The following is a 57,671-nucleotide window of genomic DNA, read 5'->3' as shown; positions in this document are numbered from 1 at the left end:
CCGGCGCGCCCGCCCGCATAAGGGTGCCTGTTTCGATATCTTCTTTCACAAGGCTGAGCGCTGTCCACGCAACGCCGCGTCCGTTCCGGGCCATCGCGGTCAGCACACTGGCCAGATGGGATGTGAACACCGGCATGGACGGCGGCGCGCGCCCGCTCACAGCCCAGGCGGCCATCAGAATCCGTCCCATCCCGGACTCTGGCGAAAGCGCCAGTTGAGGCGCCTTTTCCGGCTCAGTCTCCGCCGCCAGTTGCGGCGATATCACGGGCAACAGCACATCGCCCCCCAGCACCACCGAGCGGAAATCCCTGCCAAACCGTGTCGGCACAGCGCCATGATGATGACACAGCAGGAACTGAGCGCGCCCCTCGATCATAAGCCGCTCACACGCCACCATATGATCGGCCGTCAGCTCAACAGTCACCGTCGCGGGCTCGTCTTTCTCCAGGTGGCGCAACCAGTTGGGAAAGAAGGTGAGGGACAGCGCATGTGTCGCGGCAAAGCGGAGCGTCTCAGAGGACGCCTTGCCGACCGCGCGCGCCTGCTCGCGGCCCAGTTGCAGCCGCCGGGTCGCCTGCTCGGCAACGCTCTTGAAGCTCTCCCCTGCCGGGGTCAGCCGCATGGTATGCGTACCCCTGTCGATCAGCGTCACACCAACCCAGTCTTCCAGCGCGCGAATGCGGCGGCTGAAAGTTGGCTGGGTCATCGCCCGCCGCTCGGCCGCACGGGCGAAACCGCCCGCCTCGATCAGGGCCAAATAATCCTCAAGCCAGTCAATATTCATGAACAAACCGGTTTCCGTTGCACACCGCCCCCTGATGCTCTGCGCCTTTCCAGACCCGCCTTCCGGAGGGTTGGTGTGGCGGAGCGAAGCCCAGGGCCGGACCTTCTGTTACGCCGACATTCCCCGACAGCGCAACTTAATCGGTCGAGCGCGTTCATTCCGGTCCTGCCAGAGACAGGTGATGAGCAATTCGGTACTGTCTATCTGAAGCTCCAGAGGCAAGCTCGTAGAGAAGCCGTCGGGCTTCTTGCCCAATATTCTCGGAATGGTCAGGAGACGGATATCGCAAATACCTCCGACAAGGACGCAGCGCGCGGGCCACAATCTCGTGCTCCGCGGCAGCCTCCGACAGAAACCATTTCGGCTGTCACGGCGCGGCGCCCGGCGGCCTCTTCCCGGCCTCTTCATACCAGCGATCAAGAAACGCCTCCGCCTGCTGCAGCCTGTCAAACAGGTCGGAGGCGTCCCCTGAAACACACCCCTCATCAAACCGCGTCCTCTGAAGCTCGCTGCCATCTTCCGCCAGCCAGATCACATCGCCGTAAGGCAGATCAGCGATGATCCGGTTGCATTCGAAATGCCGGCTCTCATAATCTTCAAACAACATCCTCAGCTCGCTGAACTGTTCCGGAGAAACAACAAAGGCCTCTTCTGCCCCGTCGGCCAGCCGCATGGCCCGCCCGTCTGCACCCACCTGCCAGGCGGCCAGAATATTTCCCCAATAGCGATGCTCGATCCGCAACATACCGGGCGGCGGAATAACCGGGGCCACATACCGCGCCTTCCCCCACCCCTCCATCAGCCGCCAGGCCCGGTCCGCGTTCTTCGCGAGCGGACGGTCGCCATCGGCATAGCAGAGCGTATGCATCTCAACCCGATGAACTTCCTCTCCTGCCAGCCGCCACACAATGTATCCGGGGCGGATATATTCAGAAGGGGAAGAACAGGTCAGCCCGCCAGCCTTCAGCGGTTCAAGCAGCGCTGCAATCTGGTCAAACTCTTCTGCAGTCGACCGGAAATGCTGATCCCGGCCAGGAGCAGCCCCCAATATGTAGGCCGCGCCTGAACGCGTGACCTCATATGCCATCTTATCGGGTGCATACACCACCTCGATGGAGGCTGGCGCGCCTCCTTCCGGAAGCGACGAGGCACAGGACACAGCTATAACGCAGACACTCGACATCAGTGCACGCCACATGTTCGCTTCCAGTCGCATGTCACGCCCCTGTCTCACCAAGCTGCCGGAAGTATAAGATGCAACCGTATCCCATCCACCCCCTTTTTTCCGGGTCTGAGACGTTCTCTTCCTCTTTAACAGGCTTTGACTCCCACCTTACCCGCCGGAGATCAAGATCCCGGAAAGCGAGGCCTCACTTCATCCAATTGTTCACAAAGCCGAGGACCGGCAATGCGCAAGAATAATGTGCGAACAGGAGATCGTTTCATGCAACCGCTGGAAGCGTACGGGAGATGTTCCGTGGACACATTTTTGCGGTGACTGACACCGCGCAGAAAATGCGGTAGGATTGTATCTAAAGTTTGGGGGGCGGGTATGAACACCTGGAAAGCCGGCGCGGCAGCGATACTTGTCCTGGTCCTGATGAGCGGTCCGGGGCTTACGCGCCCGCAATATTCTTTGCCCTTCCCGGACCCAGCCTTACTGTCGGACGCTCGATGTCTGAGCGCCCCGGACACTCGCAACGGTCTTGCGCGCTTTTTGGGGGCAGCGCAGGCCTATGCGCAGACGAGTTCCGATGGCACCCCCTCGGCCGCCGGTCAGGCCGGTTACGTCGTGCGCTACCCCGTGTCGACAGCCTATCCGGAAGCTCAGGATCTGTTCGATGCCGGACTGTCGCTTGTGGTCAGCTTCAATCACGAAGCGGGCATCGCCGCCTTCCGCGCGGCACAGACCGCCGATCCTGACTGCGCGATGTGCTACTGGGGCGAAGCTTTTGCCTGGGGCAGCAACATCAACCTCTATCCCGCCGGGGATGCCTTCCGCGCGGGCCGGGACGCCGCCCAGGCAGCCCTCGCGCGTCTTGAAGGGTCCAGCGCCAGGGAACGCGCCCTTGTCGAGGCCATCGCGGCGCGCTTCCCTTTATCCGCCGATGGCACAGTGACGGAAGATGCCGCTGCATTCGCCGGCGCGATGCAGGCCGTAGCCGAGCAGCATCCGGACGACAACCTCATCCTCTCGCTGGCCGCCGAAGCCAACATGAACACACAGCCCTGGGACTATTGGGAAGCCGACCGCCGGACACCGAAGGGCCGGACAGCAGCAACCATGTCGCTGCTCGAAACGATCCTCACAAGAGATCCCAAGCACGTTCACGCCATTCATCTCTACATTCACGCCGTTGAAGCCTCCGGCGATCCTTGGAGGGCGATTCCGTATGCGGACCGGTTGCCGGAACTGGCGCCGCGGTCAGGCCATCTCGTTCACATGCCCTCCCACATTCATTACCTGACTGGGCAGTGGAAAGAATCGCTTGAACTAAATCTGAAAGCCGCCAAAGCGGATGAAGTCTACCTGGCGGCCAATGACGCATCCCCGATTTACCGCTTTGGCTACTATCCCCACAATCTTCATTTCGTCATGACCTCCGCGCAGATGGCTGGAGACCGAAAGACTGCGCTGGAGTATGCGCAGAAGCTCGATGCAGCGCTTCCCGGTGAGATGGCTGCCGTTGCGCCCTGGGTATCGGTTATCAAGGCCGCGCCCTACTATGCCCACGCTCAGTTCTCGCCGGCCAGCCAGATCCTTGACCTGCCCGAACCAATGGACGTCGACTCCGTCAGCAAGGCGGCCTGGCATTATGCGCGCGCCGTCGCGCTGGTGGAGCAAGGCCAACCTGAGTCAGCGGAAGCGGAAGCCCGGAAGATCGCTTTGCTGCAAGGCAAAGCCGACATCGAGGCCCTCGAAACTGCCTTCCTTCCCGCAAAGACAATTCTGGAAATCAGCATCCGAACAATCGAGGCACGCGTGGCCGCAAGAGCGGGCGACTTCAAGAAGGCCATTGGAATCATGGAAGCCGTTGCGGACATGCAGGACACACTACCCTATTCTGAACCGCCCCTGTGGTATTATCCCACGCGCCAGACGCTGGCCGCACTCCTCCTCCAAGATGGCCAGTTGGACCGGGCTGAGCGGATGTTTCGGCGCACGTTGCTTGAATCTCCCAACAACGCCCATGCGCTCTACGGGCTATGGCAGACCTACAAGGCAATGGGCGATACGCGATCTGCGAACTACGCCAAGGCTCTTTATAGAAAGGCCCGGCTCGGCGGTGGCCGAAGCCCCCCGGCGCTCAACCGGATCTGACCCATTTTCCAGAGCCTGGAGCCGTTCGGCTTCACCTCCAGATACATGTTCCCGCCATCGGTATATTTACGGGATTTTGACTCCGGTTTCAGGGCCCGGATTTTGAGATCGGTGAGTGGCATTTTCTGGTATCGCCCTCCGTTTTTTTCTGAAGGGTGAGCCTGCCACAATACCAGAAATGATACCAGAAAACCGGCTGGCTTCGGGTGGACGCCTGCGGACGCCCACGGGCACACGGAAGCCGCAACTGTTTGTTTTTGCTGAAGTTATTCGGTAATTTTGGAAGCAGAGAGACTGCCCCGAGGAGCAGTTTGGTGCCCAGAAGAGGACTCGAACCTCCACGCCTTGCAGCGCTGCTACCTGAAAGCAGTGCGTCTACCAATTCCGCCATCTGGGCACGGGGTAGAGAGGCGGGGATTTATCCGTGGGATACGGTCTCGTCAACCGTCAAATCCATCGATCCACAGGGTTAAAGGCCGCTGACTTGTGCAGAGATGCGTTTTTTCTTCGCATGGCTATCGGAATCCGCTCCGGGGCATAAAACGATGTTCCGTCTGACAAAGAAGGTTTTGGGGTGGCCACTACAGGAACGAAGTCTGAAGGGCCGGTCAAACGGGCGATCCGGAATGCAGGCTGGCTGCTGGCCGGCAAAGGCGCCGGGGGTTTTTTCAGCCTGTTCTACCTCGCGCTTACCGCCCGAAGCCTCGGCGCCGAACAGTTCGGGATATTCGCGCTGATCCTGTCCTACGGTCAGGCAGTAACCAATCTGGCGCAGTTCCAGTCCTGGCAGACCGTGGTACGCTATGGCGCCATGCATGAGGCAGACGCCGCGCCGGACAAGTTGAGGCGCATCATCGTATTTGCCTTCCTGCTGGATCTTGGCGCCGCGTTGGCAGGCACACTTCTATCGGTGGCCGGGGTATACCTGCTTGGAGGGCAATTCGGCTGGTCGCGGCCCGAGCAGGATCTGGCCGCCCTGTTCTGCCTGTCCCTGCTGTTTGGGGTGCGCGGCGCCCCGACGGGCGTATTGCGCCTTTTCGACCGGTTTGATGTGGCCGCCTATGCTGAAACGGTGCTGCCGGCCACACGAATGGCGGGTGCCCTGATCGCCTGGATGAGCGGCGCGTCCATAGCCGGATATCTGGCAGCCTGGGCGGTGGCGGAACTCGTGACGACAGGGGCTATGTGGTGCGCCAGCGTGCGGGAGATCCGAAAGCGGTTCCGGGAGCCGGTGATGGGGCCGCGAGTCCGGGGTGTGGTGGAAGAGAATGCAGGCCTCTGGGTATTCGCCTGGACGACCAACCTCAACACCTCGCTCAACCTGGTCTGGAAGCAATTCCCGGTGCTCGCCGTGGGCTGGGCCGTTGACGCTGTGGCCGCCGGTGGCTTCCGGATTGCTACGCAGCTCGTCGGAGCATTGAACAAGCCGACGATTGCCCTGGCCCGGGCAATCTATCCCGAATTTGCAAAGCTGGCAGTGGTCGACAGGGCCGCCATCAACAGGACAGTGCTGCGGGCATGCCTGATCGGCGCGCTGGCCGGGGTCATCGCGCTCATAGCGGTGCTCCTTGCCGGGCAGAGCGTTCTGCAGCTGGTGGGCGGCGAGGATTATCTCTTCGTATTCCCCGTGCTGCTCATCCTTTCAGTCGCGGCCGTGTTTGATCTGAGCGGTGTGGCCATCGAGCCAGCTCTGGTGGCGCTGGGACGGCCGGGCACCGTGCTCTGGGTTCGGGGTATGGTGTCGATCATGTATGCCGCCGCACTTGCCGGCGCCGTGCTGGTCTATGGCAGCCTGGGCGCTGCCGTGGCGACGGCGGGGGCATCTCTGCTCCTGCTCATTCTGCTTTACGCCGCCTTTCGAAAGCAGGAGTGAGCGGTAACCTTGAGCCACCGGAAGCTGGTGTCTCTCCGCAGCCGGATGATTCCGCTTTAAGGGGTAATATTCCGTGTTTCCGGAACGTAAATACATGTCTTCGTCAGACTATCGTAAGGTTTGACAAAAGAAGCAGTCGGTTTCCCACAAAAGAACTCTATTCATCTTGACGATAAATGTCGGAAGCGTGAATTCATACGAGCGGCCTGTGCCCATTTCCGGGAACAGCAGTCTGCAGAGTGGACGTTCAGGGGTCTTTCAAATTGGAACCAACTGCGACAGAGGCGGGGGTACCCGCGCGTCTCGGCACCTTTCAGTCGACTTGCGACGCATTGGATTACGCGGCCACAGGCCAGAGCGGCATCAACTTCTACAATTCAGAAGGCCTGCTGACCCGGAGCCTCTCCTACCGCGAACTACGCGACAGGGCCTTAAATATGGCTGGCCGCATGGCCGCGCGGTTTTCCCGAGGCGCGCGAATTGGCGTGTTGGCAGAAACCTCTCCCGACTTCGTCACCGCCTTTATGGCGTGCCAGTATGCAGGCATGGTGCCCGCGCCATTAAGCTTGCCGGCCGCCTTTGGCGGACGCCAGACCTATGAATGGCAGATCAGCAACATGGTTCGCAGCGCGGGCCTGTCGGCGCTGCTTGCGCCCCCTGCCCTGCACGAGATTTTGCTGTCGGCCACCGCCAACCAATCCATTGACCTCTTCGACCTCAGCGGTGACAATCTGCCTCCGGAAACGGCTCAGCCAATTCCTCACGGCCCGGATGAACTGTCCTATATCCAGTTCTCGTCTGGCAGCACCAGCGAGCCAAAAGGTATTGTCGCCACTCAGGCCAGTCTCTCGGCAAACTGCCGGGCGATTATCCAGGAAGGCTTGCAGGTCCGCGCGGGTGACCGCGCAGTTTCCTGGCTGCCGCTGTATCACGACATGGGGCTCATCGGCTTCCTTATTGCGCCGCTCTACTCCCAACTCTCGATCGACTTTCTCTCGCCGACAGATTTCGCGCGCCGGCCGGGAACCTGGCTAAAGCTGATCAGCGCCAACAAGGGCACCCTCTCCTACAGCCCCAGCTTTGGGTATGAACTCTGCGTGCGGCGTCATCGCGGCGAGGTGCTCGACCTTTCCAGCTGGCGCGCCGCCGGCATCGGCGGCGATATGGTACGGGCCGATGCCCTCGACCAGTTCAGCGAAACATTTGCGGGCTCGGGATTTCGCCGCACGTCCTTTGTCGCCAGTTATGGTCTGGCCGAATCTACACTCGCAGTGAGCTTTGCGCCGCTGGAAACTGGCCTTAACACAGACCAGGTTGATGTAACACGGATGCAAGCTTCCGGGCGCGCCGTTCCGGCATCGGACCTGACACGGGATGGAGCTGACAGGTCATTCGTTAGCTGTGGCCGGCCTCTGCCGTCCACAGAACTCAAAATCGTGGATGAAGACGGCGCAGAGCTCGGCTTCAGACAGATTGGAAGGATCCTCATCCGCAGCGCCTCGCTGGCAGCGGGATACTTCCGCGCAGATCGCGATCTTCAACCGCTCACGGACGAATCCGGGTGGCTGGACACCGGTGATCTTGGCTATTGGCTGGGCGATGAAATCGTCGTGACCGGCCGGTCAAAAGACATGATCCTCTCCAATGGCCGCAACATCTGGCCGCAGGACATCGAATGGGTAGCCCAGAAAACTGGCGGGCGGCTCGTGGCCCGGTCTGCTGCATTCGAGATCCGGGAAGCGGCCGATGCCTCACGGATTATCCTGCTTGTCGAATGCCGATCGCAAGAGACCGACCTTCGCGAAACGCTTATAAGCGACATTGCGGCGGCTGCGCGTTCGGTTGCAGGTGCGCCGGTGAGCGTTGAACTCGTCAGTATAAAGACACTTCCGGTAACCAGTTCCGGCAAGCTCAGCCGCGCAGCATCCCGCGATGCGTACCTGTCCGGCCGGATCAATCAGGACAAGGCGGAGGCCTCTACCCGGGCCGCTGCCTTGCCTTGATAGCGCGCTGTCTGCACCATGACGGGTCGGCCGCTCATTGCACTGACCGGCGCGACAGGATTTGTTGGCAAGATACTGCTGGCGGACCTGTCGCGGCGTGGCCATCCGGTCCGGGCGTTGGCGCGCGCCGCGCCGGGGAGAACCTTGCCGGCCCACGCAGGTGTGGAATGGATTGCAGGCGATCTTTCGTCCGGAGAGGTCCTTTCCTCTCTTGTGCGGGGCGCGAGGGTGGTCATCCATCTGGCGGGCGCGACGAAAGCGAGGGATGCAGCGACATTTCACGAGGTGAATGCGGCGCGCACCGGGGATCTCGTGCAACGCGCACAGGCTGCAGGCGTGGACCATTTCATACATGTCTCGTCCCTCACCGCGCAGCGGCCCGATGTTTCGCCTTACGCCCGTTCCAAGGCGGACAGCGAGCAACTGGCCATCGCCAATGCCGGAAACATGGCACTCACTATCCTTCGGGCCCCGGCTGTTCTTGGGCCTGATGATGACGCAACGCGGGCGCTGTTTTCGGCTTTGGCCAGAGGCCTTCTGCCGAGCCCTGGCGGCGCAGCCGTAAATTTTCGCTTTTCCGTTATTGATGTGGCGGACGTCTCGCGATGCCTTGCCGATTGTGCCACGAGTGCCGCGAGCGGCATACGATCCATCGCCCCCGCCGGCCATCTCAAGCTCGGTTGGGATGATGTTGCGCAAAGCGCGCAACGCGTTCTGCTCCACCCGGTGCGGCGCGTCGTGATGCCGCCGCTACTGATGAAAGCGGCTGGTCATGCGGCAGACCTTGCTGTGAAGCTGAACGGGCAACCGCAGGTATTTTCCAGCGGCAAGGTGCAGGAACTGCTCTCTGGGGACTGGCTGGCGGACACTCAGGTATCAGGGGCCGTTCCGCTCGATGTGACGCTGCAGCGGTGTATTGCCCCCTTTCAGCGGTCTGCTAGGAAAATGAACAGGTTTGGGAAGAAACGAGCGTGAATATGCCCTCAGGAACAGATCAGAAAGCGATCTTTGAAAACGTTGCCAGAGTGCTTTCAACCCGCAGCCACACTCAGGCAGCCATCCGTCCGGACACGCGGATAGGCGCCGACCTGGAGATCGATTCCGTCGAGATATTCGACATCGTGATGGAACTTGAAGACCTCTACAATATTTCCCTGCCGGTCGAGGCAGCATCCGATATCGACACCGTTCACGACCTTGTTGCAAAGATAGGACAACTCGCAAATGTTCGATAGTGACGCCAAAAAGTCCGACATTTTCGAGAAGTTCGAGAAGGTAGGGCAACGCGCCGAAGCGGTGTTATCGCTGGGCAAGCTGCCCTTCGGCATGACATTCGACAAGATCCTGTCGCCGACCCGGGCGCTTGTGGACGGCCGGGAAATCATCCTCGCCGGCACGAACAATTATCTCGGGCTGACATTCTCCGAGGCCGTTAAATCTGCGGCCATAGATGCCATTGCCCGCCAGGGCACAGCCACGACCGGCAGCCGGCTGGCGAACGGAACATTCCGCGAGCATATCGACCTGGAAGAAGACCTGAAGACATTTTTCAGGGCGAAGTCTGCGGTCGTCTTCACCACCGGCTACCAGGCAAACCTCGCCGCGATCAGCACATTGGCCGGGCGCGGTGACCATCTGCTGATTGATGCCGACAGCCATGCCTGCATATATGATGGATGCCGGCTGAGCGACGCGGAAACCATCCGTTTCCGGCACAACAGCCCCGAAGACCTCGCAAAACGGCTGGCTCGCCTGCCTGATGAAGGCGCGCGCCTTGTGGTGGTGGAAGGGCTTTATTCCATGCTGGGCGATGTGGCGCCGCTGGATGAATTCGTTGCCGTGGCCCACGAGCACGGCGCCTATCTCTACGTGGATGAAGCTCATTCGGTGGGCTGTTATGGCGACCGTGGACGCGGACTTGCCGATGCGCTTGGCGTGCTCGACAAGATCGATTTTCTCTCCGGTACCTTCTCGAAAAGCTTTGCCTCGATTGGTGGGTTCTGCGTATCGCGCCATTCCGGCCTTGATCTGATGCGGCTGGTAAGCCGGCCTTATCTTTTCACTGCCTCGGGATCGCCCTCAAACGTGGCGGCGGCGCGCGCAGCCATGGGTGAGATGATGCACGGACCCGACCTCAGCCGTGAACTGATGGCGCGGGCGCACCAGCTTCACGCCGGGTTGGCGGCGGCCGGGTTCGCGGCGGCGTCTCCTCCGGGGCCGATCATCGCCCTGCCTCGCCCCGACGAATTGACAGCTGTGCGGGAATGGAACCAGCTTCTGGCGGCAGGCATCTATGTAAACCTCGCCGTTCCGCCGGCGACACCTCATGCAAAGTCGCTGTTGCGGCTCAGTGTATCTGCAGCGCATTCGGCAGAAGAGATCGACGCGATTATCTCGGCCTTCCGGGATCTGACTTAAAGATCGAGGCACGCAGCGGCGTCAGCGAAAGGCACCCGCCCGATAGAGGCGCCAGGCCAGGGATGGCGCATGGATCAGAGGACGGCGGCGTTCTTCCTCCGTGACCTGAAGGCGCACGCCGGAATGGCTTTCGACCTTTTCGAGAATGTAGTCGAGGCCGGCATTGAATGTGGTCGCCGCTTTCATGACGCGCAGCGCGCCCATGGGCTTTCCAATAATCCGGCGCAGTATCCACTTCGCCTGGCAGAGGAACGCGCGGGCACGGCCAGGCTTGGGCGGTGTTTCCAGTTCTGCCGCGAACAGTATTTCCGACAGCCTCTGATAACGGGCCTCGAAACGAGCAACGATTTCGCTGGCACGCGCATCGGGCCGTTCCGGCCTTAATTCCGTTTTATAGCTTTCACTGAGGCCTCTGACCCACGGCATGAGCGGCGTAACCGAACCTGACAGAAGCGGGCGGATTTCTCCGGCAAAATGCGCGCAGGCAAGGGCCAGCGTGTCCAGAAGCTGAGTACGCACTTCAGAATCGTCTGACAGCACCGCAGAAGGCTGCGCGAAACGGGCCCAGAGCATGCTCTCAAAGGCGCCGCCCCGCGCGCGCCGGTGAAACGCTTTTTCCGAAACGATCGAATATTTGCTTCGAAGGCGCTTGCCGTTTGCGCCCGTGATCTGCATGAAATGCACGCCGGGTGGGAGCAACCACGATCCGAAACGCTTCAGGCCTGATCCGTAGACAGATTTGTACTGATCCACGATGACATAGAAATCATACATCTTGTCAGCCACTTCGCCTTGACGCATGGCGGATCCGTAGAAGACGAGCCCCCGCACAGCGCCCTTGTGGCGTTCGCATATCGCTTCCGCGACTTCGCGGGCACCTTCACCCAGCTTGATCTGATCCTCAAGGATAAGGGCGCGTAAGGCCGGTAAACGGGCGTCGGTCATCGTTATCTCAGAAACCGGATGGGGCGGGTGGACGTGATCCGGATGGGATCATATGCCGGGATTTGCAATAGCTCCCCGTCCAGCACAATCGGGCCGGAGCAGTTGAGCGTGAGCCTGTCTGTCCGATAGCTTGTGAGCCCATGGCGGGTCATTTCCGGACCTGTGGCATTCGCGAGAATTTTCAGGAATGCAGCCCGAAACGCGGAGATCGGCCACTGGGCGTAGGTGAGAGCGATGGGCCCGCCCTCCTCCCCCCAGAAAGGTTTCAAGCCGAGGCTCAGATAAGGCAGAGTCGTCATGAGGCTGAGCGCGTGGACGCCCTGCAGGCGGAAGACCGCGCTCTCTGCCTTGTAATCACAGGGGCGCAGCAATGGCGCTCCATCCGTGTCCAGATAGGATCCAGGCGAGACGACGAAGCGAGCGGCCGCGTTGGCGACAGCGAGCGATCCCCTGTGGCCGTCCCCATGTATCTGCTTCTGGGTGTAGAGCATCGCGCGGGCGAGCGATCCGGTGGAGAGCAGCATACCGACCAGAGGTGCCGGGAGATTGGAGCTTTCGATCCGGAGTGCGGGCAAGCTGGTCCGCGTGGAGAGGCTATCCGCGCGGCCGGATCTTATGAGTGCTTCAATATCGTCACCGGCGCTGCGGCGGAGACCGGCCACCTTGAAGGCAAGATTGGTGCTGCCTCCTGGCAGGATACCCATGTCCGGAAGTTGCGCGCTTCCCTCGGCAAAGCCCGGCCACCCTGACAACACAGCCTGGAGCGTGCCATCGCCGCCTTCGACAAAGACGGCAGACGGATGCTCCGCGGCGAGCTGGCGCAGCTGATCCGGCAGACGGGCAAAGTCATCAATGCGGATCAGCACGGCATCTTCCACGCGCGCAGCAACCCGTTCGAGCGTTGAGCCTTTACGCTGGACCGTGTGGCTGAGTGGATTGACGATAAAGCCGATCTTGCGGCTCATTTCCTGACCTCACGGTCCAGTGCCAACCACAGACTGGCGCAGAAGAGGACGAGGATTGGAAACGTAACGGCCAACACCGGACTGAGGCTCCCATTCTCTGCCAGCGTTTTCAGGATGCCGTCTACCACCATATAAACAAAGCCAGCGGCAACTCCCGCGGCGACAGCCAGATCGGCATTCGACCGCCTGCCATAGACCTGCATGATTGGCACGGCCAGAAATAGAAAGCCGATTGCCGTGACCGGCAGCAATATGCGGTTCAGCGCCCAGAGCAGATAAGCGCCGGATGGCCGGCTTCCCGATCCGCGCATTTCACTGAGCGCAAGGAGATTCGAGATGGCCAGATCCCGCGGTGACGCGAGCAGAAGCTGAAGGCTATCGGGAGTTTGGGGGCTTGGCCAGAAGGACATCTCCCGGGGAGCATCGCCATCGAAGCGCCGCTGGCTGGTATTGCTGAGCTGCCAGCCACCATCAGCGGGACGCGCTGTTTCGGCCATGGTGACGGACACAACGGCCCCTTCGGCATTCCGTTCGAAAATCGTGATGCCGCTTAACTCATCCTTCTGCATACTGCTCAACTCGATCAGCAGCGGACCATCTGAAAGCCAGAGCTTCTCCGGCGTCTGGGCGTCTTCCTGAAGCGCGCCGGCGCCGAGCCAGGCCTGCAATGCACGGGTGGAGGGCGGAGCGGCGATATCAATTGCCAAGGCAGAGACCACGCCTGCCACGAAGACAACGGGCGCCAGCGTCCTCATCTGTCCGAATACGGAAATACCGGAGGCGGAGATCGAAACGAGTTCATTGCGCCGGAACAGCGATGCATAGGTGAGAAGCGCTGCCAGCAGAAAGGCAAAGACTACAATCCTATCGAACAGGGCTGGCAGGCGCAGCCACATATATCGCATCTGCCCCTCAAACCCGGCACCGGCCGGCAGCTTGTCGGCATTGCTGAGTGCGTCGAGGACGCCCAGAAGCGCAACCAGCGCCAGCGCTACAACGACCAAGCGCTGCAGGAATAACAGGGAAAGATACCGGGTAAGACGCGTGGTCATGTTGCCTGCTTTCCGGCAAGGGCGCTGGCATAATCTGTTCCCTGGCGGGCGATCCTGCGACGACCTGCAAGAAGGCTTCCCTCGGAAAGACGCTGAAACAAGGCAAGCGCGGCGAGCGCCACAAGAAGGACGATAGGCCAGAAACCCGCCCAGGGGGGGATGATCCCCTCGTTGGCCTGAACCAGAGTGAACTCCAGAACCTTTTGGACGCCCAGCAGGATGAGGATACCCAGAATCACACCGCTGGAGCGCGCGATCCGGCCGAGGTTCAAGCCCAGAAGGACAGCGATGAGCGGCATGACAAGCAACAAGGCTGCGCGGCTGGTCCGGTCATGAAACGCTGAAGCGGCAACGGCAGGCTCAATGCCTTCTCCACTGGCTGCTGACGAAGGGCTGAGCAGTTCGGAGAGGAACAACTCGCGCTCGTCATTTCCGCGTTCACGGTACTGTCCGGCATCCGGAATCACCGGCCAGATAAGCTCTGCAAATTCGATCCTGTCATACTCTTCTGGCGGATCGCCATCGCGATAGGCGGCGCCCGCGCCTTCCTGGAGAATGATTTCCCACTCCCCGGAGCGCGGCTCCTGCAAAAGGCCGGTGCGGCCTGTGAGTACGGTACGGGTACCGTCCGGCTCTGTCTCCAGAATGAAGGTTTGTCCCAGCCGCCGGCTCGAGGCCTGGACGCTATCTGTCCAGATGATCCGGTTGTTGTACTGGACGAACTTCTGCTCCTGAAACACGGACAACACCGACTGGTGCTGAAGATTGTAAACGATCTCGCGATACGAGTAGCGCGACAGAGGCTGAAGGATACCGGAGATCAGGAGGGAGGCTGCTGCCAGAACAAGCGCAACCAGCATGAAGGGCCGGACAATCCGGTAAAGTGATACCCCTGCCGCCATCAGCGCGACGATTTCCCCCGAGCGGCTAAGCCGGTCGATTGTCAGGATCATCGAGATCAGAAACGCGCCCGGCAATGCCAGATTCAGGTAATGTGGAATCAGGTTGGCGATCAGGAGAGAGCCCGAAAGCAGTGCACTTCCAGAGCCCGAAACCAGTTCGGTAATACGGATAAGCCGCTCCAGCAGCAAAAGCGCCATGGCCAGGACGGTAAGGCCTGCAAACATGCCAAGAAAGCTACGGATCAGGTAGCGATCAAGCCTGGCAATCATTACCCACTCCCCCGGCCAATCGCTCTCGGCTGACTTTGTTATAGCATCGCGTGTGACAGTCCATTGATCCCTGCACCGGCTTGGCGCTACTAACAGTCTGAAGCATATGTGTCACAATAGGACTGTGTTGATGCACCTTGGCAAGGTTCTGATGCTGATGCTGGCGATCTTTTGCCAGACAGCTGCGGCGCAAACCCTCAATGTCTTGGATATTCGCGCCGACGAGGCCGGTGATATCTGTGGCCACGGGGGACCGCAGATTGAAGTCCTCGTAACTGGCATCTATGCGGAGGGAATTCTGACGGTCGAGCTGTACAAGCCGAGTGAACGGGACTTCCTCAAAAAAGCTTCTCGCCTGAAACGTGTGCGCGTGCCCGCCGAGAACGGGTCGCAGCGCGTCTGTTTTGATCTGCCGTCATCGGGAACCTATGCAGTGGCCGCCTATCATGACGTGAACGGTGACCGGGAACTCGCCCGGCACTGGAACATGCTGCCAGCTGAACCCTTTGCCCTTTCCAACAATCAGAAGCTCAAACTGCGCATGCCCAAGTTCGACGAAGCCGCCTTCAAGGCGGGTGATCAGACAACAACGGTCCGACTTGAGCTTCGCAAATGAATATCCATGCGCCAATTCAGAATCTCTCTTTTGGCAATGAGCCTGTTACAGTGCGGCGGGTGGAAAGCGCGGCCGACCGGCGCGCGTTTCTGGACCTCCCTTTTCGCGCTTATGGCAACCTGCCAGCCTGGCGGGCGCCCCTGAGATTTGAGCGCGCGGCGCAAATCGATCCTCGCCGCAATCCGGCGCTTGCGCAGATGCCACATGATTTGTTGCTGGCCTGGCGGGGCACACAGGCCGTTGGCCGGATTGCCGTGTTCATAAATCCCGCTCACCTGGCGCGGCATAATGATCAGACGGGTCATTTCGGATTTCTGGACACGCTGCAGGAAGACGAGGAAACCATCTCCGCGCTGATGGGGGCTGCCGAAGCGTGGCTGCGCCAGAGGGGCATGCGGCGGATTGCAGGGCCATTCAACTTCTCCGTGAACGAAGAGTGCGGCCTTCTGGTCGACGGGTTTGATACGCCGCCCGTAATGATGATGTTGCACGGCCGGCCGGATTATGCCCCCTCTCTGGAGCGCGCCGGATATTCCAAGGCCATGGACATGTTCGCCTACATGATCCGGATGGGCGAGACATATGAGCCGCCTGGTATTGCCAGCAGGCTGATCGAGGGCTTTGAACGCGATCCGCGGCTGAGGATCCGAAATCTGGACAGCCGCAACTATGAGAACGAGATTAATCAGATCCTCGACATATTCGATGATGCGTGGTCGGACAATTGGGGCTTCGTGCCCTTTGGAAAGGCCGAAATTACGCATATGGCCAAGGAGCTGAAGCCCCTCATAAGCCCCGATCATCTCTGGATAGGACTGATCGATGAGGAGCCCGCCTGTTTTGCTCTCGTACTGCCGGATATTTTCGAGGCCGCCGAAGGGCTGAATGGCCGGCTTCTGCCATTTGGCTGGGTACAGTTTCTTCACCGATTGAAGGTCGCGGGCACCACAACCGCCCGGATACCGCTGGCCGGAATGCGGCGGAAGTTTCACAAGACGCGCCGCGGCGTGCAGACCATGGCAGCTACCTGCAGCATGACACTGGCGGCGCAGCATGCCCGAGGCGTGCGCAACATCGAAGCCTCCTGGATTCTGGAAACGAACACCAATCTGATCAACATCATCTCGCTGTTCGACGCGCCGAAATACAAGACCTATCGCATCTACGGAAAACCCCTTTGAGCCAGCACTCCGCGTGTGACACGGCATATGCGCTTGTGCTGGCTGGCGCGCGGGCGAGCGGGGATGCGCTCGCCATGGCCCACGGCGTTCAAAGCAAAGCGCTGATCAATATTGGCGGCGCGCCGATGCTGTCGAGCGTACTCCGCTCCCTGATGCAAAGCGGCCGTCTGTGTACGGCGCCTTATGTTTCAGGGCTTGAACCGGAAGTGCTTGAAGAAGCCAGCGGCGGCATACCTGCGCAGCGAGCCCAGTCGGTATCCGGCGGCCCGGCCTCCAGCCTTCTGGGCGCGATAGAGGGCGGGATCCAACTGCCCCTGCTTGTGACGACCTGCGATCATGCGCTGCTCACATCAGAAATGGTAGATCACTTCGTTGGAGAGGCCATTCGGGGCGGCGCGGATCTGACCGTAGGGTTGGCATCGAAGGAGACAATACAGGCGAGCTATCCACAAACACGGCGAACCTATATCCCATTCGGGGGGGCTCCCATGTCTGGCTGCAATCTGTTTTTCATCCGCTCATCCGAAGCACTGAAGATTATCCGGTTCTGGCAACAGGCAGAGCAGGACCGCAAGAAGCCGTGGAAGATAGCCTGGCGCTTTGGGCCGGTGACAGCACTCCGGTTACTGATCGGCAGGCCGGATGTTCACAGGGCCTTCCAGATGATTTCTGCGAGACTGGGCGCGCGCGCAGGCGTTGTTGTGATGCCGTTTGCTGAAGCCGCAATTGATGTCGACTCTCAAGCCGATCTTGAGCTGGTCCGGAGCATTCTAGCGGACCGGCGGCAGGGCTGAAAATGCAGGTGCAAACCTCCAGTCATGCCCGAGGATTGGGCCAAACTGCCCGCAATTGGCCCGCGACGCGCTCAGCATCCGGTAGCCCCTCCGATACTGTGAGGACTGGCTGTCCCGGCCAGCCCGGATCAGTGTAGGCGGTTCCTTCAAACATCACCGGAGCGGCATAGCGCGGAAGAACATGGAAATGGACATGGGGATCCACCATCATCAGCATCAGATAGTTGATCTTCGTGTTGGCGAACGCTTTCGCGGACACTGTTTCGGCATCTTTGACAACGGTAGCGAGTTCGGCAAAGGCCTCCGCAGCCAGCGCAGAGAATGCCGTGGCATCGCTATGAGAGAGAATGATGAGAGCACCGAGCGTGACCTGTTTTGGACGCACCTGAACGCTCCAGTGCGTGTAATCGCGGATCAAGGTGCGGCTGCCACCAAATGTTTCAAAGGTTGCATTGCGATGCATGACGCTCTTTCTCCTTTTGCCGGTTTCGGGTTTGAGCCCACCTTCAACTAAACATCTTAGAGTTATTCGCCCTATGACACCAAACGCCGTCTCGGTTCGCCTGCTTGGGGAATTGCCGTCAAAGCTCTGGGGGCTGGATCTCCGCGAATGGCAGCGCCGCGCCTGGACGAAGGCGGGAGCCGCAGGCGTGGATCAAGCGGAAAGCCGTCTGCTGGCAGGCCTTGAATGGGTGCTGTCGCCGTCGCTCCAGAGAAACCTGCTGGCCCAGCCCGGCGCGGCGCTGCTGGCGCCAGCGGTGGATAACACGGGCGAGCAGTTGGTTGCCATCCACTTGCCCGAAGCGGCTGACGCCAGCACATTTCTGGCGTTGTTCGAAAACCCGGTCGCAGACCGTGAGACGCTGAAGTCAGCTGGCCTCACTCCGGGCGACATGCATGACTTTGCCGATGCTTATAACAAGAGCCTGCGCAAACGGGAGGTGCCGTACGTTCTGTCGATGCGCACCGAGAAAGCCATCGACATAGAGCGGGTACTGTTCAAGGGCTCCTACAAGGGCGTGACCGATCTGGTGACCAAGTATGCGTGGCCTGTGCCGGCGTTTCATATCACGCGCCTTTGCGCTTTCCTGCGTATTTCGCCCAACACCGTGACCACAGCCAGCCTGGCTTTCGTCATACTAGCCTTCTGGCTGTTCTGGAATGGCGCTTGGGCGGCCGGTCTCGCGGCAGCCTGGATCATGACATTCCTGGACACGGTGGACGGCAAACTCGCGCGCACCACGATGACCTATTCGAACTGGGGCAATATTTATGATCACGGGATCGACCTGATCCACCCGCCCTTCTGGTACTGGGCCATCTTCGTCGGTCTGCAGGGCACGGACGATGGGCCTTCGCAGACGCTGTTGGCCGGATCGCTGGCGATGATCCTTGCGGGGTATCTTCTCAACCGGCTGGAGGAAGGGGAGTTCATCCGGCGCTTCGGATTTCACATTCATGTCTGGCAACCCATCGACAGTTTCATGCGTGAGATCACCGCGCGCCGGAATCCCAACATGCTGATCTTCATGGCAGCGGTCATGCTCGGCCAGCCTGGATGGGGCTTCATCGCCATTGGTGTTTGGACATTTATCTGCCTGCTCTTCCACGGGGGACGGCTGGTGCAGGCGATGGCCCAGAAATCGAAACCCGCATCCTGGCTGGAGGCCTGAAAATCATGCCAACGATCGCCATCTTTGATCTCGACAAGACGATCACACGGGCCCCGACATGGACCCGTTTTCTGATTTTCGTGAATCGGAAACGGCCGGCATTCCTGCTCCATCTTGCCCGCATCCTTGTGCAGGCGGCAGGCTACAAACTTGGATTGGTGAGCCGGGACTCCGTGAAGGTGGTGAGCCTCAGATCACTCTCCCATCTCTCCAGAGAGGAACTGGAAGCCGCAGCCACGGCCTTCATTGTGCGAGAGGTCCACTCCGGGCTCCGTCCAGGCGCTGTAGAGGCGATCCGCTGGCACGCTGCGCGGGGTGACCGGCTGATCATAGCAACAGCTTCGGTTGATCTTGTCGCCGATGAACTTGCGCGCGCGCTGGGTTTTCATGAGGTCATCGCGACGCGGCTGGACTGGTCGGCGGAGGGCGAGGCCCCAGCTCCGCGGCTCTCGGGCGCCAATTGCTATGGCGCAGAAAAGCTCAAGCGCATCGAGGCACACGGAATCGAGCGCGTGTCCTTTGCCTATAGCGATCACGTTTCCGATCTCGATATGCTTCTGAATTCCGATCATGGAATTGCGGTCAATCCGTCTTCCGGATTGCGGAAGGCAGCGCGCGAAATGAACCTGACAATCGCAGACCTGAATTTGCCTGAAATCGGTTTCCTCTCGGAAGAAGTGAGCACCTCCAAATGAAAGCTATTCTCCTGAGTGCTGGTCGCGGATCGCGCCTTTTGCCTCTCACGGAATCCCGCCCGAAATGTCTTTTGCCGGTGCAGGAAACCACGCTGCTGGGGTATCAGCTGAATACCCTTGAGGCGGCCGGCATCCGGGACGTGACAGTGGTGACCGGGTTTCTTCCTGATCTGGTGGAAGCAGAGCTTGCGGGCCGCAGCGGCCCCTTGAAGGGGAGCCCGTTCTTCAACCCGTTTTTCCAGGTGGCCGACAATCTTGCGAGTTGCTGGATGGTTCGGGAACGGATGGATGACGACTTCCTCCTGATCAACGGGGACACATTATTCAAGCTGGACCTGATCGAGAAAGTGATTGCCGCACCAGCCGCGCCAATCCTGGTGACGATTGACCAGAAGGAAAGCTATGATCTGGACGACATGAAGGTAACGCTTTCCGGCACGTCCCTCACGGCCATCGGCAAAACGCTTTTGCCGAGCGAAACTGACGCCGAATCCATTGGAATTCTGCGCTTCAAGGGAAGCGGGCCAATGTTTTTCCGGAGCAAGCTGGAACAGATGATGCGCACACAAGATGGCGTTCAGGCCTGGTTTCTAAAGGCCATCAACGCCATTGCCAGCACCGAAGGCGGCGTCGAAACGGTTCTGATAAAGGGGCATCGTTGGGCTGAAGTGGACACGGTGGCGGATTTCGAGGGCTTGAAGAAAAACGGATTCTGACCCGGCCATGCCCCGCCTCCCTTCTCCTGGGCAACCTTCTTTTTCGCCTCGCATCCTTGTGCTGGCGATTGGCGAGGCGCACCAGCTGTTACACGTTCTCGGCGCCGCCAGAGAACTTGCTCGCACCGGGGTGAGTACGGATATCCTTGTCTCAACAGATTGGCACGAGCAGCTGATTGCAGCCCATGCGCCAGAGCTTTCCCGCAGCGTCTTGCGAACACCCCTGTTCTATGAGGGGCGGCCCCTCTATCAGTGCCCCCCTCGCCTGCCCAACCTTCTGCTGAACCTCGCGCGCATTTCCGGATACAATGCCATTCTGACACCCGAGCGCACATCGACGGCGCTGAAGAAAGTGCTCGGCAAGCAGTGCCCGAAGCTCATCCATATTCTTCATGGCGCGGGCGACCGGGAAAAAGGATATGAAGACCGTATACGGCTCTTTGATCTGGTTTTTGTTGCAGGCCAGAAGGATTATGACGCTTTCCTGAGCTATGGGTTGGCGACCGCTGAAACCTGCCATGTCATCGGCTATTGCAAGTTTGACGTGTTGCCACCTGGCCCACCGCGTTTCTTTGAGGATAACCGGCCAGTCGTACTCTACAATCCCCATTTCGATGCTGATCTCAGCTCATGGATGAGCTTTGGGCCCTCCTTGCTTGAAGCCTTTGCGAAGATGCCGGACTTCAATTTCATCGTCGCTCCCCATCTGAGGCTGCGCGGCAAAGGCAGGCGCCTGTTCGATAAACTCTCCCAATTATCTCAGGCGCCAAATCTGAGGTTTGATGGAGGCAGCATTCATTCCCTCAATATGGACTACACGCGCACAGCCGAGATTTATGTAGGAGATGTCAGCAGCCAGGTTTACGAGTTTCTGCAAACGCCGAAGCCTTGCGTCTTCTTGAATGCACATGACGCCCACTGGCGAGATAGTCCCTTCTATCGCCACTGGACTTTTGGCGAGGTTGCCAATTCTGCGGAGGAAGCCCTGCGCCTTATCTGCTCAGCAAAGGCTGAGCATCCAGGATTTCTGGCGCAGCAGGTGGCAGGCTTTGCCGCCGCCATCAATGCTGGGCCTGTCTCTGCGTCTGCCCGGGTGGCCGCGTTGATCCGGGATTTTCTGGGCCGGGCCTGACCATAACCATCGTTTAGACAACCCTTCCAGCTTTTCGCGGGCAAGGATATTGACTCGCACCCAAAAGAACAAAATAAGAACATATGGATCTTGTCACGCTCATATCCAAAGGCCTGGTTGGCCCTCTTACTGCCCCGCCAGCGCGGGAGGTGGAGTTTCCTTTTGGGCTGGGCACACACGGGCTGCATGAAATCGCCGAGGCCGCCTATGGGGACCGTGCCGCAACAACCGGCTTTCTGCTGGCCGCAGCCCCCCGCCCCTCCGGCAGGACTATCCTGCTATGGGTGACCCAGGCCAGCAGCGCGCGCGACATGGGGCGAGTTCCCGAAGCGGCCCTGCGTGAAGCCACCGGCGGCAAGGCCCGGCGGCTTGGCATTGTGACCCGCCATACCAGCGATGCGCTCTGGGCCATCGAGGAGGCGATTGTGTCTGGCGTCGTAAGCCATGTGATCGCGGAAGTGGACAGCGCAGACTTCACCGCAACCCGGCGCCTGACCCTTGCATCCGAACGCCACGGTGTACCGGTTACACTGCTTTTGCCACACACCTGCGAAGGGGCGACCGCCGCCGCCACTCGCTGGCGTGTCTGCCCTCAACCCTCAGCCCCCAACCGCTACGACGCCCGCGCACCCGGGCATGCCCGCTGGCGTGTCCATCTCGAACGCTGCCGCGCCGCTCCAGCCTTGGTGGGACAGGCTTTTGATCTGGAATGGAATGATGAGACGCTATCTCTCCTTATGGTTCCCGGAATGGTCACTGGATCGCCTGCGCCGGATGAGGCGTCGCCCCATCACGCCTTCCCAAATCGGAGAGCCGGCTAGGCTGCGGCCATTCATCCTGCATGAGAAATCTCCTCACGGACTTGTTGTGGCCGCAGCCAATCAGGCGGCGCTTGCAAGCGGCATTCATCCTGGCCTGCGTTTCACGGATGCCCGCGCCACCCTGCCCGATATTGCTGCCGAAGAGGTTGACCGGGAGGGCGACCGAAAATCTCTCGCCGCGCTAGCCGCCTGGATGGTCCGCTTCTCTCCCCTGGTCGCGCTTGAGGGGGAAGACGGGCTGATCCTGGAGATCACCGGTTGTGACCATCTGTTCGGAGGTGAAAGTAAAATGGCGGACGCGCTTTCCGTACGGCTCGCGCGGACAGGATATGGTCACCGGATCGGGATCGCCGGGACCCTCGGCGGGGCCTGGGCCCTGGCACATGCCGCCGCCGAAGAGGGACAGCCGGCCCTTCTTTCCAGCGGCGCGGAACGCGAAGGGCTTGCCCCGCTCCCTACAAGTGCCCTGCGCATTTCCGGAACTGCGATTACACTGCTCCGCCGGTTTGGTCTGACACGCATCGGGCAGCTCTATGATATCGACCGCAAGGCACTCACGCGCCGTTTCAATTCGCGGCAGGCGGCAGATGCAGTTACGCTCCGTCTGGATCAGGCGCTTGGTCTCCGATCAGAACCTTTCATGCCATTTCGTCCGTCGCCGGATCATTTTGCAAGACTTGCCTGCCCCGAGCCGCTGACAGATGCTGCGGGGATAGATGCCGGCCTGATAAAGCTCACCGAAGAGCTTTGCAGCGACTTGTCCGCCGATGGACTTGGCGCACAAACCTTTCTGTTTCAGGCATTCCGCTCCGACGGAGAAATGAGCTCCATACGGGTCAACGCGGCCCGTCCCGTTCGCTCGGTGGAACATATTTTGCGGCTTTTCAGCGAAAAAATCTGCCAGATTGATCCTGGATTTGGAATTGATCTTCTGCTTCTGGAAGCTTCCAGAACAGGCCCAATGACCGCAGGTAGCCGCCCACTCTCGGGCGACCTTTCCGGGACCGACCTTGACGAGGAAGCGCTCTCGGCGCTTGCCGATCGCATCAACGCCCGTATTGGCGAAGGGACTGTCACCATCACACTGCCAGAAGCGCGGCATCCCGTTCTGATGGCGGAAAAGACCGTGCCCTTTGCGGGACAGGGTATGGAGGGGGCTTTACCGCCTGATAACCTGCCCGGCCTGCGCCCAGCACGCCTGTTTGCGCAGCCTGAACGAGTAGAGGTGATTGCGGAAGTGCCGGATGGGCCCCCTCTTCGCTTTGTCTGGCGACGCAAGGTCCGGCGGGTTGTCCGCGCCGATGGGCCAGAACGTATTGCGCCGGAATGGTGGGCCTATTTACCGGCACAGGCCGGCACCGCTTCCGCCCTGCCGCGAACCCGGGACTATTACCGTGTGGAGGATGAAGACGGCCGGCGATACTGGGTCTACCGGAATGGGCTTTATGGTGATGGCCGCGGCGAAACGCCAGACTGGTTCGTTCAGGGACTATTTGCATGAGCGATTATGCCGAACTGGCCGTGACAACGAACTTCTCCTTTCTGCGGGGCGCCAGCCACGCACATGAATTGATAGCGCGCGCGGCTGAACTGAAGCTTGCCGCAGTGGGCGTGGCCGACAGGAATACCTTAGCCGGGGTGGTTCGTGCCCATGTGGCGGCGCAGGAAGTGGGGCTGCGGATCGTGGTGGGGGCGCGCCTGGTGCCGGAAGATGGCCCGGAAATCCTGGCTTACCCAATGGACAGAGCGGCCTATGGCTGTCTTTCTCGCCTGCTGTCGGAGGGTAAATTTCGGGCACCGAAGGGAGAGTGCCACATCACGGTTGCGGATATCCTGAAGGCCAGCGAGGGGATGATCCTGATTGTCATGCCGCCAGATATTCCCTCTGCAGATTTTCTGCTCATGCTGGGAAAAATTGCCAAATCCGCACCGGGGCGAACATATCTGGCAGCGCGCTACACTTATACCGGCCGCAATCATGAGCGCCTCTCTCGTCTGGCACAAATTGCAAACCAGACCGGCGCAATGATGATCGCCACAAATGATGTGCTTTATCATGTGCCGGAGAGACGCCCCCTGCAGGATGTCCTGACCTGTATTCGGGAACACCACACGGTCGAAACGGCTGGCTTTCTGCTCGAAGCGAACGGAGAGCGGCATCTCAAGGACGCGGCGGAGATGGTTCGTCTGTTCAAGGGATTTGAGCATGCAATTGCCCGCTCAATCGAAGTTCTTGAGCGCTGCCGGTTTAGCCTGGACGAGCTTTCCTATGAATATCCTGATGAGCCCGTTCCGTCCGGCTCCTCACCGCAGGAACACTTGGAACGCCTCACCTGGGAAGGCGCCAGGGTGCGCTATCCAGAGGGTGTTCCGGAAAAAGTTACGAGTCAGATCCACAGCGAGCTGAAGACCATCAGCCAACTTTCCTATGCACCATATTTCCTGACCGTAAACGATATCGTCCGCTGGGCACGCAATCAGGGAATCCTCTGTCAGGGACGCGGCTCGGCAGCCAATTCTGCCGTCTGTTACTGCCTGGGCATTACAAGTGTTGATCCCACAATGACCAAGCTTCTCTTCGAGCGCTTTCTTTCTCCCGAAAGGAAGGAACCACCGGACATTGATGTGGACTTCGAGCATGAACGCAGGGAGGAAGTCATTCAGTATGTCTACGAACGATATGGCCGTCATCGCGCGGCACTGACCGCCACCGTTATTTCCTATCGTTCGCGATCCGCCATCCGGGAAGTCTGCAAGGCTCTGGGGCTTAGCGATGATATTTCAGCGGCCCTTGCAAATGGCGTTTGGGGCAGTTGGAGTGATACCCTGCCCGACAAGCGCATTGCCGAAGCCGGACTGGATCCAGGCAACCCTCTGATCCGGCGCGCGGTTCAACTGGCGCGTCAGCTGCTCGGTTTTCCCCGGCACCTCTCCCAGCATGTTGGCGGATTTGTTCTGACACGCGGCCCTTTGATCGAAACCGTCCCGATCGGCAATGCGGCCATGAAAGACCGCACCTTCATCGAATGGAACAAGGACGATATCGACGCTCTCGGGATCATGAAGGTGGATGTGCTCGCCCTCGGCATGTTGACCTGTATCCGCAAGGCATTCGACCTTCTGGAAACACACAAGGCCATCACGCACTCGCTCGCCAGTATCGAACAGGGCGACGAGGCGACTTATGACATGCTGTGCAAGGGAGACAGCATAGGCGTGTTTCAGGTGGAAAGCCGCGCTCAGATGGCGATGCTTCCGCGGCTGAAACCGCGGACTTACTATGATCTGGTAATCGAGGTCGCCATCGTGCGGCCGGGCCCCATACAGGGCAACATGGTTCATCCCTATCTGCGCCGCCGTAAGGGAATTGAAACCGTCACCTATCCAAGCCCCGCCCCGGACAAAGGACCCGCGGATGAACTTCAGTCGATCCTCAGCCGGACACTGGGGGTCCCCCTGTTCCAGGAGCAGGCGATGCAAATCGCCATTGATGCGGCGAAATTCACGCCAGACGAAGCCAATGGATTGCGGCGGGCGATGGCAACTTTCCGGAATGTTGGAACCATACATCAGTATGAGGAAAAGCTGGTTTCCAAACTCATTGACCGGGGATATGACCCTGTTTTCGCGAAGTCATGCTTTGAGCAGATCAAGGGGTTTGGGGAATATGGCTTCCCGGAAAGCCATGCGGCCTCGTTCGCCTTGCTGGTCTATGTTTCCTCCTGGATAAAATGTCACCACCCGGACGTTTTCTGCGCCGCCCTCCTCAACAGTCAGCCAATGGGATTCTATGCGCCGGCGCAGATCGTTCGAGACGCGCAGGAACATGGGGTTGAGGTACGCCCTGTCGATGTGAATTATTCCGATTGGGACAACACCCTTGAGCCCATGGAAGACTGCAGCGGCATTTTTGCTGTGCGCCTCGGTTTCCGACAGGTGGACGGGCTCAGCCAGGCTGATATGGAGCGCCTGATGATGTGCCGGGGGGCGGGCTACGCAACGCCTGAGGAACTGATGCGGCGCGCGCGCCTGCCCAGATCAGTTGCAGAGCGGCTGGCGGCAGCAGATGCTTTTGGCTCGATGGAGCTCTCCCGCCGCGCGGCCTTATGGAAAGTGCGGGGTGAACCTTCCCAGCATGGCCTTCCCCTCTTCGCCGCCGCGCATCTTGCCGAACAAGGCCCCGAAGCGGCGGTGGAACTCCCCCGAGTGCCATCTTCAGAGCATGTTCTTCAGGATTATCAGACCACCCGGTTGTCTCTGAAAAATCATCCGATGCACTTCTTGCGCCCTCTGCATCAGCAGCGGGGCCTCATTAGCACAAAGGCTGCGACCTCTCTTTCCAGCGGGCGCCGGGTGGAAACATCCGGTATCGTCCTGGTGCGTCAACGGCCAGGCACTGCCAGCGGCGTTGTGTTTGTTACCCTGGAGGACGAAACCGGAATTGCCAATCTGGTTGTCTGGCCACGGGTGATGGAACGGTTTCGTGCAGTGGTCATGCGTTCACGGATTATCCACGTGAAAGGCCGGGTTCAGACAGCCGACAATGTAACCCATATTGTTGCCGAGCAGTTGATCGATTGCACAGGTGAACTGAATCTCCTCTCGGAAGATACCTTACGCGATCCGCTGAAGGGTGTGCTCGCGCGGTCGGATGAAGTCGTCCGCCCGATCGCGGAACGCAAAGGGCCGCCCCAAAGAACAGCAGGCGTTCATCCGCGCGATGTTCGTGTAATCCCGCGCAGTCGCGATTTTCACTGATGTCGAGAGGGCCGCCTGAAATTCAGCCGGCCCACGGGATAAGCAGCATGTCACGCGCCTCATACTTTCACCCCCCGCCGGATGGCGTAGTGCCTGAGCCCATTCCTTTCTTCGCCGTCATGTCATGGCGCCCACATGCGCACATTCGCTACTGGCGGAGAAAAGCGCCCAATTCCGAGACCAGTATGCAATGCAAGGCGCGCCGATCACGCCTGACCGCTGGCATATCTCGCTGTACCCTGTCTTCAGGGGACCGCACCTTCCGCCCGAGGTGATCGCGTCATCAACGATGATTGGCGAAGCGCTGCGCTTCGAACAATTCGAACTCAAACTCGACAGGGTCATGAGTTATCAGAACAAGAGACGAAAGAAACCGTTCGTCGTATGCGCGCAGCAACCGTCGATGCATATAGACCGTCTTGTCAGGCTCATGGTTGAAACTTTTGCCGTCCTTTCAGGAGGGCCTCCCCGCGCTGCCAGCAGGATCAGCCCTCACATTACGCTGGTATGGGACAGGAAGATTATCCCCTCGCAGGCGATTGATCCCATCACAATACCGGTCACGGAAATCGCGCTTGTCCACAGCCATGTCGGTCAATCCCGATACGAATTTCTGGGGCGTTGGGCATTGGTTCCCTGACGGGTTCGCGGTCATCGCGAGCAAAGGACCTCCACGTCATCCCAAGACTGCCCCAACGGCACCCCGTCCTGGAATCACGCCTCATTACGCCAAGCACGCCGTTGGCGTAGGAAGGTATTGAAACTTCGCCACGACCAGAATACAAACGTTTGCGTAATAATGAGGTCAGGCGGTTTTGGGGTGTGTCGGTTCGGCGCCCCCATCCTCCGGGCACTCTGGATAAAATAAGCTGCGCAACGCAGCGCATGCCGGGAGGAACTGGAATTGGTTGCCACGCACAAACACCTTTCGCCGTTCCGCAATCTGGATGCTGGCCCACGCGCCTCAAAGGTCGCTGGACGCAGTCTTGTCCTCCTCGCCTCTTTCGCCGCCCTTACGGGGTTGGCTGGCATCTGCGAAAGCGTTCCAAACGCGCAGCCCCCAGAGGGTCAGCAGATATGCGCACAACTGAATTCCGGTGCCCGCGCATTCCTGGATGAGCTGATCCTTGACATGCTCGATCCCGAAAGTGATTTCAGCCACCTTAATTATCTCGGCGAGCCTGAAATGAAGGAGATTCAGTCTCTGGACATGGACCGCCGGAAGAGTGACTGGGGTAATCTCTGTCAGTACAGAGATGATAATATGATCCTCATGACGGGGCCCGCACCGAAGGTCGTCTTCCTTGGGGATTCGATTACCGAATTCTGGAGCATCGGCGATCCGGATCTGTTTGAGCAAGGCTTCATCAATCGCGGCATCAGCGGCCAGACTTCCTCACAGATGCTGGTACGGTTCTGGCAGGATGTCATCCGATTGCAGCCTGAAGTGGTCCACATCATGGCCGGCACCAATGATCTGGCAGAGAACACCGGATATGTCAGCGATGAGGCTTTCAAGGGCAACATCGAGGCAATGGTCACTCTGGCGCGCAGCCATGGAATTGGCGTGATCCTGGCAAGCATTCCGCCCGCAGGATCCTTCGGCTGGCGCCCGGACCTCAATCCACCCGAAAGAATTTCAGCTCTGAATCAATGGATTGAAGAGTACTCTGCACAAAACGGCCTGGTTTTTGTGGATTACCATAGCCTGCTGACGGACGATGGCGCGAAAATGTCAGAAAACCTCACACACGATGGGGTCCACCCGCATCGGGAGGGATATGCCCGCATGCACGAAGCCGCCCTGCAGGCGATTGCCAAAGCGCAGAAGTAAACTCTGCCATCGCCTGGAAAGCCGATTACCCATCCGTTCACGTCCCATCTCGGAGAAGCAAATGTCCGCCCTTGTTATACGCCCCGGAAGTGCTCCTCACTGGTTGTCAGGCCTGCTGGCGGGCGCCGCGCTTTTGCTGGCGGCATGCCAGACTGCGCCACACCCGCACATGACCACCGAGAACCAGCACTCAAAGCAAAACTGGGTGGCAACGTGGGCCAGCAGTCCCTCGCTTCCTCTCGCTGCTGAAGCTGCACCGCCCGGGATGACCCCGGTACTTCTGGAGGGAACCGTTCGCCAAGAAATGAGGGTTAGCGCTGGCGGCGAGCGTGTCCGTATCGTTCTGGATGGGGGCGCGAGTGTCTCCCGGGTGTCCATCGGCGCCGCGACCATTGCCCTGGTCAAAGAAGGCCGGATAGACACTGCAAGCCTGCAACACCTTACCTTCTCCGGAGCTCCGGACGGGCTTGTCCTCGCCGCAGGCGCGCCACTCTGGAGCGATCCGGTGGCGCTTTCCATTCCGGATGGCGGCGTCGTCTCGGTCAGTTTGTATCTTCTGGAGCCTATTCAGGTTCCTCAGGCGGACCCGCAATTGATCGTTGAAGTGGCGCCGGGCGGCGACCAGACGGCCGCTGCCGAGTTGACAGACAGCAGACGCGTGGTGGCCCGGCCGCTGTTGACCACGATCCATGTGGATAATCCTGAGGTGGACCGCGTCATTGTCGCTTTCGGCGACTCGATCACCGATGGAACCGGAAGCCGGGATCCTCTCATGCGCGGCTGGCCGGATTACCTGGCCGAGCGTATGCGGGCTGAGGGTATGAAGAACGTCGCCATCATCAACCACGGCATCGGTGGAAACCGCCTTCTCCAAGACAGCGTCGGCCAGAGCGCCCTTGCAAGACTTGATCGCGATGTTCTGGCGATGCCAGGCGTCACGGACCTGATTCTTCTGGAAGGCATCAACGATCTTGGACTGAGCGGCCTCACGCTGCCAGGAATGCACGAGCCCTTTCCTGCTGTGGAAGCTAAAGACATCATCGCGGCTTACACGCAGATTATCCAGCGCGCCCACACCCGGGGAATCCGGGTAATCGGAGCCACCCTGACGCCGGACCTCGGCTCCCCCTTTCCCGGCTACGCAACAGAGGAAAAGGATGTGATCCGTAATGAGATCAATGAATGGATCCGCAATAGCGGCGCTTTTGACGCCATTATCGACTTCGACACTGCGGTGCGCGATCCTGAGAACCCTGCTTATCTGTTGAAGGCCTATGACGCAGGAGACCGCATTCACCCCTCTGATGCAGGCTACAAAGCCATGGCGGCCGCAATAGACCTTGATCTCTTTCGTTAGAGCCTTGGGCCCAGGGGTATCAAAGCCCCTCCCCACGCCGCCGGGAAAAAGCGTAACTTTGAAGAATGGGGCTGCAGAATATGGACAGCCAAGTCCGGAAAAAAATTTGCAATCGATTGCACTGCGTCTACCATCAGATGAAGGCGAGGATCCAAGAATGACTGTCTCCAACAGCTCTGCAGCAGCCATAGACCGGCCGGCAAGCCGCTACGGGTTGGTCACTGGCCTGACCTACGCCATGTTCTTCATGTTCGCGATGACAACCGATGCAGTTGGCGAAATCATCAGCATAGCCAAAGTGGAACTAAGCCTGTCGAATACTGAGGCCAGCCTGTTCCATTGGGCCACAATGGTGGGCATTGCGCTCAGCGGAATTCTGCTTGGATTCCTCGCAGATTTTCTCGGCCGGAAGAATGCGATTGTTCTGGGGCTCGCCATCTACGGAATTTCGTCCGCCGTTTTTTTCAGCTCCAGCTCCTTCTCGTTCTATTTGGCGCTGCTGTTTGCAGGTGGCCTGGCGATCGGTATCTTCAAAACAGCCATCCTCGCCCTTATCGGCGACATATCCACCTCCACAAGCGACCACACCCGCCGCATGAATGCGTGCGAAGGTTTTTTTGCCATCGGCGCGATTGTTGGCCCACTGACCGTCGTTACGCTTGATTCTGCAGGCCTGTCCTGGCGTTGGCTCTATCTGCTCGCTGCCGCCATGTGCGGGGTCATGATCCTCGCCTCCCTGCGAACCCGCTTTCCCGCCCCTGTCCGCCAGGTGGAAACCCCAAAGGCGGATATGCTGAGCGCGGTTCGATTGATGGGTAACCGCCACGCCATGGGCTTCTCCCTTGCTATCGCTTTGTATGTCGCGTGCGAGGTCGCCATCTTCGTCTGGGCACCAACATTGTTTTCCGGCTACACGGGCACGCCACTGGCGATGGCAGTTGCAGCCTATGCGGTCATGATTTTCTTTGTCCTACGGGCTGTGGGCCGCTTTCTCGCGCTGTGGATTCTTCGGATTTTTGACTGGAAAGTCGTCATGTCGACGTTCACCGGCGCCATCTTTATCTGCTTCCTGCTCAGCACACTGTTCGGAAGAGATGTGGCTGTTTTCGCTCTGCCGCTCTCGGGGCTTTTCATGTCGATGATCTACCCCACCTTCAATTCGAAAGGCATCAGCTGCCTGCCTAAAGCCAAGCATGGTGCGGCCGCCGGCCTCATCCTTTTCTTCACCGCCGTCTCCGCTGCCTTCGCCCCTCTTCTCATGGGATATGTGAGTGACGTTGCCGGAAATGGCGACATGGCGGTTGGCTTTCACCTGGCTACCGTATTCGCGGCGCTTCTCTTTGCCTTGGCGCTCTACAATTTGATCGCAGATCCAGCTGGCGGCGCATTGGCCAACGCTGACTCCAGCGACTACTGAGTATCAGAATGACTCTTCAAAAGCCGGTTCCGGTTCCTCCGCCGTCCTCCCTTCTCTTTGAAAATGGTATTTCGCATCCAGACCTCTGGCTCTGGGACTCGTGGACAGCGGAAACGGGCGGCATAACTCATCTTTATTGCCTTGCCCTCAGCCGCAAAGACATTGAAGGAAGGCCGGTTCTTCACGAAGACCGCAATGACTATCCCTTCCATATACGCCATTTTTCATCCACTGATGCAGGCCGCACCTGGCAGGATCACGGGGCCTATCTATCCCCACAGACAATCGGAGATGGCGCATTCGCCCGCAACGTCTGGAGCGGTGGAATGCTTGCGCGCGCAGAAGATGATTGGCTGTGCGGCTTCACCGGATTGCGGGAAGCGGGGAAGGACAGACCCTTCCTGCAAACGATATGCCTTGGTCACTCACATAGCGGGTTCCGGCTGGATACACCGCCGACAACAGCCCTATCCTGCCCGGTGCGCGACTATGACAGCATCCGGTCTGCAGGATATTATCTGCCTACGAAGGATATGTTGGGCCATAAGGATGGCGAAGAGGGCGGCCCCATTCTCGCCTGGCGCGATCCCTTCATTGTTGCTGGCCCCGCCGACACCCTGGAAGTTTTCTGGTCTGCAAAAGTGTCATCAGTCCAAGGCACTGTAGCCCACGCGACCGTGACACAGAAAGGTAACGGCTTTCAGATTGAGAAGCTTCACCCGCCGATCCTCCTGCCCGATGCAGACTCTTTCACGCAGGCCGAAGTGCCCAAACTTTATTACGATCAGACGAGCTCAACCTGGTTCATGGTGATTTCTGCATGCGATCGGATCAATGAGAGCCAGCCCGCAGAAGAAGTTACAAAAGTTCTGCGCCTGTACAAGTCCACCTCGATGAGAGGCCCATGGGTCAGCGCGTTTGGCCGTGAAGACTCTCTCGTCCCTGGAACAGAACATCTCTTTGGCGCCAGCTTCCTGCCCAGCGCCTGTTCCAGCAATAGCATTACCCTGATTGCACCCTATACGGAATATGCTTCACCGGACCGGCAGCTGACCTTTGCCCCTCCGGTGTCGATCAATATCGGCGAAGCCCGCCAGACATCTCGGGAATCCTCAGAACAGGATTCGCACTGATATGCGCGATCAGGTGGAATGACGAATGATCAGTTCTGTCTTGGTGAAGCAGGAATTGGCGGTTCCGCCCTCCAGCTTTGCCAGCAGGAGTTCCACCAACATACGCCCGCCCTCGGCAATGTTCTGAGAAACAGTCGTAAGAGGCGGTGTCATCATGGATGACTGCCCGATATTGTCATAGCCCACGACCTTCACATCCTCGGGAATGCTGAGCCCCTCAGCCACCAGAGCATGCATGGCGGAATTTGCGAGAATGTCCGAACTGGCAAAGATGCCGTCTATCCGGTTACCCGCACGCAGAAATTCCAGAACCTGATCATAGGTGGTGCGCCCGCCGAAGTTCATGCGCAGCAGATAGGAAAGGTCATGAGCCACCCCCGACTCCTGGTGCGCCTTCTTGAACCCATCATAGCGGAGCTTAACTTCAGGCAGCCCGGGATCGCCGAGAAAGAGAATGTTTCTGGCCCCCCGGCTGAAAAGATGGGCCGCTGCGATATACCCGCCTTTGGCGTTATCACTGCCGACCGTTGTGTACTTGGCGCCCTTCATCCGTGCGCCCCAGACAACAAAGTTGGCATTTCGCGCGGCGAGATCGTTGAGGTGGGCGGCTCTTGCTGCCTGGCCAATAACGATAATCCCGTCGGCCCGGCCAGTATTGAGCAGGCGCTGTTCGGCGGCGTGGCTCGCTTCGCGCGGAACACTCACCACCAGATCGTAATCGAGTTCCGCAGCGGCCTGCGAGACACCGCCCACCATTTCCAGAAAGAAGGGATCGGACATCGTCTGATCCGTTTCCGGATTTAGCGGGATAACCATTCCCAGGGCGCGAGCCGACTTGCGCCGCAGGCTGCTTGCCGGAGCGTTGACAGCATACCCGACTTCGCTGGCAATCCTCTGAATCCGCTTGCGAGTGCTTTCCTTGACCACCGGACTGTCGCTCAATGCGCGCGAAACGGTCGAAATATCGACGCGCGCAATCTTCGCGAGTTCTATCATTGTGATCTTTTTGTTCATTTCGGGTCCCTGAAAACCAAGATATGCAATGAACCTGCCATGTGCCACGGTGCCAAACCTCCCTGCATCCGCAACAGATGCATAAGCGGTTGATGCCATTTGCGTTAAACCCTGACGCCCGCCGTCCGCATAGGATATTCCGCTCAGTCCATTTCGAATTTAGACACGATCCCAGTGAATGGCCAAGGGTCGATAGGCTCAAGAACACTCCCGGCGGACCCCAAAAAGCAGGGGTGAACACTATGAAATCACCAATACAAACGTTTGCACAAATGAAATTCTGATTGTAGTTTTTACCAGCATTTGAATGGGCGCCCCGGAAGACCTCACGTGGCAATCAACCGGACGCAGGCAAACAGAGACAAAACAGCATAGGCTGGCAAACCGGCTGGGAGGGAGGAAACATGGCCGCACGTTTGACAAGAAGGCAGTTTGGAATCGCAGGTATTGGCGCCGCTGGTGCCCTCACTTTGGGGACAGCGTCCTGCGCAGCCCTCGACCCAAAACCTGCCGTCCCTTCCCCACTGCTGGCGCGAGATCCTCTCAGTCATGTGGATCCAGAATTACGCGGGATTGCTGCGCGCATGATGGAGAATGGGCCGCCGCCAAGCTACTCGGCTGAAAGTCTCAAATCGGCGCGCGATTTCGGAGCAGCATTCGCGCCACCCCGCCTGCCGGACATTCCTGTCTCGGAAGTGTTTGCCCCCCTTCCGGGCGGCGAGCCGGATGTGAAGCTCTTCGTCGTCAATGCCAAGCCAGGAGCCGCTCGCCCCGCTATTTTGCACTCACATGGCGGCGGGTACATACTTGGAAAGGCCGCATGGGAGGTCGGGCATCTGCAGGCGCTCGCACGCGACCTCGACTGCGTGATCGTCAGCGTCGAATACAGGCTCGCCCCGGAAACACGCTATCAGGGCTCGATCGAGGACAACTATGCCGGCCTCCTGTGGCTCTACAAAAATGCGGAGCCAATCGGCGCCGATCCCACCCGCATCGCTCTGCTTGGCGAAAGCGCTGGAGGAGGCCATTCAGCCCTGCTGGCGATCACTGCGCGCGACCGGGGAGAAGTTCCTGTTGCCTTCCAGGCGCTCGTCTACCCCATGCTGGATGATCGCACGGGCAGTACACGCATGCCGCCGCCATTTATTGGCGCCTTCGGCTGGGATGCGCCCTCCAACCGGTTCGGATGGGAGGCGTTCCTGGGCCATCCACCCGGCGGCGGAAGTGTGCCGGCTGGGGGTGTTCCAGCCCGCATTGAAAACCTGACGGGACTTCCGCCCGCCTTTATCGGCGTAGGCGGGATTGACCTGTTTGTCAGCGAAGACATCGAGTATGGGCACAGGCTGATTGAGTCTGGTGTACCCGTTGAACTGGTCGTCGTTCCCGGCGCTTTCCATGGCTTTGACAGAATTGCCGCAGACACAACCATCGCCAAACGCTTCACCAAGGCGAAGGTAAACGCTTTGCGCCGGGCATTTGGCCAGCCGCAAGAGATATAAACTGAGCCTGTTTTCCATCCGCTCAAAGATAACATCGGAGGATCGAATGAAAGTCCTGTTCCTGGAACGCCACATGCCAGCGTGGCGCCTTCTGTGCCCACTTGTGGCATCATGCGCTGGCCTGCTCGCAGCGTGTACGCACCAGCCTCTCCCGCCGCCCCCGGAAACCAGCACTCAGGTAAGTGTGGATCCAGACGGGCTGGTGCATGTCCCGGCCATGTTGGTTCCGGTGTCCGAATATCTCAGCCCGGAGGGCAAGGCATATCTCATTGATCACCTGCTCACGATGAAGAATCCCGAACTGCTGAAGGAAGTTGAGGGCATCGGCGGCCCGGCATTCCTCAAGGGATATATTGACCGGCAGAGAGAGCTCTTCGCCGTCCAGAAGTCCGAAACCGAAATTGGCGGTGTTCAGGTTTACGATTACACGCCCTCAGAGGGCATCAAGCCAGAAAATCAGAACCGTGTGCTGATCAATTTGCATGGGGGCGGGTTCATAACTTGCTGGCCCGCCTGCGCCGAGGTGGAATCGATGCCTGTCTCCGCGCTGGGAGGCTACAGGGTTGTCGCGGTCAACTACCGCCAGGCACCCGAATACAAGTTCCCTGCCGCCAGTGAAGATGTCGCGGCCGTCTACACAGAACTCCTGAAAACCTATCCGGCAGAAAACATCGGTATCTTTGGCTGCTCGGCGGGCGGAATGCTGACCGGCATGTCGCTGGCCTGGTTTCAGAAGCATAACCTGCCGACGCCCGGCGCGGCCGGTATCTACTGCGCCGGATCGGCCGCGCCGGTCAACGGCTTCGGCGGCGACGCAAACTATACGGCCACGGCCATCGGCGAGGCACGCTTCATAGCCCCGCTGCGCCCAGCCGGCAGCGCTTCGGATGCTCCAAAGCGTTCAATGATGCCCTATCTTTCGGAGGTTGACCCGTACGACCCGCTCGTTGCGCCCGCTCACCATGACGAGATTCTGGCGGCCTTCCCCCCGACACAGATCATCACCGGCACCCGGGGATTTGAACTCAGCTCAGCTGTCTACACCCACAGCAGGCTGGTGAAGCTGGGCGTGAAGGCAGATCTGCATGTCTGGGAAGGCATGTTTCACGGCTTTTACAGCAATCCGGACGTTCCCGAATCCCAGGACGCCTACAAGGTGATGGTCGACTTCTTCGACGAGCACCTCGGAAAGTAGTTGCCGGGCCGAGTTTGACAGAGTCCCGCCGGTTTTATGGACCTAGCGGGCCCTACTCAGACTCACCCTATGACAAACACCACGAGCTCTCCACCTTGGACGGGATGATACAGCATGGTCGCAGAAACACGCGTGGCCGCAATTGAACTTGGCGGAACAAAATCCATCGCGATTTTGGCGGAGGGTAACACCGTGGTCGATCAGGTATCGGTTCCCACTACCACTCCGGAAGAAACGCTGCCCCACCTGCGCGACCAACTGAAAAGCTGGCACGCCGAAAAGCCCTTCTCGGCAATTGGGATTGCATCCTTTGGCCCCGTCCAGCTTCGACGACAAGCGGAGAACTTCGGAAGCATACTGAAAACCCCCAAACCATTCTGGACAAATGCCGATGTCGCGGGGGAACTTACGAGCCCTTTCGACTGCCCCTGGGCCATCGATACCGACGTGAACGGTGCGGCACTTGCCGAGTATCGCTGGGGCGCGGGACAAGGCTGCACCAGCATTTGTTACATCACAATTGGCACTGGCGTCGGCGGCGGGCTGGTTATCAATGGGCAACCAGTACATGGCTTCATCCATCCGGAAGTCGGGCATGTCCGCACACGCCGATCTCCCAATGACGCGTTCGCGGGCGCCTGCCCCTTCCATGGAGATTGTATCGAAGGGCTCGTTTCCGGCCCTGCCCTGGCAGCGCGTTTTGGGCGGCCGATGAGCGAAGTGAACGACGCAGATCCGCTCTGGATGCTTGTCGCCAACGACATCGCAGAACTGGTTTCCCTGCTGCTGCTGACCACATCAGCAGAGCGCGTATTGTTTGGTGGCGGCGTCAGCACCTCCCGGCCCTTTCTGCTTCCCTTGGTACAGAAACGCGCCCATGAGCTCCTGGCTGGATATCTTCCCATTCCGCAAACGGAAGATTTGTTTCCAATCGTCCGGCAAGCAGGACTTGGCAGCCTGGCGGGACCTCTGGGCGCGGTTGCGCTGGCTCACTCCGCACTCGGTATATGAAGCAGAATGCTGGCAAGCTACCACATACTGCCAGTTTCCAGGCCCGCCGGACAGGATCAGGGCGTGACCCTATCCGGCTTCCTGAACAGAGTGATGTAGATCAGTCGGCCGACGTCCCAGTATCTTCGATCAGGTCAAGGAATCCATTGACGATTGCCGTTTCAGCACAGCCTGGTTTTACCCGGGAAGAAACAACCTCAAAGGTGTTCTGAGCGAATGCCGCATCATTGGGAATGTACCCCGAGCGGGACATGCCATTGGTCAATGTCGCAACGATTGAGTTCTTGATGGGGGACTCCGCTTTGAACCGCTGGGCAATCATTGTGAAGATTTCCGCATCGATTCCCCCGATCACGGTGTCACCGATTCTCAGGAGGCTGAGCTTCATCGGTACGGAGTCGGCGTCCTCGTAAACACCCGCGTAACCGGCGCGCCCTTTATCAAGCCGGTTCCGCCCAGGGCAACTGACCGTCATCTGCGCCCCGGAAATCGAAGCCTGCGTCACCGGCCGCGCCAACCCGGAACGCAGAACATGAAGCACCTCTTCACCGAGCATCTGGCCCAGCGTGGCATTCATCTGCTTTTGTTGCTCCATCAGCATCGCCACTTTGGGATTTGACCTGTCCATCCCTTGCCCACCGGGAGGCATTGCGTTGCTGATATCCTCTCCGCGCGCGGCGAAGTCGGCAATTCGGATTTCCCTGAGATCATAAGTCTGCTGGAAAAAGATCGGGTTCTGGTCGCCAGCGGCACCATAGGAAAATACCGCAACCGCGTCTTCCCCAAGGGACTCCTCAATGTAACCGGATGCCGCGCCGGGAATATCACCGCTGATCAGATCAAGGTTGCCCGTGATCACCGGATGTACCGCGTAATTGTAGTATACCGCGATGGGGGCTCCATCGAGGGATTGGAAGCTCAGCACAGCGACAGTCTTGTCAGACGGTCCCTGATAGTTTGGCCCTTCCCACCAACGGCCGGTCGCCGGATCGATGATGTTTCTATTTACGTTGATGTAGGAGACACCCGTGCCCGAAGCCATTTTTGCGGGCTGAAGCGCGGCCGCAGCCTCTTCAACAGCCTGATACAACTGCTCCTCATAGCCCACGCTCCAGCCGAAGGGGACGCTGTGTGTATGGGTCGCCGTCAGAATGACCTGATTTGCCGGAATACCCAATTCTGCTTCAGCCTTGGTGGTAAGCCTCTGCCAGATCTCATTCGGTATGGCGCCGGCATCCACTGTCACCAGCGCCGCTCTTTGCGCGCCGTTCTCCAGCACAATTGCCCGGACATGAATGGGATCCAGAATGCCTGTGAATATCCCGGGCAGCTTATCGCCTGATGGCGTGATATCGACCTTGGACGCACCCGCTTTCAATACGGCTTCCTGCGCAAGAGACGCCGATAGTGGCGAGAATCCTGCAGCGATAGATATTGCGGCAACTGCGCTGCGCAGCGCGAAAACGCTTGAAGATATTTTGGTCAAGTGAGCCTCCCTGAGCGGATTTATTACAACCGTTTGCAAAACGCGTAAGGGCGTTACACGGACAACGCAAGTCAGAGACGGTGCCACAATCCGGTTTTGGCCCGTTGCCGGGAATGATCCGTCCCCTGATTCTGCGCCCGATGAGGCGCTCAATGCTGCGCTGCGCCATTATATCTGCAGCTAAGGCTTGGCTTGGGCATTCCTCGGGTACGCAGAAACCGGCGAGCACAGCCCGCCACCGAACAACAGTTGCAAATGCAACACTCGGGTCAGTTTATTTGCTGTTCCATCTTGGAATAGCTTGACGAGCGCGCTATGCAAACGTTTGTATAGTTCTGAGAAAATGACTTCTGGGAGGAAGTAATGCATCGTTTCCGCAACGCTTCAGCGATCTCGCTGATTCTCGCTCTTTCCGTGGCCGCCGGCACTGCCAACGCACAAACGGACGAGTCCACATCCACAGACAAAGAATACGAACTGGGCACAGTTACCGTCACAGCCTCCAAAACCGGGGCACAGGAACTGCAATCCGTCCCCTTGGCCATCCAGGCATTCTCCGGGGAGGAGATGAAGGTACGCAACATCACCACGGTCGACGATCTTGTATCGACGGTTCCGGGTGCATCTGAAGGTTTCCGTCAGTCCGTCAGTTCCCGAATCTACAATCTCCGCGGCGCCGTGAGCAGCAACGGCGATTCGCCGATCGGCTATTATCTCGACGACGTTCCTTTTGTGGTGCCGAATTTCGGTATTGCCCCGCCGGTGCGCTTCCTGGACATGGAACGCGTTGAAGTTCTGCGTGGCCCGCAGGGCACGCTTTACGGCCAGGGTTCTTCCGGCGGCGTCTTCATTTTCCACACCCGCGATCCCAACCTCGAGAGGGTTGAGTATTCTGCCGAAGCAGAAACCTCGCGGACGAGAGGCGCCGAAGACTACAATTATGGCCTCGCCGGCGCGCTCTCCGTCCCGATCATCAAGGACAAGCTCGCCATCCGCGTCAGCGGCGGCCATTCACGCAATCCGGGTTGGGCGGACGCCTATTACGGCCCGTATGATGGCACCCCGGACGAAGAAGACGTGAACGGCGCGAAGAACGACGATTATCGTATCGTTGCGATGTACAAGCCCGCCGACAACGTCACGCTTCGCGCACAATACTGGAACTTCCAGCCGAGACAGGACTTCACCGGCTTTACGGCGTCAGTGAACCCTCCCTACTTCCAGAATACTGCCGGACAAAAAGGCTTCAGCAACGGGGATTTCACCCTGATGAGCTTTACCGGCACGGTGGATTTCGACAAATTCTCTGTCACCAGCGCAACCAGCCATCTGGAAGGCGATTTCGGGATCAACATCCCGCTTTCACCGGCCGGATCATTCTCCAGCCAGTTCGGCCCGAAACTGTTCTCGCAGGAAGTTCGTGCAAACTCCAACGGTGACGGCCCCCTCCACTGGCTGGTGGGCGCCGCCTATCAGGATGGCGAAGGCCCGCAGTTCAACACGCTGACGCTGCCCGTTGTTGTGATCAATGCGGACAACAATACGCTGACGGAGAACTTCGCCGTGTTCGGTGAGGTCAGCTATGAACTGTTCGGGGGCAAAGTTGTGCCTCTGGTGGGTCTGCGGCAATACTATGACACCCGTACGTTTGAAGACGCCACCGCATCGCTTCCGACCGAAGAGGAAGTGACCACCTGGCGGGTCAATATTTCCTATCTTCCTACTGACGATCTGACGATGTTCGTATCGGCAGCAACGGGCTTCCGTCCGGGTATCGTGCAATCGCGCGTACAGGTACAATCCCTCGAGGATGCAGGCATCCCGACGGATGTGGCTCTGGACCCGGAATCATCCAAGAACTACGAGTTCGGCCTCAAATGGCGTCACCGTGAACTTGGTCTCAATTTTGGTCTGAACCTGTATCAGCTGGAGTATACCAACCTCCAGACCAACACGCCCGGCGCAATTGCCGATGTGAACGGCTTCACCAATTTCGGCGACGCCACCACGAAGGGTGTGGACCTGGAAATCCGTTGGGATACGCCGATCGAGGGTCTGAGCTTGGGTGCTGTGGGCAACTTCAACGACAGCAAATACGATACGGTAGACCCGGTGGTGCAGACAGCCCTGCCGATGTTCCGGCCTGGTTCGCGTCTCGTGAACACGCTGGATCAGAACTACCGCTTCGACATCAACTACAACCGCGACCTCGGCAACGATATTACCGGCTTTGGCAATATCGGGTTCAGCCATTCGGGCGATCGCCTGCAGGCGAACGGTTTGACCGCAAACCCCTATGACATTGTCAACATGACTCTGGGTCTGCGGTTTGAACGGTATGAATTTGCGATTGTTGGAAACAACCTTGGGGATGAACGTGGCCCGACATTCCTGGGCACCAATGGCCCCCTGTCCGGTTCCGGCCCAACGCCGCGCACGCTGGGCGTGAGGCTGCGGGTTCTTTCCGAATAACCAGCCGCAAAGGGGTCGGTCTTCCTGAAATTGAAGGCCGACCCACGCGGACGGACACCTATCCCGCCAGCCCCCGCTGGCGGGATTTCTTTTGGTTCCCGGCATGGTCAGGCGATGGACAAATCCGGACAATTTCGGACAAAGCCGGACAATTCCCTGTCAAAACAATGCTCCCAAATGGACAACGCGCGCCGTCCGAAGGAGGCCCCTCCAGAGCACATCAGCAGCTGCTGGCGAACAAGACTGGCACGAGAGTGAACAGGCTTGCGAAGAGGCCGACCAGCGCTCCAGCACGGGGAAGCCATGTTTCACGGTCTTTGCCAGCGGGCAGACGTAACAGAAGCCAGCCTCCCGCCGCGATACCGGCCAGCCAGCCCAGCAACATCAGCAGGCGGTGAAGGCTGACGGGCCCGGCCTGGATGCCGCTCCAGCCTGAGGCGCACCCGGCGCCATGCAGGGCGTATACAAGGGTGAAGGTCGCCGCCCAGATTGCGGGGCCGAGCGCCACGAGACCAAGCCAGCGAAGCCCTCCTCCCTTCATTGGCTGAGCCCCTGCGCCCAGATCACGGCTGCGGAGATCGCTGCGACGGCGAGCGTATAGCTTTGCCAGAGGTTCCAGTTGCGGAGCGCGCCGAGAGGGCCTGCGGCAAGTTCTCCCCGCCGCGCCTGATCCAGGGCGAACGCGGCGAAGACGGCGGCAATGAAAATCTGGAGCGCCACGTAACCAAGCAGAGCGGCGCGAACTGCATGCTGGGCATGAGCCCGGGGATCACCAAGCTGCCAGATGGCGAGACAGGAGAGCGCGGCCAAAGTGGCCAGATTCGCGGCGAGCCCGAAGGCAATAAGCCGCAATGGGCTTTTCGCCCGCGAGACCTCTTTCACAGCGCGCCCGGGAACAAGGGTTGCCAGAGCCGAGGCCAGCAGACCGCCTGCGATCAACATCGCGGATACAGCCACCTCTCCCTCCACGGGCGGAGCCGGCGGCCCCGGCGACACGAGCGTGATGAAAGCGAGACCGAAGATCAACGAAGCAAAAAATGTTCCGTTAGCGAACAGAAAGCACGCCAGACCGCTGGCGGTAAGGGTGGAGGGGCTGTCGTAATGCGTTGGCAAATGCATACCCGGCGCTACTTCCACTGCCGGAGTATTGCCGGCAGGCACAAGCGCGCGCCCCCAGCGCCACACAAACCAGAGCACCGGAAGCAAGGCTGCCACCGCCGCATAGTAGAAGCTGAACAACATCATCAGCACAAAAACGCCAATGGAAGCCGCAAGCTTTATGGGCAAAGCCGTATTGGTGGGGAGGATGGCGACATGCTGCGGCGTCGCATGGCCTATGCCCGTCACCAGAACTTCCCGCTGTCCGCGCGGGGCACCCGGCAGCACGCCTTCCCCCCGCGCGAGCGCCAGGGCAACCGCCGGACCGCCCGCATATTCATTACCCGTCATATCCGGGCACGGAAGGGAAGCGAAATTGTAGACCGGCGGCGGCAAGGCCATTGCCCAGTCAAGTGTCGGCGCCTTCCAGGGATCCCTGCGTGAGCGCTTTCCGAGCCATGCCTGAAAAATGCAATCCAGCGCGAAAAGCGCAAAACCGAACGTCATGATGAAGCCGAACACGGAGGAGATAAGGTTCAGCACCGCCCATTCCGGATGGTCCGGATAGATATCAATCCGGCGGGGCATACCGACCAGTCCCGTCAGGTGCATTATGAAGAAGGTGCCATGAAAGCCGACCAGAATGGTCCAGAATGCCAGTTCGCCGAGGCCCTTGATGCGGCGGCGGCCGGTGATCATGGGCAGCCAGTAGGCAAGCCCCGCCATCATCGGGAACACAAATCCGCCGATCAGAACATAGTGGAGATGCGCTGTGACAAATGCCGTGTCATGAGCCTGCCAGTTGAACGGCACGATGGCGAGCATCACCCCCGTCAGGCCGCCCATGACGAAGGTGAAGAAGAAGCCCAGAATATAAAGCATCGGCAGCTTGAGCTGAGGCCTGCCTTTCCACATGGTGCCGATCCAGGCGAAGATCTGCACTGCCGTCGGCACAGCCACCAACAATGAGGCGGCCGAGAAGAAGGCGAGCGCCATATGCGGAATTCCGACGGCAAACATATGGTGTACCCAGAGACCGAAGCTGAGGAATACCAGGCCCAGGATGGAGGCGACGATGGCGCCATATCCGAGTATCCGTGTACGGCTGAGGACCGGAATAACTGTGGACAATACGCCCGCGGCAGGAAGGAAAATGATGTAGACCTCGGGATGCCCGAACAGCCAGAACAGATGCTGCCAGAGCAAGGGATCTCCCCCTCGCTCGGGGTCAAAAAATGGCCAGCCGAACGCCCGCTCTATCTCCAGCAGGACCGAACCGAGGATCAGCGGCGGAAAACCCGCCAGCATCATGACGGCTGCGCCCAGTATGTACCAGGCAAACAGCGGCATCTGGGTGAGCTTCATGCCGGGCGCCCGCATGCGCAGGATGGTCACCGTGATTTCAACGGCGGCCGCGAGCGCCGAAATCTCGACAAAGGTTACGCCCAGCAGCCAGACATCGGCATTGATGCCGGGAGAGTATGTGCTGCCCGAGAGTGGGGTGTACATGAACCATCCGTCGCGCGGCGCGACGCCAACCAGCAGCGCGCCGATAAGGATCATTCCACCGAACAGGTAACACCAGTAGCCGAAGGCAGACAGGCGCGGAAACGCCATGTCCCGGGTTCCCAGCATCTTGGGCAGCAGGTACATGGCCAGCCCTTCCAGCATCGGGATGGCGAACAGGAACATCATGATGCTGCCATGCATCGTGAATATCTGGTTATAGATTTCGGTGTCGAGGAATGCGCCCTTGCGGGTGGCAAGCTGTGTACGGATGAGCATGGCGAGAATGCCGCCGATGCCGAAGAAGACAAGTGCCGTACACATGAAGCGCAGGCCGATGGTGGAATGGTTCACGGCTGTGAACACGCCGCGCATCCCCGGCGCGTTGCTCCAGACGCGGGTGAGCTCGCGGTGCAGGCGGAGGGCCGGCTGCGGAGGGTTTTCCAGACGCTCTGTGGAAGACGTTGGGTTTTCGATCATTCCGAAGCCTCCTCCGCCGGCGCAGGCACGTCTGCTGGCCACTCGGCCGGGTCGTGCGCGATAACGCGGAAGCGATGTGTCGCATAGCCGATCCCACAGAACTCCGCACACCGGCCTTCATAGATGCCGGGGCTTGCCGCCTGGATGCGCAAGACATTCTCCCGGCCGGGGATGGCGTCCATCTTTCCGGCAAGACGCGGCACCCAGAAGGAATGAATAACGTCTGCCGAGGTTATCCGTACATCGACGGGTTGGCCCGCAGGGATATGAAGATCACGCCCAGCCTCCACCATCGCCCCATCCGGGCCCGGATGCGTGAAAGTCCAGCTCCATTGCTGAGCGTGGGCGTGAACTTCAATAGCCGCATCTCGCGACACAAGCCGCTCTCCAACAGCTACGCCGGCCACCAGCATGCCGCTGAGGATGGCAAGGGAGAACCAGACGCCGAGACCCCATGTCCAGCGGCGCTCTGACACGGCGCGGGGCCGCCCGAAGGATAGCGCCAGCAGCGCCATGACGAAGACTGTCAGGCCCGCCGCGCCGGCAAGAAACACCCACCACAACCAGGAGATCGCCTCTGCGGATGGACCGGCAGGATCCAGCGTCGAGAGAGGCGCTGTGCATGCCTGCGCCGCAAACAGGGGAACCGATAGCGCCCCTATGCGCTTGAGTATCGACATCATCCTATCCGACAGGGGCGCGCCATGAACGATCTTGAAAAACAGCTCAGCGATCCAATTGAGGAGCATCGCGGACTGCACGAGACGGAAACGCGCATTGCTGTTTCGGGCCACCCTTTGCACGCCATGCTGGTGGCCTTTCCGATTGCCCTGACAATGTGTGTTCTTGGGGCCGACATTCTGTTCCTCTGGACGGGCGACGATTTCTGGGCCCGCGCCGCAGGATATGCCGCGTTCGGCGCGTTCTTCATGGGTGTCGCGGCGGGCATAACCGGCACCGCGGAGTTGCTGCTGGTGCGCGGCATCCGCAATCGCACCGCGAGTTGGAGCCATTTCATTCTGGCAGTGATGCTGCTTGCCATTCTCAGCGCGAACTGGATCATCCGCATTGGCGCGCCCGAAAGCGCAGTGCTCCCGGTCGGGCTTCTGGTGTCCATACTGGCTGCTGGGATGACAGCGGTGACGGGGTGGCATGGCGGCAAGCTCGTCTTTGACTATCATATCGGGACAAGATCAGGGGGCAGTTCGCGGTCCTGAGGCTGCTGCAGAAACTCCGGCAATTGATAAAGCAGGGGTGTCAGATTGGGCTTGGCAAGCACAAGCAGCAGAACGCCCGCGATCAGCGCAAGCCCGAACGGTACGGCCAGCACCGGCGACGGCATCTTATAGCTGCCCCTGCCCTCGGCGGTTTTGAGGATCAGGTGTCCAAGCCATACGTGCAGCAAAACCATGAGCGCCACGACAACGAGCTTTGCCATCATCCAGGCATCTCGCAGCTCCAGCAAAATGATCAGAGCCGCGCCGAAGGTGATGGTTAGAACCGCTGCAGGGGTTGCCACGCGGGTATAACCGGCGTGAAGCAGGATACGGAATTCCGTGAACCCGGCCTGGGTGCTGATTTCCCGGCGGCGGCCGTAGATCTGGAGGATTACCGGCAAGGCCAGAAGGCCCGCACACCACACCGACAAGGAGGCGATATGCCCGGCTTTCAACAGCGCAATCATGCGGCCGAGACCTCCCGCCAGCCCCGGCGCAGTATCATGGCGGCTATCCATGCCAGCGGGATCATGCCCGGCACCCACATAACCAGTCCGGCGAGTTGCTGATCCCCGAGGGCGGAGAGGCCAAATGCATCGGTCAGCAATATATGTTCAGTATAAAGAATATTTTCGGAGAAGGTCAGGATCGCGCCAATCAGGCCCATCTGACCCGCCAAGGCGGCAAGCAGAAGCGCTGCGCGGACCTGGCCGGCGCCACATTCCGACCTGAAAATCGACACCCAGAATGCAAAGCCACTACCGATCAGCAGAAACTGCATGATCCAGTAGATGAAGTTGCTGTTCCACGCCGCCGAATAGATCGCCGGGACATGCCAGCTCCAGAGAACGAGCGACACTGCTGCGAAAGCGGCGGCGCCAGCGCCGTCAGGAAGGCGAACCCGCCGGAAGGCCATTGCGAGCGCTGGGGCAACCATACAAAGCAATATCAGATGGTGCAGGCTGCGCGCGGAGAAAAGAGCAACCGTTAGCGCGCAAAGAGGTGAAATGAACGCAATCACCAGACCCAGTGAAGCTGTTGCTGCATAAGCTGGCTCGTGGCCGGTCATGCGGACGGACCCGCGGGCATAGAGCCCCCCAGCCAAGACGATCAGCACGAGGCTGATCGCGAACGGATCAAGATTCCAGTTGGCCAGTAGTGTGCTCGCCTCCGGCGGCGGGCCGCAATATGGAATGAATTCACTCATTCCAGTGACCATGTTCCTGAGGACGCGACAGGATCAGCTTCTTGCAGAGGCAAGCGGCAACGATTGATGCCCGCGCCTTTACCGATTGAACCAAGCTCATCAGAGTCCCCTCTTGCCGCCGGGCATTGGCCGAGACGTGCGCAGCAGGTCACCCCGGTTGGAGGTGCCTGCGTCTCGTGCTTCGATCTTAACGGCCCAAGCGCGCTTAGGTTCCGAATGCAGGGTGAAATACCTGCAGACCCCGCCCCCTTTCCTCTGTCTCCAGCTGTCTCAGCTGCCCGTTGGCGGCGACAAACCGCTCAGATCACATCGTCCCATTCCGGGCTGAGCCGTGCGGCGGCGTTGATGATTCCGACCATGGAATAGGTCTGAGGAAAGTTCCCCCACAGCTCACCTGTCGAAGGATCCACATCCTCTGACAGGAGCCCCAGCTGCGTACGGTGAGCAAGAACCGCCTCAAAGATTTCCTGCGCCTTTTCAAGTTCCCCGCTTCTGGCGAGCGCATCAATATGCCAGAAGGTGCAGGCGGTGAACGCCGTCTGCGGAAGGCCGAAATCGTCGGCAACCCGGTATCGGAAGACATGTGTGCCGACGCGAAGTTCCTCATCGATCCGGGCCACCGTGGCCCGGAACTTCGGATCCATAGGCGGCAAAAATCCGATCTCGGCCATCAGCAGGACCGAAGCATCCAGCGCCTCTCCTCCAAAAGCTCCGGTAAAAGCCTGGCGTTGCTCGTTCCAGGCCTGCTGCATGACGGCCGCGTGTATTTCCTTCGCGCGGGCTTTCCAGAATGCGCTGCGATCCATCAGGCCGAGCGCCCGGGCAATGCGAGCCAGCCTGTCACAGGCTGCCCAGCACATTATTGCAGATGAAGTGTGGACCGCCTCACGCCCCCTATACTCCCAGATACCGGCGTCCGGCGTGTTATAGACCTCATAGGCGCGCTGCCCAACGGCTTCAAAATGCTCGAACTCCATCCGCCCCGCCTTTGTCAGGAGGCGCTCGTCGAGGAAGGCCTGCGCGGCGCCCAGAACCACATGTCCATAGACGTCGTGCTGAACATGCTCTGCCGCCTGGTTTCCGAATCGCACGGGACCCATACCGCGATAACCGGGCAGATGGCCGGGAATTTCCTCCGTCAGCGCCTCTTCGAGCGCAATGCCATACACGGGCTGGATATGCCCTCCGCGCGTCCGGGCAACGATGTTCCTTATATAGGCAAGGTAGCGCTCCAGCGTGCCCATCGCCGACAGGCGGTTGAGCGCGGTGACGGTGAAATAGGCGTCCCTGAGCCAACAATACCGGTAATCCCAGTTTCTTGATGATCCTGCATGCTCCGGGATGCTCGTCGTCAGAGCCGCGACGATGCCCCCGGTTTCTTCATATACGCAAAGTTTCAGGGTTATGGCCGCTCTGATTACAGCCGCCTGCCATTTGGGCGGCGTGGCAAGACGGCGGGACCAGTCCTGCCATTGTTCCCTCGTCCGGGCGAGCCAGTCGAGCGCAAGATTTCCCGGCGACTCAGATACCGGATCATCGGGCCCGAGCACGAGGCTTACTGTGCGATCCAGTACAAATTCCGTCTGCTGAGCGACATAGGCAAGCGGCGCATCAGTTGTAATGCGGAATGCGGCTGCATCGTCCAGGAATGAAATGTGGGACACGCCGCGGCGCGTCGGCATCAGAGACTTGCCGCGCCCCGTCTCTGCATCGATCCTTATACAGATGCGCGGCTGGCCACGCAAAGGCTCTATTCGGCGCACGATCGATGCCGGCCGGAACATGCGGCTCCGGTCGGTAAATCTCGGCGCAAAATCGGTTATCTTGATGACCGATCCATCTTCAGCCTCGATTATCGTTTCGAGAATCGCGGTGTTTCGCTCGTAGATCTGCCGGCATGACTTTTTTCCCGCCAGATCGACTGAGAACCGGCCGCGCCCCCCCAAAAGACTATTGAAAACGGGCTCGCCATCCAGCCGGGGAAGACAAAACCATCCTATTTCGCCAGCGGCATTGATCAGGGCGGCAATTGTGCCGTTGCCGATGATTCCCAGTTCGAGATTGTTCAATTCAGTCCCTCCCGGAGCCAATTCCAAACGTCCTCCGGACCATCGAGCCGGAAAGGAGCAACCGAAGCACCCGCACCCACCTTAATCGCCGCGCCGCCCGCCTGCAGGCAGGCCTGCATCGCCGCTTCGTCAGTGGTGTCGTCGCCGATCATCAGAGGCACTCGCCCGGAAAACTCCCTGCGCCGCATGAAGGCTGCGACAGACTTGCCCTTATCGGCATGGTCCGGGCGCGCTTCGATGACCATCTTCCCGGTTTGCAGGGAATATCCTCTGAAACCGGCAACTGCAGCCGACATCTGCGCCTCCAGTTGCGGGCCGGCTTCGGCCGCGCCTCGATAATGCAGGGCCAGCACTTCGCCCTTTCTTTCCATAACCACGCCGGGGTATGGGCTGGCGATCTGCTGAAGCCGCTGCACCAGTTCTGGAGGCGCCGCTTTAAGAACATCGGAGGGGGCTGTGCCCGGCGCGCATATCTGCGCCCCATGCCCGCCCGCTCTCCAAAGTTCCTGTGGAACACGGCGCGTCAGATCGCGCACATCCCGTCCGCTGAGAATGACAAGCCGCTCCTCCAGCCGGGCAGAAACCGCCAGAAGGATCTCGGCGCCTTCCGGCGGCAGGTAAACACAATCTGGCTCCTCACGGATGGGGGCCAGCGTGCCATCGAAATCCAGAAAAAGCGCCATGTCAGGTGATAAGCGTGGAAAGTGCATTCGTTCCTGTCAATTCCTGAGCAAGTCTACTTCCAACTTTCCACCAGTTGCGAGACAGCTGGCGAAGGGGTCGAGCGGATCATGGGGCCGGCTTCACATAAGCGCTTTGCTAAAAGGAAATAAAGCGTTTCACGCGCCGAGAGGTTCCCAAAGAAAATCACAGCGCAGGATTAGAAATGCGCCGCGTTTGCCGCCGCGCTAAAGGCCACTCGCTCCGGAATGTGCCTCATTTTTCAGCACACTGAAATATTTTCCAAAAATTAAACCTGCGATCATGCAACCCCACCAGTGCTCATCCGTAAAAAAGAACGGATCTGACAAGTTGGTCCGCCGGAGAACTTCATGTCGAGACTTGTGATATTTTCAAACCGCGTTCCGGCAGATGGTCCTCCGAGCGGTGGCCTCGTCGTCGCTCTCCAATCCACCATGGACAATCGCGGCGGATTATGGATCGGCACGGAGCCGGGAGATGAAGAGCCGCCTGATACTCTAATTCCCAGACAGGGAGAAACGTTCGATCGATTGACGATGCCGCTTAGCCGGACGGAACATGAGGACTATTATCTCGGTTACGCAAACTCCGTCCTTTGGCCCATGCTGCATGGCCGGGTTGATCTTCTTGATGTCAGCTCCGGTCAACGAGCGACCTATGAAGCTGTCAACAGAAGGTTGGCCAAACTCGCCCGCCCCCATTTGCGGGATACTGACATTCTATGGATTCACGATTATCACCTGATACCCCTCGCTGCGGCTCTCCGCGAACTTGGGGTTCCCAACCCCATTGGATTTTTTCTCCATACACCTTTTCCTGACGCGGGGAGTGTTCAGGCTCTTTCCCATAGCGATTCATTTCTCCGGTGGTTTGCGGCCTATGATCTGGTCGGCCTGCAGACCTCACGCGACGTGGCCCGCTTCCTGGACGCTTTCCGCAGCGCGGGCGCCGCGCAGCTGATCTCCGGACGCTGTATAAGGTGGCAGGATGAGATCATCCGTGTCGGAAGCTTTCCAATAGGCATTGACGCAGATGGGTTCCGCGACATGGCAGAAGATGCCATTCGCACGCAAACCCCTCCTCTGTCTCCACACCGGCTGATGATCGGCGTGGACCGGCTTGACTACACCAAGGGCATACCTAACCGCCTGCGGGGGTTTCAGACCTACCTTCGGGAGCACCCGGCGGAAGAGGATCGGATAGCATTTGTCCAGATTGCCCCGCCAACCCGGGAAGATGTCGGTGCCTATATGGATGTGCGCCGGGAACTCGAGCAACTTTCTGGCGAGGTAAATGGCGAGTTTTCAGACATTGGATACGTACCGGTTCAATATATACACCGGGCGGTGGCCCGATCAGCGATATCCGGCTTGCTCCGGCGGGCGGACATCGCCCTGATTACTCCGCTCAATGACGGTATGAACCTGGTGGCCAAGGAATTTGTCGCTGCTCAGGATCCAGAAGATCCCGGCGTGCTCGTGTTGTCGAAGTTCGCAGGAGCCGCAGAACAGTTAGAGGGCGGCGCGGTGTTGATCAATCCTCACGATCCAGCATCGGTGGCAGACGGTATCCGAAAGGCCGCCAGAATGCCTGTCGGGGAACGGAGGCAACGTCATGAACAGATGTATGACATCCTCCGTCAGAGCAATGGAGACTGGTGGGCCGATAGCTATCTCCGCGCTTTGGAGGCATCTGCAGCCATCCGGATCAGCAACCTGGCTTCGCTCGGCCAAGGTAGCCTTGGACCGATGACCAGTCCCCTGGCTGCATTTCCAGGCAAGCTTTGAGCGCACATTGGAGCGGAGACACAGCCACTGGCCAGGAGCCCCACCCCCGGGGCTCCTGGCCAGTTGTTACGATGCGACGATGATACCCCCGTTGGGGTGAAGAACCTGCCCACTCATATAGCTGGAATCGGCGCAAGCGAGGAACAGGAAGCAGGGCGCCACCTCATTGGGCTCGCCGGGGCGGCCCATGGGCGTGCTCTCCCCGAAATCCTCAAGCTTTTCGGGCAACGCTCCTCCGCAGGGGTTAAGCGGGGTCCAGATCGGGCCCGGCGCCACCGCATTGACGCGAATACCGTCGCCCACCAGGCTCTCCGACAATGACCGGGTAAAAGCGGTGATGGCACCCTTCGTGGCAGAGTAATCCAGAAGATCACTGCTGCCTGCGTAGCCGGTAACGGACGTGCAATTGATGATGCACGCGCCTTCTCCCAAATGCGGTCGCGCCGCGCGGGTCAGATAAAACATGGAATAGATATTTGTCTGGAAAGTTCGGTGCAGCTGGTGATCCGAAATATCCGTTATATCCCTGTCAGGATGTTGTTCTCCGGCATTGTTCACGAGAATATCTAGCTGCCCGAACTCGGAAATCACTTCCGACACAATATGTGCGCAGAATTCCGGGTCGCCCAGATCCCCCTCAAAAAGCCGGCAGCGGCGCCCTTCTGCTTCGACCAGTTGCTTTGTCTTCTCTGCGTCTTCTGTTTCACAAAGATAGGCAACAGCAATGTCTGCACCTTCCCGCGCGAAGAGCACGGCCACCGCCCGCCCAATTCCGCTATCGGCGCCGGTTATCAGGGCCACCTTGTTCTGCAGCCGCTCAGATCCACGATACCGGGGTTCCCAGTCCGGTTTCGGATCAAGCGAATGTTCATTTCCGGGGAGCTTTCCTTCTTTCATCTTTTCATGTTGCAGTGCCATCGGGACCTCCTTCAGTGTTGAAACCAACTAGGGTGCCAATGCGTGCAGCCCGCGAGGGTTGCGCGCTACGAAGTGAAGTTTTCGTCATCAAGGAACTTCCTGCCAGCTGCTGGCTTGTGAGCATGGAAGGACAGATACCTCATGGCAGCCAGACGACCTTATTGGAAAGGCTATCTCAAGCTTTCGCTCGTCAACATTGCTGTTGAACTCTACTCCGCCACATCATCAGGCCACCACATCCGCCTGAACATGATCCACCAACCTTCTGGAAAGCGAATCCGATATCAGAAAGTGGCCGAAGGCGTGGGGCCAGTGGATACCGATGATATCGTGAAGGGGTATGAAATAGAAGACAATGAATATGTTCTGCTCTCTGACGAAGAACTCGATAAGATAAAGCTAGAGAGCAAGCGCACGATCAATTTGATCCAGTTCGTAGATCAGGGAGAGATAGATCCCCGATATTTCGAGAAGCCCTATTATGTGGTGCCCGCCGGAAACGAGATTGCTCAGGAGGGGTATGCCGTTATCGCAGACGCCCTGCGCAAGACAGGGAAAACCGCGCTGGGGCAATTGTCCGTGCGGGGCCGCGATCACATCATTGCCATACGGCCCTGTGGCCGGGGTCTTTTGGGAGAGACACTGCGGTATGCCGACGAAGTACGCGCCTCCGAAGAGGTTTTCGATGTGATAGAAAAAATCAAGATAGACCCGGACATGGCTGCACTGGCAGGCGAACTTATAGAGCGGCGGTCAGAGCCATTCAGACCAGAAGATTTCAAGTCTGGATACCGCGCTGCCCTGCTCGACCTCATCAAGGAAAAGCAATCGAAGGGCACCATATCGGCGCCGTCCGATGATGATCGCGATTCCGACGCCAAGATTGTTGACCTGATGGAAACGCTGCGGCGCAGTCTTGACGCCGAAAAACAGAAATCTGGCAAGAAAAAACCGCGCCGGAGCAAAAAGGCAGCCTGACATGGCCGGGCAGCGATCTCTTGAAGAATATATCAGTAAACGGAATTTTTCCGAAACTCCGGAGCCTGCGGGCGCAGAGCAGCCAGCGTCTCCGGGACGACGATATGTCGTGCAGAAGCATGCCGCGCGGAGGCTGCATTTCGATTTCAGGCTGGAGCATGAAGGGGTGCTCCTGAGTTGGGCCGTCACCCGCGGTCCAAGCCTTGATCCTGCGGACAAACGCCTTGCGGTGCGAACCGAGGACCACCCGGTGGCCTATGGCACTTTTGAAGGTGTAATTCCGTCAGGATACGGCGCGGGAACCGTCCTGCTCTGGGATGAAGGAAGCTGGATCCCGGATGGCGATGTAGATGAAGCGGTAAAAAAGGGTGTGCTGAAGTTTCAGATTCAGGGCCAGCGCCTTCGCGGCGGATGGGCTCTGGTGCGGATGAAACCCAAGCGCCGGTCTGATCGTGAGAACTGGCTGCTGATCAAGGAAAAAGACGCTGAAGCCAGCACCGACAAAGATCCGGTGGCCATCTGGTCCGAGAGTGTTGCCAGCGGCCTCGACCTTGAAGGAATTGCGAAAGGAAAATCCCATGCGCTACCGGAGTTCATTCCGCCGCAGCTCGCAGTGGCCGTCGATACGCCCCCTGAAGGTCCAGACTGGGTTCACGAAATCAAACACGACGGATACCGGATCCAGGCTCTCATTCAGGGCAAAACCGTTCGGTTGATGACCCGCAATGGCCACGACTGGACCCAGCGTTACCCGCCGGTTGCCCGCGCTCTGAGCGCGCTCGGACTTCCCTCCGCGGTTCTGGATGGCGAACTGGTGGCCTTGAACGATGCAGGGCGCAGCGATTTCTCGCAGCTCTCGAACGGCGCCGCAGAACGCCTGACCTATTTCGTTTTTGATCTACTAGAGTTTGACGGCGCGTCTCTGAGGGAGAAGCCCCTTCACGTCCGAAAGAAAAAACTTCGCGCCATCCTGCCATCTGACGGCGTCACCGTCCGCTTCAGCGAGGACCTGCAGGGCGACGGCGCACAGATTGCCCGCGCCGCGTGCCGCATGGACCTTGAGGGTATTGTCTCTAAACGCCGCGGCGCGCTCTACCGGCCGGGACGTCATTCCAGCTGGCAGAAGTCCAAATGCATTGGCCGCGACGAATTCGTGATTGGGGGCTATCGGCGATCAGACAAGAAGGGCCGGCCCTTTGCCTCCCTTCTTCTGGGAGAATACGAGGGCGATCAACTGATCTATCGCGGACGGGTCGGCACCGGTTTTACAGACACGGCTATGGAACAGCTCGCCGGGCGAATGGAAGGTTTGAGACGGACGAAATCTCCCTTCAGCAACATCCCCAGCGAAGCGCGCCGCGATGCTGTGTGGCTTGAACCTCGTCTTGTCGCCGAGGTAACATATCCGGAGCAGACCGCTGCTGGCCTGTTGCGACACTCATCTTTCATGGGGCTGCGAGAAGACAAGATGGTGAAGGAAGTTGGACGTCAGCCTGCGCCCAGAAGCAAGAAGGCCCCTCTTCCCGGCGCCACGGCAAAGGATACCCTGGAGATAGAAGGTGTCTCCGTCACACATGCCACTCGCATCGTTTTTCCCAATGCCGGACTTACAAAGGGTGAGGTGGCCCGCTGGTACGATCTCGCCGCGCCGCGTATTATCCCTTGGCTGAGCAATCGCCCCGTCAGCCTGTTCCGCTGTCCCGACGGAATTTCAGGGGAGTGTTTTTTCCAGAAACATGCCGGCCATCTTCCCGATAAAATCCGCCGGGTGTCAATCCGCGAAAAATCGGGGAGCAAGGCAGACTATCTTCTGATCAATGACAAAGCCGGACTGCTTCAGGCGGCACAGATGGGAATGATCGAACTTCACGGCTGGGCGGCTCGCGCAGATCGCCTGGACAGGCCTGACCGAATGATCTTCGATCTGGATCCCGACCCATCCGTATCCTTCGATCAGGTCAAGGGGGCCGCAGAGGATATCCGGCAACTTCTGGATCAGGTGGGGCTCGCCTCTTTTCCGATGGTAACAGGCGGAAAGGGCGTACATGTTATGGTCCCGCTGATGCGCCGCCATGGCTGGGACGATGTAGGCTCTGTATCGAGGGGTATCGCGCGCAGCCTCGCTCAAGCGGCGCCGGAACGCTTCATTGCCACCGCTTCGCTTGAAAAGCGCAAAGGACGCATTTTTATCGACTGGCTGCGCAATCGCCGCGGAGCAACGGCCATCGTGCCCTATTCGCTCCGGGCCCGAACCAGCGCAGCGATTGCCGCGCCGGTAACCTGGAAGGAACTGGCCACTCTGCCGGCGTCAGATGTTTTCACACCTGAACTGGCGCCCTCGAGGCTTAAAGAAGATCCGTGGAAGGATATCGCCGGTCATCGACAGGCGTTGACCAGTTCGATGATTGCCGTCTTTTCGGAGTTCTAACGTACCTGCGGACCTGCCTGTCCGGTCTCAGCCCGAAATCAGAGCGTAGCAAAGCCGCTCGTCTGCACGCAGACGCACAGGGCCGCCCTTGGCAGTTGGGGTTATATTCCGCGCAGCCGCCTCAAGGATCGCCGGGTGGATATATGCACTTCGCGCAACCGCCGGCGTGTTGCCCAGCCAATCCGCCGCCGCCCGCGCCACTTCAGGAATGGAAGGAGGCGGAGCGGCGAGCAAAGCTCTGGTCGCCGCTACGCTACCGCCCCAGGTTCGGAAGTCCTTGGACGTGAAGCCCGCGCCCATCAGTTCAGCGATAAACTGGTTCACCATGCTGGCGGTTATCCGTCCCTCTTCCAGAACGAACAGATCCGGTCCCGGCATCCTGGTAAGATCAATCAGGGCGGCTGCAATCTCTGGATCTTCTACGTTTACCGTCTGCTTCTGGCCACTCTTCCCGGGAAAAGTCAGCAACAACCCATCGGGCTTTTTCCTGAGATGCCGCGACTGCAGAGTCGTCGCGCCGACAGCCCCTGTTCGTTGCCGGTGACGCCGGTGGCCGATCCTGAGGCCCGCACAATCCAGAAGACCGACAATGACGGCAAGAGCAAACTCACGATCGTCAGCGGGCGATCTCAGCTGTCTGCGCAATGCTGCCCTGAGCCTTGGCAGTCGTCGTGCAAACTCCGGCAGGTCCTCAAACTTCGCCGTGGCCATCGCTTTCTGCCAAAGCGGGTGGTAGAGGTATTGACGGCGCCCAGCCGCATCCGTTCCAGCCGCCTGAATATGCCCGCGCAGATCGGGGTTGATCCACACATCTGTCCAGGCAGGCGGAATGATCAGGCTCCGGCATCTTTCCCGGCTTCGTCCGAGAAGCGGCTTTGCGTGAGTGCCGAGATAGCGCCACCCCTTGCCGCATCGAATGCGCCGCCAGCCTGGCGCGGAAAGATCGGAGGCATTCAGACCAGCCATCTCTGCCGAGACTTGATGCCGGGAAAGCGGCGGTTCAGGTTCAGAACTAGACATAAGACCCCTCAATACAGGCGGTTACCCATCGCTTCTCTTAAATGCCTGACTTCCAATCCAGTTCCGATCAGGCTCACGCTGCGCGCAAATAACCATCCGATACCGGATGGTATTTCTGACATCGAAAAGGGAAAGCCGATAATATTTAAGCCCCGCCCCGGACCGCCGGAGCCTCTGGCTAAAGGGGCAACGCAGGCGAGGCCTCCAACTCGGACAGCACCTCTCAAGGCGGCCATCTCCGGTCGTCCACAAGCCCTATCGAGGAACGGCGTTTGATCTGCGCCCTTAGCCAGGTCCCATAATCGATATTGGGAAGTAGTGGGCTGCCTTGCGCGAGAAGATAGTCCGCCACCGGCGAAAGCTTTCTACACTCCAGAGCGACCGTCATGGTTTCTTTTCCAAGGGCTTCGATCTCCGTAATCTCGGCCTTGCAGGCGCCCTTCCGGAGAGACAGGCGTGTTTTGCGCACTCTACAGAAAAAGGCGTGCGGCATCAGCATCCGGACTAGCCGCCCAGGGGTGTCCAGCGCGCCTTCGGTAAGCGCGGCACTCGGATAAACTGCTTCAAGTACAGGCTGAACATTCAGGTTGAGCGGGAATTTTTCGCTGAAGATCCGCCGCCAGATTTCGACGGCGGCGTCGGTTCGGATCCTTTGCTTTATCTCGAATTTCTTCCCCGCCCGGATTTTTGGAAGAAAGGTCAAAGCTGAAAGCCCTACCGGCAATAGATAGTCATCCGTTCTATCTTCCATTTGCTGAGACTGGAAATCCCGCCGGATAGTTGCCGCCAGAGTATCCTCCGGGCCCGGCCAGGCACGATACTCATAGGTCTTGTCCCATTTCAGTATCCGCGCCATCCTCATGGGCCTTCCTGCGAAAATGAGTGCCCCTCAGGAGAGTTACCTAGTCGCCCCGATAAACGAT

49 protein-coding genes and 1 tRNA gene (1 of these 50 only partly in view) are annotated in these 57,671 nt (G+C 59.2%); 29 read left to right on the top strand and 21 right to left on the bottom strand.

Annotated elements, in window-relative coordinates; genetic code table 11:
• Together BBF93_RS07195 and BBF93_RS07190 are read right to left on the bottom strand one after the other, a co-directional pair.
• Positions 1–784, bottom strand: partial view of a LysR family transcriptional regulator gene (locus BBF93_RS07195; RefSeq protein WP_114105467.1) — the 5' portion only. The gene continues 116 nt to the left of window position 1, outside the view; the window shows 784 of its 900 coding nt (coding positions 1–784); the start codon lies at positions 782–784; its stop codon lies off the left edge, out of view.
• 367 nt (positions 785–1,151) lie between these two features.
• Complete coding sequence (locus BBF93_RS07190; RefSeq protein ID WP_162786466.1) at positions 1,152–2,000, bottom strand: hypothetical protein; 849 nt, start codon at positions 1,998–2,000, stop codon at positions 1,152–1,154.
• Positions 2,001–2,336: 336 nt separating this feature from the next.
• Between BBF93_RS07190 and BBF93_RS07185 the strand changes: the two genes are divergently transcribed.
• Positions 2,337–4,106 (top strand): tetratricopeptide repeat protein, encoded by a 1,770-nt coding sequence (locus BBF93_RS07185; RefSeq protein WP_162786465.1) that lies wholly within the window; start codon positions 2,337–2,339, stop codon positions 4,104–4,106.
• Here the strand turns inward: BBF93_RS07185 and BBF93_RS20030 are convergent.
• Both BBF93_RS20030 and BBF93_RS07175 read right to left on the bottom strand, forming a co-directional pair.
• On the bottom strand, positions 4,049–4,228 hold the full coding sequence (locus BBF93_RS20030; protein WP_370454415.1) for an Arm DNA-binding domain-containing protein: 180 nt from the start codon (positions 4,226–4,228) through the stop codon (positions 4,049–4,051). The genes BBF93_RS07185 and BBF93_RS20030 overlap by 58 nt on opposite strands.
• Positions 4,229–4,418: 190 nt before the next feature.
• Positions 4,419–4,503 (bottom strand) — tRNA-Leu (locus BBF93_RS07175).
• Positions 4,504–4,680: 177 nt separating this feature from the next.
• Here BBF93_RS07175 and BBF93_RS07170 point away from each other — a divergent pair.
• The 5 genes from BBF93_RS07170 to BBF93_RS07150 all read left to right on the top strand — a co-directional run bounded on the left by BBF93_RS07170 (position 4,681) and on the right by BBF93_RS07150 (position 10,400).
• On the top strand, positions 4,681–5,979 hold the full coding sequence (locus tag BBF93_RS07170; RefSeq protein WP_114105464.1) for a lipopolysaccharide biosynthesis protein: 1,299 nt from the start codon (positions 4,681–4,683) through the stop codon (positions 5,977–5,979).
• A 239-nt stretch (positions 5,980–6,218) separates the two neighbouring features.
• On the top strand, positions 6,219–7,982 hold the full coding sequence (locus BBF93_RS07165; protein WP_084324188.1) for a fatty acyl-AMP ligase: 1,764 nt from the start codon (positions 6,219–6,221) through the stop codon (positions 7,980–7,982).
• Between the two features lie 18 nt (positions 7,983–8,000).
• On the top strand, positions 8,001–8,957 hold the full coding sequence (locus tag BBF93_RS07160; RefSeq protein WP_051612340.1) for an SDR family oxidoreductase: 957 nt from the start codon (positions 8,001–8,003) through the stop codon (positions 8,955–8,957).
• 2 nt (positions 8,958–8,959) lie between these two features.
• The gene (locus BBF93_RS07155; RefSeq protein WP_035595685.1) at positions 8,960–9,217 is read left to right on the top strand and encodes an acyl carrier protein; all 258 of its coding nucleotides are present in this window, start codon (positions 8,960–8,962) and stop codon (positions 9,215–9,217) included.
• Positions 9,207–10,400 carry a pyridoxal phosphate-dependent aminotransferase family protein gene (locus tag BBF93_RS07150; RefSeq protein WP_035595687.1) on the top strand — a complete coding sequence of 398 codons (1,194 nt, stop codon included), beginning with the start codon at positions 9,207–9,209 and terminating at the stop codon, positions 10,398–10,400. Before BBF93_RS07155 ends, BBF93_RS07150 begins: the two co-directional genes overlap by 11 nt.
• Before the next feature lie 21 nt (positions 10,401–10,421).
• Here the strand turns inward: BBF93_RS07150 and BBF93_RS07145 are convergent, their stop codons facing one another.
• The 4 genes from BBF93_RS07145 to BBF93_RS07130 are packed head-to-tail and all read right to left on the bottom strand — an operon-like array spanning position 10,422 to position 14,534.
• Complete coding sequence (locus BBF93_RS07145) at positions 10,422–11,345, bottom strand: hypothetical protein (RefSeq protein ID WP_035595689.1); 924 nt, start codon at positions 11,343–11,345, stop codon at positions 10,422–10,424.
• A gap of 2 nt (positions 11,346–11,347) precedes the next feature.
• Positions 11,348–12,310, bottom strand: coding sequence for a diacylglycerol kinase family protein (locus BBF93_RS07140; RefSeq protein ID WP_114105463.1), 963 nt, complete (start codon positions 12,308–12,310; stop codon positions 11,348–11,350).
• A complete protein-coding gene (locus BBF93_RS07135; protein WP_114105462.1) occupies positions 12,307–13,362 on the bottom strand; it encodes an LptF/LptG family permease in 1,056 nt (351 codons plus the stop codon). The genes BBF93_RS07140 and BBF93_RS07135 overlap by 4 nt, the downstream gene beginning before the upstream one ends.
• A complete protein-coding gene (locus BBF93_RS07130; RefSeq protein WP_035595695.1) occupies positions 13,359–14,534 on the bottom strand; it encodes an LptF/LptG family permease in 1,176 nt (391 codons plus the stop codon). The genes BBF93_RS07135 and BBF93_RS07130 overlap by 4 nt, the downstream gene beginning before the upstream one ends.
• 151 nt (positions 14,535–14,685) lie before the next feature.
• Between BBF93_RS07130 and BBF93_RS07125 the strand changes: the two genes are divergently transcribed.
• From BBF93_RS07125 to BBF93_RS07115, 3 genes are all read left to right on the top strand, one after another.
• Positions 14,686–15,150, top strand: a complete 465-nt coding sequence (locus tag BBF93_RS07125; protein ID WP_233349307.1) for a DUF2141 domain-containing protein — start codon at positions 14,686–14,688, stop codon at positions 15,148–15,150.
• A 197-nt stretch (positions 15,151–15,347) separates the two neighbouring features.
• Positions 15,348–16,331: a hypothetical protein gene (locus BBF93_RS07120; protein ID WP_233349306.1), complete on the top strand. Its 984-nt coding sequence runs from the start codon at positions 15,348–15,350 to the stop codon at positions 16,329–16,331.
• A gap of 35 nt (positions 16,332–16,366) precedes the next feature.
• Positions 16,367–17,125: an NTP transferase domain-containing protein gene (locus BBF93_RS07115; RefSeq protein WP_162174014.1), complete on the top strand. Its 759-nt coding sequence runs from the start codon at positions 16,367–16,369 to the stop codon at positions 17,123–17,125.
• Positions 17,126–17,147: 22 nt separating this feature from the next.
• Here the strand turns inward: BBF93_RS07115 and BBF93_RS07110 are convergent, their stop codons facing one another.
• Positions 17,148–17,588, bottom strand: coding sequence for an HIT domain-containing protein (locus BBF93_RS07110; protein WP_035595701.1), 441 nt, complete (start codon positions 17,586–17,588; stop codon positions 17,148–17,150).
• Positions 17,589–17,661: 73 nt separating this feature from the next.
• On the opposite strand from BBF93_RS07110, the gene BBF93_RS07105 reads away from it, so the two are divergent.
• From BBF93_RS07105 to BBF93_RS07050, 12 genes are all read left to right on the top strand, one after another.
• Positions 17,662–18,798, top strand: coding sequence for a CDP-alcohol phosphatidyltransferase family protein (locus tag BBF93_RS07105; protein ID WP_233349305.1), 1,137 nt, complete (start codon positions 17,662–17,664; stop codon positions 18,796–18,798).
• A gap of 5 nt (positions 18,799–18,803) precedes the next feature.
• A complete protein-coding gene (locus BBF93_RS07100; protein WP_051612343.1) occupies positions 18,804–19,493 on the top strand; it encodes an HAD family phosphatase in 690 nt (229 codons plus the stop codon).
• Entirely contained in the window at positions 19,490–20,209 is a 720-nt protein-coding gene (locus BBF93_RS07095) for a sugar phosphate nucleotidyltransferase (RefSeq protein WP_035595704.1), read from the top strand. The genes BBF93_RS07100 and BBF93_RS07095 overlap by 4 nt, the downstream gene beginning before the upstream one ends.
• 130 nt (positions 20,210–20,339) lie before the next feature.
• The gene (locus tag BBF93_RS07090; protein ID WP_162786464.1) at positions 20,340–21,341 is read left to right on the top strand and encodes a glycosyl transferase; all 1,002 of its coding nucleotides are present in this window, start codon (positions 20,340–20,342) and stop codon (positions 21,339–21,341) included.
• 83 nt (positions 21,342–21,424) lie between these two features.
• The gene (locus tag BBF93_RS07085) at positions 21,425–22,162 is read left to right on the top strand and encodes an ImuA family protein (protein ID WP_114105460.1); all 738 of its coding nucleotides are present in this window, start codon (positions 21,425–21,427) and stop codon (positions 22,160–22,162) included.
• The gene (locus BBF93_RS07080; protein WP_370454414.1) at positions 22,056–23,663 is read left to right on the top strand and encodes a DNA polymerase Y family protein; all 1,608 of its coding nucleotides are present in this window, start codon (positions 22,056–22,058) and stop codon (positions 23,661–23,663) included. The genes BBF93_RS07085 and BBF93_RS07080 overlap by 107 nt, the downstream gene beginning before the upstream one ends.
• Positions 23,660–26,920 carry an error-prone DNA polymerase gene (locus BBF93_RS07075; RefSeq protein WP_114105459.1) on the top strand — a complete coding sequence of 1,087 codons (3,261 nt, stop codon included), beginning with the start codon at positions 23,660–23,662 and terminating at the stop codon, positions 26,918–26,920. Before BBF93_RS07080 ends, BBF93_RS07075 begins: the two co-directional genes overlap by 4 nt.
• A gap of 190 nt (positions 26,921–27,110) precedes the next feature.
• Positions 27,111–27,560: a 2'-5' RNA ligase family protein gene (locus BBF93_RS07070; RefSeq protein WP_114105458.1), complete on the top strand. Its 450-nt coding sequence runs from the start codon at positions 27,111–27,113 to the stop codon at positions 27,558–27,560.
• Between the two features lie 264 nt (positions 27,561–27,824).
• Positions 27,825–28,754, top strand: coding sequence for an SGNH/GDSL hydrolase family protein (locus BBF93_RS07065; protein WP_114105457.1), 930 nt, complete (start codon positions 27,825–27,827; stop codon positions 28,752–28,754).
• Between the two features lie 61 nt (positions 28,755–28,815).
• The gene (locus tag BBF93_RS07060; protein WP_162786463.1) at positions 28,816–30,111 is read left to right on the top strand and encodes an SGNH/GDSL hydrolase family protein; all 1,296 of its coding nucleotides are present in this window, start codon (positions 28,816–28,818) and stop codon (positions 30,109–30,111) included.
• 157 nt (positions 30,112–30,268) lie between these two features.
• Entirely contained in the window at positions 30,269–31,528 is a 1,260-nt protein-coding gene (locus BBF93_RS07055) for a sugar MFS transporter (protein ID WP_035595709.1), read from the top strand.
• An 8-nt stretch (positions 31,529–31,536) separates the two neighbouring features.
• Entirely contained in the window at positions 31,537–32,661 is a 1,125-nt protein-coding gene (locus tag BBF93_RS07050) for a hypothetical protein (RefSeq protein WP_035595711.1), read from the top strand.
• A 9-nt stretch (positions 32,662–32,670) separates the two neighbouring features.
• Here BBF93_RS07050 and BBF93_RS07045 read toward each other — a convergent pair whose 3' ends face one another.
• The gene (locus tag BBF93_RS07045; RefSeq protein ID WP_035595845.1) at positions 32,671–33,675 is read right to left on the bottom strand and encodes a LacI family DNA-binding transcriptional regulator; all 1,005 of its coding nucleotides are present in this window, start codon (positions 33,673–33,675) and stop codon (positions 32,671–32,673) included.
• A gap of 584 nt (positions 33,676–34,259) precedes the next feature.
• Here BBF93_RS07045 and BBF93_RS07040 point away from each other — a divergent pair.
• From BBF93_RS07040 to BBF93_RS07030, 3 genes are all read left to right on the top strand, one after another.
• On the top strand, positions 34,260–35,174 hold the full coding sequence (locus BBF93_RS07040; protein ID WP_114105455.1) for an alpha/beta hydrolase: 915 nt from the start codon (positions 34,260–34,262) through the stop codon (positions 35,172–35,174).
• A 46-nt stretch (positions 35,175–35,220) separates the two neighbouring features.
• The gene (locus BBF93_RS07035) at positions 35,221–36,369 is read left to right on the top strand and encodes an alpha/beta hydrolase (protein ID WP_233349303.1); all 1,149 of its coding nucleotides are present in this window, start codon (positions 35,221–35,223) and stop codon (positions 36,367–36,369) included.
• 114 nt (positions 36,370–36,483) lie between these two features.
• Positions 36,484–37,380, top strand: coding sequence for an ROK family protein (locus BBF93_RS07030; RefSeq protein ID WP_114105454.1), 897 nt, complete (start codon positions 36,484–36,486; stop codon positions 37,378–37,380).
• A gap of 100 nt (positions 37,381–37,480) precedes the next feature.
• Here the strand turns inward: BBF93_RS07030 and BBF93_RS07025 are convergent, their stop codons facing one another.
• A complete protein-coding gene (locus BBF93_RS07025) occupies positions 37,481–38,866 on the bottom strand; it encodes a neutral/alkaline non-lysosomal ceramidase N-terminal domain-containing protein (protein WP_233349302.1) in 1,386 nt (461 codons plus the stop codon).
• Positions 38,867–39,229: 363 nt separating this feature from the next.
• Here BBF93_RS07025 and BBF93_RS07020 point away from each other — a divergent pair, with 363 nt between their 5' ends.
• A complete protein-coding gene (locus BBF93_RS07020; protein WP_035595716.1) occupies positions 39,230–41,338 on the top strand; it encodes a TonB-dependent receptor in 2,109 nt (702 codons plus the stop codon).
• Positions 41,339–41,558: 220 nt separating this feature from the next.
• Here BBF93_RS07020 and BBF93_RS07015 read toward each other — a convergent pair whose 3' ends face one another.
• The 3 genes from BBF93_RS07015 to BBF93_RS07005 are packed head-to-tail and all read right to left on the bottom strand — an operon-like array spanning position 41,559 to position 45,102.
• Positions 41,559–41,879 carry a hypothetical protein gene (locus BBF93_RS07015; protein WP_035595717.1) on the bottom strand — a complete coding sequence of 107 codons (321 nt, stop codon included), beginning with the start codon at positions 41,877–41,879 and terminating at the stop codon, positions 41,559–41,561.
• On the bottom strand, positions 41,876–44,422 hold the full coding sequence (gene ctaD, locus BBF93_RS07010) for a cytochrome c oxidase subunit I (protein ID WP_114105453.1): 2,547 nt from the start codon (positions 44,420–44,422) through the stop codon (positions 41,876–41,878). The genes BBF93_RS07015 and ctaD overlap by 4 nt, the downstream gene beginning before the upstream one ends.
• A complete protein-coding gene (locus BBF93_RS07005) occupies positions 44,419–45,102 on the bottom strand; it encodes a cytochrome c oxidase subunit II (RefSeq protein WP_114107020.1) in 684 nt (227 codons plus the stop codon). Before BBF93_RS07005 ends, ctaD begins: the two co-directional genes overlap by 4 nt.
• 24 nt (positions 45,103–45,126) lie before the next feature.
• Between BBF93_RS07005 and BBF93_RS07000 the strand changes: the two genes are divergently transcribed.
• Positions 45,127–45,639: a DUF2231 domain-containing protein gene (locus tag BBF93_RS07000; RefSeq protein ID WP_035595722.1), complete on the top strand. Its 513-nt coding sequence runs from the start codon at positions 45,127–45,129 to the stop codon at positions 45,637–45,639.
• Here BBF93_RS07000 and BBF93_RS06995 read toward each other — a convergent pair.
• The 4 genes from BBF93_RS06995 to otsB all read right to left on the bottom strand — a co-directional run bounded on the left by BBF93_RS06995 (position 45,600) and on the right by otsB (position 49,598).
• The gene (locus BBF93_RS06995; protein ID WP_035595724.1) at positions 45,600–46,106 is read right to left on the bottom strand and encodes a CopD family protein; all 507 of its coding nucleotides are present in this window, start codon (positions 46,104–46,106) and stop codon (positions 45,600–45,602) included. The two genes, BBF93_RS07000 and BBF93_RS06995, sit on opposite strands and share 40 nt — an antisense overlap.
• Entirely contained in the window at positions 46,103–46,846 is a 744-nt protein-coding gene (locus BBF93_RS06990) for a cytochrome c oxidase assembly protein (RefSeq protein ID WP_162786462.1), read from the bottom strand. The genes BBF93_RS06995 and BBF93_RS06990 overlap by 4 nt, the downstream gene beginning before the upstream one ends.
• A gap of 299 nt (positions 46,847–47,145) precedes the next feature.
• Positions 47,146–48,915, bottom strand: coding sequence for a glycoside hydrolase family 15 protein (locus BBF93_RS06985; protein WP_114105452.1), 1,770 nt, complete (start codon positions 48,913–48,915; stop codon positions 47,146–47,148).
• The gene (otsB, locus tag BBF93_RS06980; RefSeq protein ID WP_114105451.1) at positions 48,912–49,598 is read right to left on the bottom strand and encodes a trehalose-phosphatase; all 687 of its coding nucleotides are present in this window, start codon (positions 49,596–49,598) and stop codon (positions 48,912–48,914) included. The genes BBF93_RS06985 and otsB overlap by 4 nt, the downstream gene beginning before the upstream one ends.
• A 369-nt stretch (positions 49,599–49,967) precedes the next feature.
• Here otsB and BBF93_RS06975 point away from each other — a divergent pair, with 369 nt between their 5' ends.
• Positions 49,968–51,404 (top strand): trehalose-6-phosphate synthase, encoded by a 1,437-nt coding sequence (locus BBF93_RS06975; RefSeq protein WP_114105450.1) that lies wholly within the window; start codon positions 49,968–49,970, stop codon positions 51,402–51,404.
• A gap of 66 nt (positions 51,405–51,470) precedes the next feature.
• Here BBF93_RS06975 and BBF93_RS06970 read toward each other — a convergent pair whose 3' ends face one another.
• Positions 51,471–52,322 (bottom strand): SDR family oxidoreductase, encoded by an 852-nt coding sequence (locus BBF93_RS06970; RefSeq protein ID WP_114105449.1) that lies wholly within the window; start codon positions 52,320–52,322, stop codon positions 51,471–51,473.
• Between the two features lie 141 nt (positions 52,323–52,463).
• Between BBF93_RS06970 and BBF93_RS06965 the strand changes: the two genes are divergently transcribed.
• Together BBF93_RS06965 and ligD are read left to right on the top strand one after the other, a co-directional pair.
• Positions 52,464–53,300, top strand: coding sequence for a Ku protein (locus BBF93_RS06965; RefSeq protein ID WP_035595734.1), 837 nt, complete (start codon positions 52,464–52,466; stop codon positions 53,298–53,300).
• A gap of 1 nt (position 53,301) precedes the next feature.
• On the top strand, positions 53,302–55,728 hold the full coding sequence (gene ligD, locus BBF93_RS06960) for a DNA ligase D (RefSeq protein WP_114105448.1): 2,427 nt from the start codon (positions 53,302–53,304) through the stop codon (positions 55,726–55,728).
• A gap of 27 nt (positions 55,729–55,755) precedes the next feature.
• Here ligD and BBF93_RS06955 read toward each other — a convergent pair whose 3' ends face one another.
• Both BBF93_RS06955 and BBF93_RS06950 read right to left on the bottom strand, forming a co-directional pair.
• Entirely contained in the window at positions 55,756–56,748 is a 993-nt protein-coding gene (locus BBF93_RS06955) for a DNA topoisomerase IB (RefSeq protein ID WP_084324194.1), read from the bottom strand.
• A 223-nt stretch (positions 56,749–56,971) separates the two neighbouring features.
• Positions 56,972–57,604: a hypothetical protein gene (locus tag BBF93_RS06950; protein ID WP_162786461.1), complete on the bottom strand. Its 633-nt coding sequence runs from the start codon at positions 57,602–57,604 to the stop codon at positions 56,972–56,974.
• Positions 57,605–57,671 lie beyond the last annotated feature (67 nt).

This window comes from Hyphomonas sp. CACIAM 19H1 (genome assembly GCF_003325995.1).
GTDB classification, from domain to species: Bacteria; Pseudomonadota; Alphaproteobacteria; order Caulobacterales; family Hyphomonadaceae; genus Hyphomonas; species Hyphomonas polymorpha.
Note: the sequence above shows the minus strand (reverse complement) of the source record. Positions and strands in the feature narration are given on the sequence as shown.

Excerpts from the sequence above, each read along its gene's own strand:
- BBF93_RS07190 (WP_162786466.1), bottom strand. The coding sequence starts at position 2,000 with ATGCGACTGGAAGCGAACATGTGGCGTGCACTGATGTCGAGTGTCTGC.
- BBF93_RS07185 (WP_162786465.1), top strand. The coding sequence starts at position 2,337 with ATGAACACCTGGAAAGCCGGCGCGGCAGCGATACTTGTCCTGGTCCTG.
- BBF93_RS20030 (WP_370454415.1), bottom strand. The coding sequence starts at position 4,228 with ATGCCACTCACCGATCTCAAAATCCGGGCCCTGAAACCGGAGTCAAAA.
- BBF93_RS07160 (WP_051612340.1), top strand. The coding sequence starts at position 8,001 with ATGACGGGTCGGCCGCTCATTGCACTGACCGGCGCGACAGGATTTGTT.
- BBF93_RS07155 (WP_035595685.1), top strand. The coding sequence starts at position 8,960 with ATGCCCTCAGGAACAGATCAGAAAGCGATCTTTGAAAACGTTGCCAGA.
- BBF93_RS07150 (WP_035595687.1), top strand. The coding sequence starts at position 9,207 with ATGTTCGATAGTGACGCCAAAAAGTCCGACATTTTCGAGAAGTTCGAG.
- BBF93_RS07145 (WP_035595689.1), bottom strand. The coding sequence starts at position 11,345 with ATGACCGACGCCCGTTTACCGGCCTTACGCGCCCTTATCCTTGAGGAT.
- BBF93_RS07140 (WP_114105463.1), bottom strand. The coding sequence starts at position 12,310 with ATGAGCCGCAAGATCGGCTTTATCGTCAATCCACTCAGCCACACGGTC.
- BBF93_RS07135 (WP_114105462.1), bottom strand. The coding sequence starts at position 13,362 with ATGACCACGCGTCTTACCCGGTATCTTTCCCTGTTATTCCTGCAGCGC.
- BBF93_RS07130 (WP_035595695.1), bottom strand. The coding sequence starts at position 14,534 with ATGATTGCCAGGCTTGATCGCTACCTGATCCGTAGCTTTCTTGGCATG.
- BBF93_RS07125 (WP_233349307.1), top strand. The coding sequence starts at position 14,686 with ATGCTGATGCTGGCGATCTTTTGCCAGACAGCTGCGGCGCAAACCCTC.
- BBF93_RS07120 (WP_233349306.1), top strand. The coding sequence starts at position 15,348 with ATGCCACATGATTTGTTGCTGGCCTGGCGGGGCACACAGGCCGTTGGC.
- BBF93_RS07110 (WP_035595701.1), bottom strand. The coding sequence starts at position 17,588 with ATGCATCGCAATGCAACCTTTGAAACATTTGGTGGCAGCCGCACCTTG.
- BBF93_RS07105 (WP_233349305.1), top strand. The coding sequence starts at position 17,662 with ATGACACCAAACGCCGTCTCGGTTCGCCTGCTTGGGGAATTGCCGTCA.
- BBF93_RS07100 (WP_051612343.1), top strand. The coding sequence starts at position 18,804 with ATGCCAACGATCGCCATCTTTGATCTCGACAAGACGATCACACGGGCC.
- BBF93_RS07095 (WP_035595704.1), top strand. The coding sequence starts at position 19,490 with ATGAAAGCTATTCTCCTGAGTGCTGGTCGCGGATCGCGCCTTTTGCCT.
- BBF93_RS07085 (WP_114105460.1), top strand. The coding sequence starts at position 21,425 with ATGGATCTTGTCACGCTCATATCCAAAGGCCTGGTTGGCCCTCTTACT.
- BBF93_RS07080 (WP_370454414.1), top strand. The coding sequence starts at position 22,056 with ATGATGAGACGCTATCTCTCCTTATGGTTCCCGGAATGGTCACTGGAT.
- BBF93_RS07075 (WP_114105459.1), top strand. The coding sequence starts at position 23,660 with ATGAGCGATTATGCCGAACTGGCCGTGACAACGAACTTCTCCTTTCTG.
- BBF93_RS07070 (WP_114105458.1), top strand. The coding sequence starts at position 27,111 with ATGCAAGGCGCGCCGATCACGCCTGACCGCTGGCATATCTCGCTGTAC.
- BBF93_RS07060 (WP_162786463.1), top strand. The coding sequence starts at position 28,816 with ATGTCCGCCCTTGTTATACGCCCCGGAAGTGCTCCTCACTGGTTGTCA.
- BBF93_RS07055 (WP_035595709.1), top strand. The coding sequence starts at position 30,269 with ATGACTGTCTCCAACAGCTCTGCAGCAGCCATAGACCGGCCGGCAAGC.
- BBF93_RS07050 (WP_035595711.1), top strand. The coding sequence starts at position 31,537 with ATGACTCTTCAAAAGCCGGTTCCGGTTCCTCCGCCGTCCTCCCTTCTC.
- BBF93_RS07045 (WP_035595845.1), bottom strand. The coding sequence starts at position 33,675 with ATGAACAAAAAGATCACAATGATAGAACTCGCGAAGATTGCGCGCGTC.
- BBF93_RS07040 (WP_114105455.1), top strand. The coding sequence starts at position 34,260 with ATGATGGAGAATGGGCCGCCGCCAAGCTACTCGGCTGAAAGTCTCAAA.
- BBF93_RS07035 (WP_233349303.1), top strand. The coding sequence starts at position 35,221 with ATGAAAGTCCTGTTCCTGGAACGCCACATGCCAGCGTGGCGCCTTCTG.
- BBF93_RS07030 (WP_114105454.1), top strand. The coding sequence starts at position 36,484 with ATGGTCGCAGAAACACGCGTGGCCGCAATTGAACTTGGCGGAACAAAA.
- BBF93_RS07020 (WP_035595716.1), top strand. The coding sequence starts at position 39,230 with ATGCATCGTTTCCGCAACGCTTCAGCGATCTCGCTGATTCTCGCTCTT.
- BBF93_RS07015 (WP_035595717.1), bottom strand. The coding sequence starts at position 41,879 with ATGAAGGGAGGAGGGCTTCGCTGGCTTGGTCTCGTGGCGCTCGGCCCC.
- ctaD (WP_114105453.1), bottom strand. The coding sequence starts at position 44,422 with ATGATCGAAAACCCAACGTCTTCCACAGAGCGTCTGGAAAACCCTCCG.
- BBF93_RS07005 (WP_114107020.1), bottom strand. The coding sequence starts at position 45,102 with ATGTCGATACTCAAGCGCATAGGGGCGCTATCGGTTCCCCTGTTTGCG.
- BBF93_RS07000 (WP_035595722.1), top strand. The coding sequence starts at position 45,127 with ATGAACGATCTTGAAAAACAGCTCAGCGATCCAATTGAGGAGCATCGC.
- BBF93_RS06995 (WP_035595724.1), bottom strand. The coding sequence starts at position 46,106 with ATGATTGCGCTGTTGAAAGCCGGGCATATCGCCTCCTTGTCGGTGTGG.
- BBF93_RS06990 (WP_162786462.1), bottom strand. The coding sequence starts at position 46,846 with ATGAGTGAATTCATTCCATATTGCGGCCCGCCGCCGGAGGCGAGCACA.
- otsB (WP_114105451.1), bottom strand. The coding sequence starts at position 49,598 with ATGGCGCTTTTTCTGGATTTCGATGGCACGCTGGCCCCCATCCGTGAG.
- BBF93_RS06975 (WP_114105450.1), top strand. The coding sequence starts at position 49,968 with ATGTCGAGACTTGTGATATTTTCAAACCGCGTTCCGGCAGATGGTCCT.
- BBF93_RS06970 (WP_114105449.1), bottom strand. The coding sequence starts at position 52,322 with ATGGCACTGCAACATGAAAAGATGAAAGAAGGAAAGCTCCCCGGAAAT.
- BBF93_RS06965 (WP_035595734.1), top strand. The coding sequence starts at position 52,464 with ATGGCAGCCAGACGACCTTATTGGAAAGGCTATCTCAAGCTTTCGCTC.
- ligD (WP_114105448.1), top strand. The coding sequence starts at position 53,302 with ATGGCCGGGCAGCGATCTCTTGAAGAATATATCAGTAAACGGAATTTT.
- BBF93_RS06955 (WP_084324194.1), bottom strand. The coding sequence starts at position 56,748 with ATGTCTAGTTCTGAACCTGAACCGCCGCTTTCCCGGCATCAAGTCTCG.
- BBF93_RS06950 (WP_162786461.1), bottom strand. The coding sequence starts at position 57,604 with ATGGCGCGGATACTGAAATGGGACAAGACCTATGAGTATCGTGCCTGG.